Here is a 57,146-nt window from a genome sequence, read left to right as displayed (position 1 = left end):
TTCCATTCCGCCGCCACAGTCTGAATTCTCCCCTCCCCAAAGGGATCAGCACAGCTTCCCCCCTCGGACCGGAATGAGCGAGAGGGAAGGTGCTGCTCATCCCTCTGAGTATGTGGAATACCTCTGCCAGAAGGCTCAGCAGCACACGCGCCCCGCAGTGTCTGTAAGGAGTTTCCCTGCCGCATCCCTTCCGTTGGCCGGCCCCGGCTACCTTTCGCCTCCCCCGGTCCGGTACAGGAGAGGCACATTCATGAGCACCCCGATCCACCGCACCTCCACGCGGCAGTCCGCGGCCGTCCTGACGTCGGCCTCGCAGCGTCGGGAAGGTAGCCGGATCGGGAGGACCGGAAGTACGTCCATACGCCCCACGGAGCGCGGCCTCCTCGAAATGCAGTCCCGCGCCGGCAACCGGGCCGTGACCGCGGCGGTGCAGCGCGCCCGGAACACCGAGGAAGGCAGCGCGGCGGAGAGCGGCGCCGCGCCAGCCGGAGCGAAGAAGAAAAAGAACTACCGCGACCGGATCGCCGCGCTCCTCGACAGGTTCAAGAAGAACCTCGAACCCATCGACACCTTCGTCAAGGGCTTCCAGACCCCCACCAACGCGGCCTTCACCCAGCAGGCCGCCGTCGCCGCCAACGAGGGTCTCAAGCACTCCGCCGCCGCCTCGGGGACCTCCGCGGCGTCGGGGAACCTCCTCACGGAGGCGGCCGGCACCGTGGTCAGCGGCATGGACGCGTACAAGAACATGAAGGGCGCCAAGCAGCACGAGACCGGGGCCAAACACCACACGGCGAAGAAGAAGGCCAAGACCAAGGGGACCGACGCGGTCGTCGGCGCCACCAGTTCGGGAAGCTACAGCGCCGCCATCGCCAAAGAGGTGACCAAGGTCCAGAAGGCTGCGGACGCCGCGGTGGCCTCCGAGGCGAGCGGTATCGCCAGTGCTTCCATCGGCGGGATCAAGGGCATGCGGGCCGCCTTCCGCGTCGGCAAGGCGGCCCGCAAGTACAACGAGGTCAAGAAGCTGGGAGACCCCCGCGTCGTCCACGCGGGATCACTGGCCCGGCTGAACGAGTCGCGGGAGCAGGCCAACTGGGCCGCAGCCGAGGCCTACGTCGCACTGGATGCCTACTGGGCCCATGACGGCCATGAGGGCCAGGGACGGCTGGAGGTCGTGTCCGAGGCCGTCGACGCCGCCTGGGAGGCGATGGGTGAGGCCCGTGACGCCGCCGAGACCCTCCAGCGCGCCGAAAAAGACGTGGAAACGCTGAGCACGGTGCAGGGGTACGCGAAGAAGAAGCAGCTCACCAAGATCGGCAAGGAGACGGTCGGCGGTGCGGTGGGCGAGTCCACCAAGGCCGCGGCCGGCGTCGTGACGGCGGTGGCGGCGGGCACGGCCGGCCTGGCGAGCAACCCGGTCGGATGGGGCCTCGCCGGGGCCGGAGCCGGCCTCGTCCTCGGCGTCACCCTGTACAAGGCGCTCCGCGCGGCCACGAAGCGCTACGAAGAGGTCCACCACCCCGAGCGCTGGGCGGCGAAGGGTGAGACCCCGGAGGAAGCCGCGTCCCGCAAGGAGTCGCTGCAGCACGCCCTGAAGTTCTGGAAGAAGGTGTCGAAGGGCGAACGCCAGGCCATGGCGCGCGAGATCTACGCCCTGGCGGCGGGCCCCGACGTCCCCGGGAGCGGCAGCACGACGGCCGAGATGAGGGAGTCGGCCAGGGCCCTGCTCCGCGCTCTCAAAGCCGGACCCGCCAAGCACAATCTGGATCCGGAAGCGTGGGCGGAATCCCTCGACGACCCGTCGAAGAAAGCCGGTTGGCTCCAGGAGATCGCGGAGCAGCTGGCCTCGGGGTGACCCGCAGGCACGACGACCATGTGGAGACGACCAGGGTCGGCGACGTGGCGCCGGGAAATCCGGGCGGAAAGTGTCCGGTAAGACGTCGTTTCTTATGGCGTGGTCGGTCGCTGAGCTGTGTATGACGGATCTCGTTGAGCGACTGGTACCGGACGAGTTGTGGGTGCTGTTCAGGCGGGTGGTGCCGCCGACAGTGGTCACGCGTCCGCAAGGCGGTGGTCGGCGTCGGACAGGTGACCGTGAGGCCCTGTCCGCGATCACCTTCGTGGCGACGTCGGGCCGCACGTGGCGGCAGTTGCCGCCAGCGTTCGGCCCCGCCTGGCCCACGGTCTACCGCCGGTTCGCCCGGTGGAGGTCACGCGCCTGCTCGCGCCCGGCGACAGCCGACGCCGAGCACACGACCAGGTGATCAGCATGCGGCGGACGGCCTGTCGGGCTGGGAGCGGCAGCATCCCAGGCCACTGGCCACCGGCACCGGCACCGGCACCGGGACGGAGTCGTCGCGTTCCTGCGGGACAACCGAAAGCCTGACCGCCGACCGTGACCACAGCCCGGCGAGCGGAGCCCGTCCCCACGCCGAACTTCAACCCTGGCGCGGTGGAGCCTCCTCCGGCGGCGCCACCGCGCAACAGCATGTGTGAACACGCCCCTCGGTCACCAACGACGAGGCCCGCATCGCACTGCCCCTGCCCCTTCGTTTCGCTGGGGACCGGGCTGTGTCCTGCTTAGTTGCCGATCTTGTCCAGCTCGGCGAGGTCCTCGTCGGAGAGCGAGAGTCCCGCGCCGGCGACGTTCTCGCGCAGGTGTGCCACCGACGAGGTGCCGGGGATGAGCAGGATGTTCGGCGACCGCCGCAGCAGCCAAGCCAGGGCGACCGACATCGGCGTCGCATCCAGCCGGGTGGCCACGGCGGAAAGCGCTGTGGACTGCAGCGGGGTGAAGCCGCCGAGCGGGAAGAAAGGCACGTAGGCGATGCCCTGGTCGGCGAGTTCGTCGATCAGCTCGTCGTCCTGACGGTAGGCGATGTTGTACCCGTTCTGCACGCACACGATCGGCGCGATCGCCTGTGCCTCAGCGACCTGTTCCGCCGTCGCGTTACTCACTCCGAGGTGCCGGATCAGGCCCTGCTGCTGGAGTTCGACGAGGGTCTCGAAGGGCTCGGCGAGCGAGCCGGGCTGGGGACCTTGAGCGTTGCCGAGCCGGAGATTGACCACGTCGAGTGAATCGAGGCCGAGATCCCCAAGGTTCTCGTGGACGGCGCGGCGCAGGTCCTCGGGCTGCCGGGCAGGGGGCCAGCCACCTTGCTGATCGCGGACCGCGCCGACCTTGGTCACGATGTGCAGCGATGCGGGATAGGGGTGAAGCGCTTCACGGATCAGCTGGTTGGTGACGCGTGGTCCGTATGTACCGGCGGTGTCGATGTGGGTGATCCCGAGGGCGGAGGCCTCGCGTAGGACGGCGAGCGCGCCGTCGTGGTCGGCGGGCGGGCCCATGACCCCGGGGCCGGCGAGCTGCATGGCGCCGTAGCCGAAGCGGGTGACGGTCAGATCCCCCAGGGTCCAGGTGCCGCCGGGCAGTGACGCGGAGGGTGTGTTCATGGTTTCGCTCATGCCTCCGATGCTCGCTCGCGGACAAGCTGCGCATCCAATACCGATACAGTGCCCTGTCATACCCGTTAGGTATCACCGGGGTATGCTGTGGCCATGGACACCTTGGAGACCCGCGAGCTGAGGTACTTCATGGCCGTCGCGGAGGAACTGCACTTCGGCCGCGCCGCCGAGCGCCTCGGCATGGCCCAGCCACCGCTGTCCCGGGCGATCCAGCAGCTGGAGCGGCGCCTCGGCGTCTGTCTGCTGAAACGCAACCGCCGCGGCGTCTCCCTGACCGGCGCCGGAGAGATGCTGCTGCACGAGGGCCGCGCAGCCCTTGACGCGACCACCGCTGCCGCTCGCCGCACCCGTCGCGCCGGTGGCGCCGACAGTCCGGGCGGTCCCCGCAACCGCCTGGTGCTGGCAGTGAAGGCCGGCGCGTCTCACGAGCTGCTGCACAAGCTCCTCGACGCCTACGCGGCCGAGCCCGACGCCGCCGAGATCGAGGTGCTACCGAGCGGCACGTGTGAGCAGGAAGGGATGCTGCGCGACGGCCGCGCCGATGTGGCGCTCATGCACAAGCCGTTCAACTCCCTCGCCGGGTTCGACAGCGAGGAACTGATGACCGAAGGGCAGATCGCCGTCCTGCCCGCCTCGCACCCCCTCGCCGCGCAGAGGACTCTGTCCCTGGCCGACGTCAGCGACATCCCCGATCTTCCACTCGCCCGCTGGTCCCGCCACGGCACGTACCCACCCGGCCCGGGCCCCGAGATCCACGACCAGACCCAGCTGGCCCAGCTGATCGCCCTCGGACGCACCGTGGCCGTCTTCCCCGACTCCGCCCGCGCCTGGCTGTGGGCCGAGCACACTGCCGTCCCCCTGACCGACGCACCCCCCGTCGTCACCCACATCGCCTGGCCCGCGCACAGCCGCTCCCTCGCCCTCGCCGGGCTGATCCGCACGGCCACCCGGCTATGACCCGCCCTCGCCTTCCATCGCCGCGGCACACCGCCTGACCGCCCCCCGCTACCGCCGGCCTTCGCGCCGGCCGAGGGCGCCGGTGGCGTCCTTGTCGCGCAGTGGGCGCAGGCCGCCGGGCAGGTCGGGGAGCTTGAACGAGTACCGGCCGTGCATGTTGATGTGCTGCCGCACGAACGGGGAGAGGCGGGCGACGTCCTCGTCACGCCCGTCGAACCCGTCCGCCCGCAGCTGGTTCACCGCGGCGTCCATGTACCGGATGCTGAAGAGGACGACGGCATGGAGGACCAGACCGAGCGCACCGATCTGGTCCTCAACGCCGTCCTGGCAGCGCTGGCAGAGCTACCAGGAACGGCCGTGGAAGATCTTCCGGGCGAGCGCGTGGCGGCCCTCCTGGAGGTTGACCTGCGCCTTGATCAGGCGGCGGTAGCCGGGCTCGTCGGCCAGGCGCAGGATGTCCTCCCCCTGCCGCTCGATCCGGGCCAGGTCGACCCGGCCACGGGCGGCCTCCTGGAAGGCGCCGTAGTCAGCGGTGCGGTCGATGCGCCACATCTTCTGGTCCGGCAGGTCCGCGAACTGCGGCGCGTACGCGAACCCGGCTACAACCTGCAGCTGTACGTGTGCTCCGGTCACGGTGCCGTCGGCAGGGCCGTCACGAACGACGCCCACGCCTCACGGGCCAGCATCAGCCGCGGCCCTTCGGCGTTCTTGGAATCGCGGACGTGAACAGCGGTCGGAGCTTTGGCTATCTCGACGCAGTCGTCCACTTCAGGACCGCTGCTGTAGCTGCTCTTGAACCAGCGGAGGTTCGAGGTGCTCATAACTCTCCAAGCGCTCGCTCGATGAAGGCCATCGACTCTCCAGGCGAGAGGGCCTGAGCCCGGATGATTCCATACCGCAGTTCGAGGATCCTGAGCTGTCTCGGGTCGGAGGTCGGACGGCCGTTGAACGCCCCGTCGGAACGCCCCACCGCGGTGCCGTCCTCGAACTTGAGCAGTTCGATCGGGCCGTTCAGCCCAGGGTGGTCCCACCAGGCGGTCGGCATCACCTGGAATTCCACGTGCGGCAACTTCGCGACCTCCAGCAGCCGTTCAAGTTGTCGCCGTAGGACGATTGTCCCCCCGACCGGCCGTTCGAGCGTCACCTGTTCCTGGACGAAGCTGAGGTCAGGCGCGGGATTTCGCTCGAAAACACTCTGCCGTGCCATTCGTGCTTCCACCGCCTGCTCCAGCGCCTCCTTCGTGTGCGCGGGCCGCCGCACCCCGAAAATTGCCTCGGCATACTCCTTCGTCTGCAACAACCCGTGAATGTGATGGTTGTTGTACAGCAGCAACTCTGCCGCCCGTTCCTCCATCTGCGCCAGGTGCCGCAGCTTCTTCGGATACCGGGCCTGCTCCACGTGCCGCCGCATCGACGCGATAGCGCCGCCCGCGCCCAGCACCTCGTCCGCTCTGCACAGGAACTCGGCCCTGGGAATTCGTGCCCCCCGCTCCACCTTGCGGATCAGGTCCTCGCCGTATCCCATGGCCTCTCCGAAGTCGGCAGCCCTCATCCCAGCGGCTTCGCGGTGGAACCTGATGAGGCTGCCCACCGCTTCGACCATCGGCGCCATCTCGTCCCCGGGCTCGGTTGTCCAGCCCGCCTCGTCCACACCCTCACCACTCATCGCCACCCACCTCCAACGCCCGCCCGTACCCGTACGACACCTGGGACAGCCGAGACATACCGGGACAGCGGCGGGACAGTCCCGATACGCACAGTCGTAATCCCTGCTCAGGTTAGACATGGTCGGCCACGCTGAGTGACGTGAATCAAGAAACCGTCCGCAGCTTCAGCCTGCTCCTGTCCGCCACACCCCGCGGCGCCCGCCTCGCCCGGCGGTTCACGAGTGAGCAACTGCGCACCTGGGCGCTCCCGTTGGACCCCGCCCGCGCGGAGCACATCGTCGCCGAGCTGGCGGCCAACGCCATCACGCACGGCCGCGTACCCGGCCGCGACTTCCGGCTCACGCTGTACGTGGTCGGCGGCACCCTCCGCATCGAGGTGACCGACACCCGCGGCGACCGGCCGGTCCGGCACCCCCGACAGCACGGTCCGGTCGACGAGTCGGGCCGCGGCCTCGTCATCGTCGAGGCCCTCTGCGACCGGTGGGGCGTCACCCCCGGCAGACCCCCGCGCAAGACCGTCTGGGCCGAGATCAATTTCGTACCGCAGCCGCAGCCACAGCCACGGACGGCGCCGACACCGCGCCCCGCCTCCACCGGCCCCCGGATTCTGCCGTCCCGGTAAGCGGCCGACCGGTACCGCACGGCATCAAAAGTCTTTCAAGAACTCCGGGAAAAGAACCCACCCAACCCAACCCGACCCAACTCGGCCGGGCCTTCGTCCGCCCGCCCCGGCCCCCTCGTCAGCACCGGGAGGCCACGTCGCCCACAAGGGTGACAATCCGCAACTCAGCTGGATTTCCATCCGGTTGCCGGGCATATGCTCGCCCCGCTACCAGCACACAACTCCAGAACATGCGACGGCCCCCGGCCGGGACTGCAATCCCGATCGAGGGCCTGACCACCGAGGAAGTAGGAGCTTCCCGATGGGTAAGCAAAACCCTAGCGCGCCCCCGTGCGCCCAGCCTCGGATTCCGCAGCCGAATCCGCAGTCGAATCCGCAGCCGGATCCGCGAAGGCATCCGGATCCGCAGCCGCGAGGCATCACACACGTCAAGGTCCGCCACACCTCCCGTTTCACGGTGATCGGCAACCACCTCGCCCAGCACGCGCAGCTGTCAGGGCTCGCGATCGGGCTCGGCGTCCACATCCAGTCGCTGCCCACCGGTTCTCGCGTCGACATCAGGACGCTCACGGACCGTTTCCCCGAGGGCGAGACGAGGATCGCGGCGGCCCTGCGGGAGCTGGAGGCCCACGGCTACCTCTCCCGCACCCGGCACCGCCTGCCGAGCGGCCACGTCGTCACCCGAACGGTGTCGTACAACAGCCGGGGGCCACCCCCGCCGAAGAACCCTCACACCAACCATCCCCTCCCCCGAAGCCCACGCCGACACCGACGCCCACGCCGACACCGCCGCCGACGCCGACGCCGAAGTCGAAGTCGACGCCCAGCCCCACGCCCACCGCCGTCACCGCTCCCCCGCCCCCATCCACTCCCGCCACCACCCTCCTGGCGAGCCTGCGCCGCGACGACCCCCGTCTGCTCCTCCCCCAACGGGACGTGCACCGCCTCGCCCCGGCCGTCACCGCCTGGCTGGACCGCGGCGCCGCCCCCGAAGCCGTACGCCGCACCCTGACGGCGGGCCTGCCCGAGGGACCCCTGCCGGCCTTCCCCGGTACCCGGCAGCACGCTGACACACCGGCGCCCGCCACAGTGCCGACCCGGCGCCCCGGCTCAGCGGGGAGAAACGCGAAAGGGCCCGCACGACCGAAGTCGTACGGGCCCCTTCAGGAGCTCAGCTGATGCTGGAGCTACCAGGCTTCAAGCCCAACAGGTAGGTGAAAACTACTTGTTGATCTTGATGACCTGGCCGGCGCCCACGGTCCGGCCACCCTCACGGATGGCGAACTTCAGGCCCTCCTCCATGGCGACGGGCTGGATGAGCTCAACGGTCATCTCGGTGTTGTCGCCGGGCATGACCATCTCGGTGCCCTCGGGAAGGGTCACCACACCAGTCACGTCCGTCGTGCGGAAGTAGAACTGGGGACGGTAGTTGTTGAAGAACGGCGTGTGACGGCCGCCCTCGTCCTTGGACAGGATGTACGCCTGCGCCTCGAACGAGGTGTGGGGCGTGACCGAGCCCGGCTTGATGATGACCTGGCCGCGCTCGACGTCCTCGCGCTTGATGCCACGGAGGAGCAGACCGACGTTCTCACCGGCCTGGCCCTCGTCGAGCAGCTTGCGGAACATCTCGATGCCGGTGACCGTGGTGGTGGTCTTCTCGGTCTTGATACCGACGATGTCGACGGTCTCGTTGACCTTGAGGACACCACGCTCGATACGGCCGGTGACGACCGTGCCGCGACCGGTGATCGTGAAGACGTCCTCGATGGGCATGAGGAACGGCTTGTCGACGTCACGCTCGGGCTGCGGGATGGACTCGTCGACGGCCTTCATCAGGTCGAGGACGGACTTGCCCCACTCGGCGTCGCCCTCGAGGGCCTTGAGCGCCGAGACCTTGACGACCGGAAGGTCGTCGCCCGGGAACTCGTACTCGGAGAGCAGCTCACGGACCTCGAGCTCGACGAGCTCCAGGATCTCCTCGTCGTCCACCATGTCGGCCTTGTTCAGGGCGACGACGATGTACGGAACGCCGACCTGGCGGGCCAGGAGCACGTGCTCCTTGGTCTGCGGCATCGGGCCGTCCGTCGCGGCGACGACGAGGATGGCGCCGTCCATCTGCGCCGCACCCGTGATCATGTTCTTGATGTAGTCCGCGTGACCGGGGCAGTCGACGTGGGCGTAGTGCCGCGTCTCGGTCTGGTACTCGACGTGCGCGATCGAGATCGTGATACCGCGCTGGCGCTCTTCGGGAGCCTTGTCGATCTGGTCGAAGGCCGAGGCCTCGTTCAGGTCCGGGTACGCGTCGTGCAGCACCTTGGTAATGGCGGCCGTGAGGGTCGTCTTACCGTGGTCGATGTGACCGATGGTGCCGATGTTGACGTGCGGCTTAGTCCGCTCGAACTTTGCCTTCGCCACTGAATCCTCCTGCGGAGTGGTTCTGGTACGCCTTACTCATCGGCGCCAGGTGATCTTTGCTGGGATGCCGTCCGCCGGGACCCGTCCCGGACCGGGACGATTTCTCGTCCCCTGCCGGTTTGGATCCCCGCCGGTCGGTGTCAAGCCTAAAGCGTGCAAACGGTGTGTGTTACTCGCCCTTGGCCTTCGCGATGATCTCCTCGGCGACGTTCCGGGGAACCTCGGCGTAGGAGTCGAACTGCATCGAGTAGCTTGCGCGACCCGAGGTCTTGCTGCGGAGGTCGCCGACGTAGCCGAACATCTCCGAGAGGGGGACGAGACCCTTGACGATCCGGGCACCCATCCGCTCCTCCATGGCCTGGATCTGGCCACGGCGGGAGTTGATGTCGCCGATGACCTCACCCATGTAGTCCTCGGGCGTGGTGACCTCGACGGCCATCATCGGCTCGAGCAGCACGGGGCTGGCCTTGCGCGCGGCCTCCTTGAAGGCCTGCGAGCCGGCGATCTTGAACGCCAGTTCGGAGGAGTCGACCTCGTGGTAGGCACCGTCGAGAAGCGTGATGCGGACACCCGTCATCTCGTACCCGGCGAGGATGCCGAACTGCATGGCCTCCTGCGCACCGGCGTCCACCGACGGGATGTACTCCCGCGGGATACGGCCACCGGTGACCTTGTTCACGAACTCGTACGCCGGACCGTCGGTCTCGGTGATCGGCTCGATCGCGATCTGCACCTTGGCGAACTGACCGGTACCACCGGTCTGCTTCTTGTGGGTGTAGTCCACGCGCTCGACGGCCTTGCGGATCGTCTCACGGTACGCGACCTGCGGCTTACCGACGTTGGCCTCGACCTTGAACTCACGGCGCATACGGTCGACCAGCACCTCGAGGTGCAGCTCGCCCATACCACCGATGATGGTCTGGCCGGTCTCCTCGTCCGAGTGAACCTGGAAGGAGGGGTCCTCCTCCGCGAGACGCTGGATGGCTACACCCAGCTTCTCCTGGTCACCCTTGGACTTGGGCTCGATGGCGACCTGGATGACCGGCGCCGGGAAGTCCATGGACTCCAGGATGACCGGGTTCTTGTCGTCCGAGAGCGTCTCACCGGTGGTGGTCTGCTTCAGGCCCATCACGGCGACGATGTCGCCGGCGCCCACCGCCTCGATCTCCTCACGCTTGTTCGCGTGCATGCGGTAGATCTTGCCGATGCGCTCCTTCTTGCCCTTGACGGAGTTCAGCACGGCGGTGCCGGACACCAGGCGGCCCGAGTAGACCCGGACGAAGGTGAGCTTGCCCAGGTGCGGGTCGCTCATGATCTTGAACGCGAGGGCGGACAGCGGCTCGTCCACGGACGGCTTGCGCTTGACGACGACCTCGGGGTCCTTGACGTCGTGGCCTTCGATGGCCTCGACGTCCAGGGGGGTCGGCAGGTAGCGCACGACCGCGTCGAGCAGGGGCTGGACGCCCTTGTTCTTGAACGCGGTGCCACAGAACACCGGGGTGACCGTGGTGTCGGTGGACTTGCCGGACGAGATGGTGATGCGACGGATCGCGGCGTACAGCTGCTCCTCGGTGGGCTCCTGGCCCTCCAGGTACAGCTCCATGATCTCTTCGTCGTTCTCCGCGACGGCCTCGATCAGCAGACCGCGGTACTCCTCGGCGGCCTCGGTGTGCGTGGCCGGGATGTCGACGACGTCGTACATCTCGCCCTTCGCCGCCTCGGCGGACCACACGAGCGCCTTCATGCGGACCAGGTCCACAACGCCCTTGAAGTCCATCTCGGCACCGATCGGGAGCTGCATGACCAGGGGCTGCGCACCGAGGCGGTCCCTGATCATGTCGACGCAGCGGTGGAACTCCGCGCCGGTCCGGTCGAGCTTGTTGACGAAGCAGATGCGCGGCACGCCGTAACGGTCGGCCTGACGCCACACCGTCTCGGACTGCGGCTCGACACCCGCGACGCCGTCGAACACCGTGACGGCACCGTCGAGGACGCGGAGCGAACGCTCCACCTCGACCGTGAAGTCGACGTGCCCGGGGGTGTCGATGATGTTGATCGTGTAGTCGTTGTCCTCGAGGGGCCAATGACAGGTGGTCGCAGCAGAGGTGATCGTGATGCCACGCTCCTGCTCCTGCTCCATCCAGTCCATGGTGGCAGCGCCGTCGTGGACTTCACCGATCTTGTAGCTGACGCCGGTGTAGAAGAGGATCCGCTCGGTGGTGGTCGTCTTACCCGCGTCGATGTGGGCCATGATCCCGATGTTGCGGACCTTGGCCAGGTCAAGTGAAGTGGTAGCCATAAGGCTTCGGTCTTCTCTCGGTCTCGATGGGGGTAGCGACTACCAGCGGTAGTGCGCGAAGGCCTTGTTGGACTCGGCCATCTTGTGGGTGTCCTCGCGCTTCTTCACAGCGGCACCGAGGCCGTTGGAGGCGTCGAGGAGCTCGTTGAGCAGACGCTCGGTCATGGTCTTCTCGCGACGGGCGCGGGAGTAACCGACCAGCCAGCGCAGCGCGAGCGTGCTGGCACGACCGGGCTTGACCTCGATCGGGACCTGGTACGTCGCACCGCCGACACGGCGGGACTTGACCTCGAGGGTCGGCTTGATGTTCTCCAGTGCGCGCTTCAGCGTGATGACCGGGTCGTTGCCGGTCTTCTCGCGCAGGCCCTCCATGGCGCCGTACACGATGCGCTCGGCGGTGGAGCGCTTGCCGTTCAGCAGCACCTTGTTGATGAGGGAGGTCACCAGAGGGGAACCGTAGACCGGGTCGATGATGACCGGGCGCTTCGGGGCGGGGCCCTTACGAGGCATTTCTACTTCTCCTTCTTGGCGCCGTAGCGGCTGCGGGCCTGCTTGCGGTTCTTGACACCCTGGGTGTCCAGAGAACCTCGGATGATCTTGTAGCGAACACCCGGCAGGTCCTTCACACGGCCGCCGCGCACGAGCACGATGGAGTGCTCCTGCAGGTTGTGTCCCTCACCCGGAATGTAAGCGGTGACTTCGATCCCGCTGGTCAGACGCACACGCGCGACCTTGCGCAGGGCCGAGTTCGGCTTCTTGGGGGTGGTCGTGAACACACGCGTGCAGACGCCACGGCGCTGGGGCGAACCCTCGAGCGCGGGCGTCATGTTCTTCTTGACCTTGTCTTGCCGGCCATTCCGGACCAGCTGCTGGATCGTAGGCACTACTTCTCCGGTTTCTGTGTGCCGAATGGTGAAGCTAACCTGGAACACCGCCGACCCACGCGGTCGGGTGTGTCGAACACTGCGGATTCCCGCCGCGAGGCGGTAGGGGCGCAGATTGCGGTGGCCGGTGACGACTCCCTTAGTACGGTTGAAGGCACGCACGGGAGCCAGGGCACACCCCAGGCACAAGGTCTGAGCGTACCTACCTCATGAGCTGCGGTCAAAACAAATGGACTGCACCGGCCTCGCTGAGCGGACCATGCCAACGCAACGCCCCCGTGGCGGTCTGCGCCAGGACACCGTCAGGACGCCGACCGTGCCTCGTCAGGACGCCGTCGCGCCACGCTCAGGACACCAACGCCGCTGCTCAGGACACCAGCGCCGCCGCGAACAGCAGGGTCAGCAGCAACGCCCAGCCCGCGGTGGACAGCCAGCCGAGGACCAGCCCGGTGAGCGCGAGACCTTCGCCACCCTCGCCCGTGCGCCGCATCTCCGCGCGGGCGGCGTGCCCCAGGATCACCGCCGGAACCCCGGTCAGCCCGGCCGTCACCAGACAGAGCACCCCGCAGATCGCCGAGCCGACCGCCTTCTCGTTCGTCTTCGGCGGGGCCGCGGGCAGGAACGTCCGCGGCACGGGCCCGGACATGGGCCCAGGGACCGCAGAAAGCGGTACGGGGCCCTGCGGCAGGTCGGACACCAGCAGGGCGAGCTCGCCCACCGTACGGGCCGCGTACGCCCGCGCCACCCGCTTCTCGAACTCGGGCTGCTGCATCCGCCCCTCGCCGAACCCGGCTCTGAGCACGTCCACGGCACGCTCCCGGTCGGCGGTCGAGGCGAGCATCGACTGGCCGGCCTGCTCGGGCCAGGGGCGCGGTTGGTTCCACCCCTGCCCCGGCTGCCACGGTGACGGGTACGACACGGAAGCACCTCCCCCGGACGGACTTGCCTCTCCATCATGCTTCAACGCGGCATTACGGGCACGGGTTCCCGCAGCACCCATGTCAGGAATTCCCGGCGCCGCGGCGGCGGGACGCCGGCCCGCCGCGGAACGCCGAAGGGCGGCCACCCCCGAGGGGATGACCGCCCTTCAGTCGATCAAGCGACCCGCTTACTGGTTGTACGGACCGTAGTCGTAGTCCTCCAGCGGAACGGCCTGGCCGGAGCCCGTACCGAACGGCGAGTAGTCGATGTCGTCGTAGCCGACGGCCGAGTACATCGCGGCCTTGGCCTCCTCGGTCGGCTCGACCCGGATGTTGCGGTAGCGGGACAGACCCGTACCGGCCGGGATGAGCTTACCGATGATGACGTTCTCCTTGAGGCCGATCAGGGAGTCGGACTTGGCGTTGATCGCCGCGTCCGTCAGAACCCTGGTCGTCTCCTGGAAGGACGCCGCCGACAGCCACGACTCGGTGGCGAGCGAGGCCTTGGTGATACCCATCAGCTGCGGACGGCCGGAGGCCGGGTGGCCGCCTTCCTGGACCACACGACGGTTCTCGGTCTCGAACTTCGACCGCTCGACGAGCTCGCCGGGCAGCAGCTCCGCGTCGCCCGACTCGATGATCGTCACACGGCGCAGCATCTGCCGGATGATGATCTCGATGTGCTTGTCGTGGATCGACACGCCCTGCGAGTTGTAGACCCGCTGGACTTCGCCGACCAGGTGGACCTGGACCGCGCGCTGACCCAGGATGCGCAGCACGTCGTGCGGGTTGGTGGCACCCACGGTGAGCTTCTGGCCCACCTCGACGTGCTCGCCCTCGCTGACCAGGAGACGGGCACGCTTGGAGATCGGGAACGCCGTCTCGTCGCTGCCGTCGTCCGGGGTGACGACGAGCTTCTTGGTCTTCTCGGTCTCCTCGATCCGCACGCGGCCGGAGGCCTCGGAGATCGGGGCGACACCCTTGGGCGTACGAGCCTCGAAGAGCTCGACGACACGGGGCAGACCCTGGGTGATGTCGTCACCGGCCACACCACCGGTGTGGAAGGTACGCATCGTCAGCTGCGTGCCGGGCTCACCGATGGACTGGGCGGCGATGATGCCGACCGCCTCACCGATGTCGACCAGCTTGCCGGTGGCCAGCGAACGGCCGTAGCACATGGCGCAGGTGCCGACGGCGGACTCGCAGGTCAGGACCGAACGGGTCTTGACCTCCTTGATGCCGTGCTTGACGAGCTCGTCGATGAGGACGTCGCCGAGGTCGGTGTTGGCCGGGGCCAGCACCCGCCCGTCGACGGTGATGTCCTCGGCCAGCGCACGTGCGTACACGCTGGTCTCGACGTTCTCCGCCTTGCGCAGGACGCCGTCGGCGCCGAGCTCGGCGATCTCCAGGCGCAGACCGCGGTCGGTGCCGCAGTCCTCCTCGCGGATGATGACGTCCTGCGAGACGTCCACCAGACGACGGGTGAGGTAACCCGAGTCGGCGGTACGCAGGGCGGTGTCCGCCAGACCCTTACGGGCACCGTGCGTGGAGATGAAGTACTCCAGCACGGACAGGCCCTCACGGAAGGACGCCTTGATGGGACGGGGGATCGTCTCGTTCTTGGCGTTCGACACCAGACCACGCATACCCGCGATCTGACGCATCTGCATCATGTTTCCGCGAGCGCCGGAGTTCACCATCATGGAGACCGGGTTGGTCTTCGGGAAGTTCGCGTTCATCGCCTCGGCGACCTCGTTGGTCGCCTTGGTCCAGATCGCGATGAGCTCCTGCGTGCGCTCGTCCTTGGTGATCAGACCGCGCTCGTACTGCTTCTGGACCTTCTCGTCCTGGTCCTCGTAGCCCTTGACGATCGCGCGCTTCGCGTCGGGAACGACGATGTCGGAGATGGCCACGGTGACGCCGGAACGGGTCGCCCAGAAGAAGCCGGAGGCCTTCAGGTTGTCGAGCGTCGCCGCCACGATGACCTTGGGGTACCGCTCGGCGAGGTCGTTGACGATCTCGGAGAGCTGCTTCTTGCCGACCTCGTAGTCGACGAACGGGTAGTCCTCGGGCAGCAGCTCGTTGAAGAGCGCGCGGCCCAGGGTGGTGTTCAGGCGGAAGGTGTCACCCTGCTGCCACTCCGGGTCGCCCTCCTCGCGGGCCGGCGGGGTCCAGCCGCGCGGCGGGATGGTGCCCACCGGGAAGCGGATGTCCACGCGCGACTGCAGCGAGAGCTCGCCGGCGTCGAACGCCATGATCGCCTCGGCCGTGGAGCCGAACGACCGGCCCTCGCCCTTGACGTCCCGCAGCTCGCCGTCGGTGGTGAGGAAGAACAGACCGAGGACCATGTCCTGGGTCGGCATCGTCACCGGACGGCCGTCGGCGGGCTTGAGGATGTTGTTCGAGGACAGCATCAGGATGCGGGCCTCGGCCTGCGCCTCCGCGGAGAGCGGCAGGTGCACGGCCATCTGGTCACCGTCGAAGTCCGCGTTGAACGCGGTGCAGACGAGCGGGTGGATCTGGATGGCCTTGCCCTCGACCAGCTGGGGCTCGAAGGCCTGGATGCCGAGGCGGTGCAGGGTGGGCGCACGGTTCAGCAGAACCGGGTGCTCGGCGATGACCTCTTCGAGGACGTCGTACACGACCGTGCGGCCGCGCTCCACCATGCGCTTGGCGCTCTTGATGTTCTGCGCGTGGTTCAGGTCCACCAGGCGCTTCATCACGAACGGCTTGAAGAGCTCCAGCGCCATCGCCTTCGGCAGACCGCACTGGTGCAGCTTGAGCTGCGGACCGACGACGATCACGGAACGCGCGGAGTAGTCCACGCGCTTGCCGAGCAGGTTCTGACGGAAACGACCCTGCTTGCCCTTGAGCATGTCGCTCAGGGACTTCAGCGGGCGGTTGCCGGGACCGGTGACCGGGCGACCACGACGACCGTTGTCGAAGAGGGCGTCCACGGCCTCCTGGAGCATGCGCTTCTCGTTGTTCACGATGATCTCGGGCGCGCCGAGGTCGAGAAGCCGCTTCAGGCGGTTGTTGCGGTTGATCACACGGCGGTACAGGTCGTTCAGGTCGGAGGTCGCGAAGCGGCCACCGTCCAGCTGCACCATCGGGCGGAGGTCCGGCGGGATGACCGGGACGCAGTCGAGGACCATGCCCTTGGGGCTGTTGGAGGTCTGCAGGAAGGCAGACACGACCTTCAGCCGCTTCAGCGCACGGGTCTTCTTCTGGCCCTTACCGGTACGGATGATCTCGCGAAGCCGCTCGGCTTCCTCGTCCAGGTCGAAGGACTCCAGGCGCTTCTGCAGCGCCGCGGCACCCATCGAGCCGTCGAAGTACGTGCCGAAGCGGTCACGCAGCTCGCGGTAGAGCAGCTCGTCACCCTCCAGGTCCTGGACCTTGAGGTTCTTGAAGCGGGTCCACACCTCGTCGAGACGGTCGATCTCGCGCTGCGCACGGTCGCGCAGCTGCTTCATCTCACGCTCGGCGCCTTCGCGCACCTTGCGGCGCACGTCGGCCTTGGCGCCCTCGGCCTCGAGCTCGGCCAGGTCGGTCTCGAGCTTCTTGGCGCGGGCCTCCAGGTCGGAGTCGCGGCGGTTCTCGACCTGCTGGCGCTCGACGGAGACGTGCGCCTCCAGCGAGGGCAGGTCACGCGTACGACGCTCGTCGTCGACGTACGTGATCATGTACGCGGCGAAGTAGATGACCTTCTCGAGGTCCTTCGGGGCGAGGTCGAGCAGGTAGCCCAGCCGCGACGGAACGCCCTTGAAGTACCAGATGTGGGTGACGGGAGCGGCCAGCTCGATGTGACCCATCCGCTCACGACGCACCTTGGCGCGAGTGACCTCGACGCCGCAGCGCTCGCAGATGATGCCCTTGAAGCGGACGCGCTTGTACTTACCGCAGTAGCACTCCCAGTCCCGGGTCGGACCGAAGATCTTCTCGCAGAAGAGTCCGTCCTTTTCGGGCTTGAGGGTGCGGTAGTTGATGGTCTCCGGCTTCTTGACCTCGCCGTGGGACCACTGACGAATGTCGTCAGCGGTAGCAAGGCCGATCCGCAGCTCGTCGAAGAAGTTGACGTCGAGCACTTGTCGTCAATCCCTCTTTCGGGGGTCGATTCTTCACTGGTCTGACTGGGGTCCGGGGTTGGTTAGCCGGGGCTCTTGTTCAGGGAGCCCCGGCCAGACCCGTCAGACCTCTTCGACGCTGCTCGGCTCACGCCGGGACAGGTCGATACCGAGCTCTTCCGCGGCGCGGAAGACGTCCTCGTCCGTGTCGCGCATCTCGATGGACATGCCGTCCGAGGACAGCACCTCCACGTTGAGGCAGAGCGACTGCATCTCCTTGATGAGCACCTTGAAGGACTCGGGGATGCCGGGCTCAGGAATGTTCTCGCCCTTGACGATGGCCTCGTAGACCTTCACGCGGCCGGTCACGTCGTCGGACTTGATGGTCAGCAGTTCCTGGAGGGCGTAAGCGGCGCCGTAAGCCTCCAGCGCCCACACCTCCATCTCACCGAATCGCTGGCCACCGAACTGGGCCTTACCACCCAGCGGCTGCTGGGTGATCATCGAGTACGGACCGGTCGACCGGGCGTGCAGCTTGTCGTCGACCAGGTGGTGGAGCTTGAGGATGTACATGTAGCCGACCGAGACCGGCTCCGGGAACGGCTCGCCGGAGCGGCCGTCGAACAGCGGCGCCTTGCCGGTCGGGAGCACCATGCGTGATCCGTCGCGGTTCGGGACCGTGTGCTGCAGCAGACCGGCCAGCTCGTCCTCACGCGCACCGTCGAAGACGGGGGTGGCGACGTTCGTACCCGGGTCGACCTTGTCGGCCCCGATGCTCTGCAGTCGCTGCGCCCACTCCTCGCCGAGCCCGGAGACGTCCCAGCCGCGGCTGGCGAGCCAGCCGAGGTGGATCTCCAGGACCTGTCCCGGGTTCATTCGGGACGGGACACCCAGCGGGTTGAGGATGATGTCGACCGGCGTGCCGTCCTCGAGGAAGGGCATGTCCTCGATCGGGAGGATCTTGGAGATGACACCCTTGTTGCCGTGCCGGCCGGCCAGCTTGTCGCCGTCCGTGATCTTGCGCTTCTGCGCCACGTAGACCCGAACCAGCTGGTTCACGCCCGGCGGCAGCTCGTCGCCCTCTTCACGGTCGAAGACGCGGACGCCGATGACCTTGCCGATCTCGCCGTGCGGCACCTTCAGCGAGGTGTCGCGCACCTCGCGCGCCTTCTCACCGAAGATCGCGCGCAGCAGGCGCTCCTCCGGGGTCAGCTCGGTCTCGCCCTTGGGCGTGACCTTGCCGACCAGGATGTCACCGGCGACGACCTCGGCACCGATGCGGATGATCCCGCGCTCGTCGAGGTCGGCGAGGACCTCCTCGGAGACGTTCGGGATGTCCCGGGTGATCTCCTCGGGGCCGAGCTTGGTGTCACGGGCGTCGACCTCGTGCTCCTCGATGTGGATCGAGGAGAGGACGTCGTCCTGCACGAGGCGCTGCGACAGGATGATCGCGTCCTCGTAGTTGTGACCCTCCCACGGCATGAAGGCGACGAGCAGGTTCTTGCCCAGCGCCATCTCGCCTTCCTGGGTGGCCGGACCGTCGGCGAGGACCTGGTCCTCGACGACCCGGTCGCCCTCGTCCACGACGACCTTCTGGTTGACCGAGGTCCCCTGGTTGGAGCGGGAGAACTTGGCCACCCGGTAGGTGTTGTACGTGCCGTCGTCGTTGGCGATGGTCACGTAGTCCGCGGAGACCTCCTGGACGACACCGGCCTTCTCGGCCTTGATGACGTCACCGGCGTCGACGGCGCAGCGGTACTCCATGCCCGTACCGACGAGGGGGGCCTCGGCGGTGATCAGCGGCACGGCCTGGCGCATCATGTTCGCGCCCATGAGGGCACGGTTGGCGTCGTCGTGCTCGAGGAACGGGATCATGGCGGTCGCGACCGACACCATCTGGCGCGGCGAGACGTCCATGTAGTCGACGTCGTCACCGGGGACGTAGTCGACCTCTCCGCCACGACGGCGGACCAGGACGCGAGCCTCCTCGAACCGGAAGTCGTCGCCCAGCAGCGCGTTGGCCTGGGCGATGACGAAGCGGTCCTCCTCGTCGGCGGTCAGATAGTCGACCTCGTCGGTGACGACACCGGCGGTGACCCGGCGGTACGGCGTCTCGACGAAACCGAAGGCGTTGACCCGGCCGTAGGAGGCGAGCGAGCCGATCAGGCCGATGTTCGGGCCTTCAGGAGTCTCGATCGGGCACATGCGGCCGTAGTGCGAGGGGTGCACGTCACGGACCTCGAAGCCGGCCCGCTCACGGGAGAGACCACCCGGGCCAAGAGCCGACAGACGGCGCTTGTGGGTGAGACCCGACAGCGGGTTGTTCTGGTCCATGAACTGCGAGAGCTGGCTGGTGCCGAAGAACTCCTTGATGGAGGCGACGACCGGCCGGATGTTGATCAGGGTCTGCGGCGTGATCGCCTCGACGTCCTGGGTCGTCATCCGCTCGCGGACGACGCGCTCCATACGAGCCAGACCCGTGCGGACCTGGTTCTGGATGAGCTCGCCGACGTTGCGCAGACGACGGTTGCCGAAGTGGTCGATGTCGTCGGTCTCGACGACGATCGAGTTGCCGTTGTCGCCAACGGTCTCGGTCTCACCGGCGTGCAGCTTCACCAGGTACTTGATCGTCGCGATGATGTCCTCGACGGTCAGGATCCCGGCGTCCAGCGGGGCGGTACCGGCCAGCTTCTTGTTGACCTTGTACCGGCCGACCTTCGCGAGGTCGTAGCGCTTCGGGTTGAAGTAGAGGTTCTCGAGCAGCGTCTGCGCGGCCTCACGGGTCGGGGGCTCGCCCGGACGCAGCTTGCGGTAGATGTCGAGCAGCGCGTCGTCCTGGCCCTGGGTGTGGTCCTTCTCCAGGGTGGCGCGCATGGACTCGTACTCGCCGAACTCCTCCAGGATCTGCTCGGTCGTCCAACCGAGAGCCTTGAGCAGGACGGTGACGGACTGCTTGCGCTTGCGGTCGATGCGGACACCGACCATGTCGCGCTTGTCGATCTCCATCTCCAGCCAGGCACCCCGGGACGGGATCACCTTGGAGGAGAAGATGTCCTTGTCGGACGTCTTGTCGATGGAGGAGTCGAAGTAGACACCCGGCGAACGGACCAGCTGCGACACCACGACACGCTCGGTGCCGTTGATGACGAAGGTGCCCTTGTTCGTCATGAGCGGGAAATCACCCATGAAGACGGTCTGGGACTTGATCTCGCCGGTCTCGTTGTTGGTGAACTCGGCGGTGACGAAGAGCGGGGCGGCGAACGTGAAGTCGCGCTCCTTGCACTCGTCGATGGAGTTCTTCGGAGGCTCGAAGCGGTGGTCGCGGAACGTCAGGGACATCGACCCTGAGAAGTCCTCGATCGGAGAGATCTCCTCGAAGATCTCTTCGAGACCGGACTTGGTGGGGACGTCCTGTCCACTGTCCAGAGCCGCCTCGACACGAGCCTTCCACGCGTCGTTGCCGAGCAGCCAGTCAAAACTTTCGGTCTGCAGCGCAAGAAGGTTCGGAACCTCGAGGGGCTCCTTGATCTTTGCAAAGGAGATGCGCAGCGGGGCGGTGCTGGCGCCGTTGTTCGTATTCGCGGAGGCAGTGCGCGAGGCGGCCAAGAGGGGGTCCTTCCGAGGGCTCGGACTCACTACGCGCGTACCGGTCCCAAGCGGGGCACAGGGACGGACGTTTCCCGGACCGGTCGCGTACGACCAGGTCAGAGTCGGTTCCATCCGCGGTGCTCGAGCGAGGGTATGCCCCTGGTGACGGGCAGGAGGCAGCTAACAGGCAGCGCAAAGGGTCAGTGTAGCCACTAGGCCCACTGATGTCCAGTGCGGGTTTTTGAAGACCCTCGTTGTTCTCAACCCCTGCTGCAAGCCACGCCCTCGATGCACATCGATACTGCCCTCTTCGCCGCCGATCCATGCCTCGGATCCGGATCGTTGTGACGACGCGTCCTGAGAATTGCGCGCTGCGTGCGGTTCGTCAAGGCCCCCCAAGCCCGAACCGGGTGCTGCCATCGTCACGTGCACCCGTCCTGCAACCTGCCTCGCACCCCGTACTGCAGCCCGTCACGGGCGGCCGGAGGCACGGACGAAGATCACCATACTCGCCGCGACCGGCACTGCAAGGCTGTCGCCGCACGGCCCCCTCGAACGCCGAAGAGCGACCACCCAGTTGGGTGATCGCTCTTCGGTGCGTCAGCGTTACAGCGCTAGTTCAGCCGCCGCAGCGAACCGCAGGAGTCCTCGCGGACTCGTCGGGTCACTTGACCTCGACGGAGGCGCCGGCGCCCTTGAGGGACTCGGCGGCCTTCTCGGCGGCGGCCTTGTCGACCTTCTCGAGGACGGGCTTCGGGGCGCCGTCCACGAGGTCCTTGGCCTCCTTGAGGCCCAGGGAGGTCAGCTCACGCACGACCTTGATGACCTGGATCTTCTTCTCACCGGCGCCCGTGAGGACGACGTCGAACTCGTCCTGCTCGGCCTCGGCCTCGACCGGGGCGGCAGCGGTGGCGGGGCCGGCGGCGACCGCGGCGGCGGCGGTGACGTCGAACTTCTCCTCGAAGGCCTTCACGAACTCGGAGAGCTCGATGAGGGTGAGGTTCTCGAACTGCGCGAGCAGCTCTTCCTGGGACAGCTTCGCCATGATGGCGTCCTTCCACTAATTCGGCAGGTGCCGGATGTACTGGTGAGGCGGGCGTACGTTCGGCCCGCTACGACCGTCGCCCCGGGCGGCGGTCAACAAGCGAGCCGAGTTACTCGGCACCGCCCTGCTCGTCGAGCTTGACGCGAAGCGCCTCCGCGGTGCGGACGAACTTCGACGGAAGCGCCTGGAAGAGCTGCGCAGCCTGAGTCTGCTTGCCCTTCATGGCACCCGCCAGCTTGGCGAGCAGAACCTCGCGGGACTCGAGGTCCGCGAGCTTCTTGATCTCGTCGGCGGACAGCGCCTTGCCGTCAAGGACACCGCCCTTGATGACGAGGTTCGGGTTGTCCTTGGCGAAGTCACGAAGACCCTTCGCCGACGTCACCGGGTCACCGGAGATGAAGGCAACCGCTGTCGGACCGTTGAACAGGTCGTCGAGCGTGGAGATCCCGGCCTCGTTGGCCGCGATCTTGGTCAGCGTGTTCTTCACCACGGCGTACTGGGCGTCTTCACCGAGCGAACGGCGCAGCGTCTTGAGCTGCGCCACGGTGAGACCCCGGTACTCGGTCAGCACAGCGGCGTTCGAGCTACGGAACTGGTCCGCGAGCTCGGCTACCGCGGCAGCCTTGTCGGGCCTTGCCATAAGCGTGGCCTCCTTCCGGGTGATGAGGACCGCTCAGAAGGAGACTGGGAAAACGAAACGCCCCGGCGCAGGCGCACGGGGCGTGGCTCTACCGGACGGATTCCGTACGAGGTACGGGACTGTCTGGGAGCTCATCCACAGTCACCTACGCGGGTCGTCCGCAATTCAGCGGATCCTTCGGTCACCGGGTCCTCTTGCGAGAGCACGGCAACGACCAGCGGTCTTTGGCTTCTGTGGAAGATTACGTGAACGGGGCGCTGTCAAGCAAATCCGTGCCCCGGGAAGGGTCAGCCCTCCAGGTCACCCATCATCTCGGCCAGGTCCATGACGTCCTTGGCCGGCGGGGCCTCGACCGTCACGGGCTTGTTGTAGTCGAGGAAGGTGATGGTCGTGTCGAGCTTGCCCTTGTCGGCGGCGCCGCGCATGCGGAACTGCTTGGTGCGGTCCTCGCCGTCGACCCACATGTCCATCGTGAGCGTGTCCACGCCCAGCTTCTCGTACTGCTCCAGGCCCTTCTCCCGCTTCTCACGGGTGGCCTTGCTCTCGTCCTTCAGGGAGGCGCGGAACTCGTCGAGGGTGACCGTGCCCTTGTAATGGGTGGTCTCGACGCCCTCGACCTTCTCCGTGCCGACCTTCTCCACGTTCTTGGAGCCGGTGAGGAGGGTGGACTCCTGCGCCGGGTTCTTGTCGGCCGCTCCGGCCCCCGGGGCCTCGGAGCCCAGCGCGTCGGCGCCCAGCGCGGACATGTCGAACTTGATCCAGCGCTTGCCGTCCATCTCCTTGGCGGCCGCGGCGCTCCCGCCTATGTACATCGCCTTGTCGACCAGGCGGATCTCGGCGGTGCCGTCCGCACCCTGGTCGAGGGCGGTCATCTTCATGCTCATCGCGAGGTCGGGCTTCATGCGCATGTGGGCCTCGGCCTTCACGCGCCCCTCCTCGGGGGTCCGGCCCGTCATCCGGTAGCTGAGGGAGGTGATCTCCTCCGTCTTCTTCGCCGCCTTCGCGACGGCTGCGGCGGGCGTCATCTCCGGCGACTCGCTCCCGGAGTCCTTCGAACAGCCGACGGCACCCCCGGCGAGGACGAGTGCGGCGAGCGCCGCGCCCGTCGCCCGGTGACGTACAGACCCGCGCACAGAAAACTTCACGGTTCCCCCCAAGGAACATACAAGCGATTCACAGGTGAAGCGCGAGCGTATCCCAGGGGGGATCAGGCGGTCCTGCGAGTTCTCACGGCACCCGTGTGACGCCTGTGACCGTCCCGGCCGCTCAGCCCGCCGGCGGGGTCTGCATGAGGTCCTTGAAGTCGGCGGTGTCCCCCGCCGCGGGCTCCTCGACGGAGACGTCCACCCCGTAGTTGCTGTAGTACGCCGTGGAGGACATCGAGCCGGTCGCCAGCTCGCCCTTCTCGGTCTTCTTGACCAGCAGGTCCTCGTCGTTCACCCAGATGTCGATCGTCTCGGTGGTCACCCCGGCCTGCTCCAGCTGGCGCTTGAGGTCGGCCTGCTGGTCCGCGGAGAGGTTCGAGCTCTGGTCCGCGAGGTCCGCCACGTCGACCGTGCCCGAGTAGTGCGTGGTGTGCTCGCCGCGCACCTTCTCCTCGCCGGCCTTCTCGACGTCCCCGGAGGCCAGCAGGAGCTTCACCGACTGGTTCGGCGTGGTGTTCTGCATCTGGTCCTTCATGTACGCGCCCGATCCGCCGCCCAGCTGCGCCAGGTCGTCGTACGCGTACTTGATCCAGTGCTTGCCGCCGGACTGCTCGGCGAACGTGTCGCCCATCTTCGCGTAGTAGGCGTCGGGCAGGTAGCGGGCCTCCATGGAGGTGGCGCCCAGCTGCCGCATCTGGTCGGCCATCGTGCCACCGGTGTACGTGATCGTCAGGTTGCCGGTGAGGCCGTCGGCCCAGCCGAGGGAGCCGTCCGCCTTCATCGACATCATCGTGCCCATGGTCGTGGTGGACTCGACCTCGGCGGAGTCCGCCCCGCCGGTGCTCTTCTCCACGGAACGCAGGGCCGCGACCGGGTTCGCCCCGCCGGCTCCCTTGCCGCCGTCCGCCGCGTCCGGGTCCGGCCCCCCGCCGGAGCCCGAACCGCTGCAGGCCGCCGCTCCGGTCAGGACGGCGGCCACCGCTGTCGAGACGGCCACCCGACGCACGTACGTGCTCATCATTCGTCCCCCTATGCGATTCCTGTGCCCCGCACGCTAGCGCAGGGCACCGACACCGGGCCCGGAAAACGAGCACCGGACACCGGACACAGAGACGGGCCCCGCACCTCGAAAGGTTGCGGGGCCCGTCCTGAAATCGCGTCTGCGACGCGGCTGCCGGGTGAGCGTCAGGCTCAGACGGCGGCCGGGTCCTCCTCGACGAGGAGGTTGCGGGTGCGGTTCGGGTCGACCGGAACGCCGGGGCCGATCGTCGTGCTGATCGCGGCCTTCTTGATGTAGCGACCCTTGGCGGCCGACGGCTTCAGACGGAGGATCTCGTCGAGCGCGGCGCCGTAGTTCTCCACCAGCTGGGTGTCGTCGAACGACGCCTTGCCGATGATGAAGTGCAGGTTCGAGTGCTTGTCGACGCGGAACTCGATCTTGCCGCCCTTGATCTCGGTCACGGCCTTGGCCACGTCCGGGGTCACGGTGCCCGTCTTCGGGTTCGGCATCAGACCACGCGGGCCGAGGACACGGCCCAGGCGGCCGACCTTGCCCATGAGGTCGGGGGTGGCGACGACGGCGTCGAAGTCCAGACGCCCCTTCGCCACCTCGTCGATGAGTTCGTCGGAGCCGACGATGTCGGCGCCCGCGGCGGTCGCGGCCTCGGCACGGTCACCGGTCGCGAAGACCAGGACCCGGGCGGTCTTGCCGGTGCCGTGCGGGAGGTTCACGGTGCCGCGGACCATCTGGTCGGCCTTGCGCGGGTCGACACCCAGACGGAAGGCCACCTCGACGGTGCCGTCGAACTTGGAGGTGGAGGTCTCCTTGGCGAGACGGACGGCCTCGAGCGGGGCGTACTGCTTCTCCCGGTCGATCTTGGCGTCCGCAGCGCGGAGAGACTTGCTGCGCTTGCTCACTACTGCTCCTGTGTGTTCTGAGGAGTCGTGGTAGGGGCCGAGCAGGCCCTGCCACGGTTCTACAAGGGTGGAGGTCAGCCCTCGACCGTGATGCCCATGGAACGGGCGGTGCCAGCGATGATCTTCGACGCGGCGTCCAGGTCGTTGGCGTTCAGGTCGGCCAGCTTGGTCGTGGCGATCTCGCGGACCTGCGCCTGCGTGATCTTGGCGACCTTGGTCTTGTGCGGCTCGCCCGAGCCCTTCTCGACACCGGCGGCCTTGAGGATCATCTTCGCGGCCGGCGGGGTCTTGGTGATGAAGGTGAAGGAGCGGTCCTCGTAGACCGTGATCTCCACCGGGATGACCCAGCCGCGCTGCGACTCGGTCGCGGCGTTGTAGGCCTTGCAGAACTCCATGATGTTGACGCCGTGCTGGCCCAGTGCGGGGCCGACCGGCGGAGCCGGGTTGGCCGCACCGGCCTGGATCTGGAGCTTGATGAGCCCCGTGACCTTCTTCTTCTTGGGAGGCATTGCTCTCTCCGGGTCCTAGTGAGAGTTTCCAGCCATCCATTCCGGATCTCCGGATGGAGGCATACCGCACCACGATAACGGGTATCGGTGTGCGGCCAAAAACCGAGCAGGTCAGGCAGGCTGCGAGAGCCTGTCTGACCTGGTCGGAGGCATACGGTCCGGAAGGACGTCAGTTCTTCTGGATCTGGTCGAAGCTCAGCTCGACCGGGGTCTCGCGGCCGAAGATCTCGACGAGGCCCTTGACCTTCTTCGAGTCGGCGTTGATCTCGTTGATCGTCGCCTGCAGCGTCGCGAACGGGCCGTCGGTGACGGTGACCGAGTCGCCGACCTCGAAGTCCAGCACCTGGACCTCGAGCTTGCGGGACGGAGCCGGCTTGCCCTCGGCCTCGGCGGCCTCGCGGGCGGCCTTCTCCTCGGCCTCGGGGGCGAGCATCTTGACGATCTCGTCGAGCGTCAGCGGGTACGGGTCGTAGGCGTTGCCGACGAAGCCGGTGACGCCGGGGGTGTTGCGGACGACGCCCCAGGACTCGTTCGTCAGGTCCATGCGCACCAGCACGTAGCCGGGGAGCTTGTTCTGCCTGACGGTCTTGCGCTCGCCGTTCTTGATCTGCGCGACCTCTTCTTGCGGCACCTCGGCCGCGAAGATGAAGTCCTCGACGTTCAGCGAGACCGCCCGCTGTTCGAGGTTGGTCTTCACGCGGTTCTCGTAACCGGCGTACGTGTGGATGACGTACCACTCGCCGGGCAGCGCACGGAGCTCGTCGCGCAGGGCGGTGACGGGGTCGACCGGCTCGGCCTCCTCCGCCTCCTCTTCGCCGGTCCCGTCGGAGACGGCACCGTCCTCGTCGGAGTCGGCGGCCTCGGCGTCGTCCTCGTCGGCGACAGCGGCTTCGGCGTCGTCCTCGACAGCGGCTTCGGCGTCGTCCTCGAGGTCCTCGCCGGACTCGTCCTCGACGTTCACCGCGGCTTCCTCGGCGGGCTCGCCCGCGGCGGCATCGGCAGCCTCGACCTCGTCCTCGACATCCGCGCCCTCGACGATGTCGAGCTCGTCCTCGACGGACTCGACCGACTCGACGGCATCGTTCAGGTTCGGGTCAGACACGGTGGCTGCTTCTTCCTGGATCATGGGGGTGGAACACGCGAAAGCGGGCGCCGGGTACGGCGCCCTTCGCGCTAGGCTCAGCCGAAGACGTACTTGGCGGCCTTGTCGAGTCCGAAGTCAATCACAGTCACCAGACCGATCATGATGACGACGAACACAATCACCACTGTGGTGTACGTCGTCAGCTGATTGCGGGTCGGCCAGACGACCTTCCGGAGCTCCGCGACGATCTGGCGGTAGAAGAGGGCGAGGCGCTTCAGCGGGCCCTTCTTGGCACGCTTGCCGCCCTTACGGCCCTTCTTGGACTCCGGCGCCTCATCCTGGGCATCAGGCATGTCGATGGAGCCCACGGCGTCCGTCACTCGTCCTCACCTGATTCCGGGTCGTGGCCGTGCCGCGTCCGGCATGAGCCGCGCGGCGGTGCAATGCAGTACGTACGTGTGCACACATCCCGGTGAAAGGAGTGTGTAGCAGGGCCGGAGGGACTTGAACCCCCAACCGCTGGTTTTGGAGACCAGTGCTCTACCAATTGAGCTACGACCCTCTGCTTCCCTCACAACGTACCGCATCCGCCCGGGTGCTCGGTGTGCACCGGAAGAGTGCGGCCGGTGAAGGCCAACGAGGTGAGAGTGTACGTGGTCGGCGGCCGGTCGTCGAACAGAAAGTGCCCGCAGGGACTTCGAACGCGCCCCGCCGACAACCCGGCCGGCGTTGCCCAGTCTGTGAAACCGGTGTGCCGGGGACGTTTCCGGTCTGAAACGATGGGCCCATGAGCGCTGCAACCCCTCCCACCGAGCGCCGGGTCTCCGCCCGCGTCGGCGCGATCTCCGAGTCCGCAACCCTCGCCGTGGACGCCAAGGCGAAGGCCCTCAAGGCCGCCGGGCGTCCGGTGATCGGCTTCGGTGCCGGCGAGCCCGACTTCCCGACCCCGGACTACATCGTCGAGGCCGCCGTCGAGGCGTGCAAGAACCCGAAGTACCACCGCTACACGCCGGCCGGCGGCCTTCCCGAGCTGAAGGCGGCGATCGTCGCCAAGACGCTGCGCGACTCCCACTACGAGGTGGACGCCTCCCAGGTCCTGGTGACCAACGGCGGCAAGCAGGCCATCTACGAGGCGTTCGCCGCGATCCTCGACCCGGGCGACGAGGTCATCGTCCCGGCCCCCTACTGGACGACGTACCCCGAGTCGATCCGGCTGGCCGGCGGCGTCCCGGTCGAGGTGGTCGCGGACGAGACCACCGGCTACCGCGTCTCGGTCGAGCAGTTGGAGGCGGCCCGTACGGAGCGGACCAAGGTCGTCCTCTTCGTGTCGCCGTCCAACCCGACGGGCGCCGTCTACGGCCCCGAGGACACCGAGGCGATCGGCCGCTGGGCCGTCGAGCACGGCCTGTGGGTCCTGACGGACGAGATCTACGAGCACCTCGTCTACGGCGACACGAAGTTCACCTCGCTGCCCGCGGCCGTCCCGGAGCTGCGCGACAAGTGCATCGTGGTCAACGGCGTCGCCAAGACGTACGCGATGACCGGCTGGCGGGTCGGGTGGGTCATCGGCCCCAAGGACGTGGTGAAGGCCGCGACGAACCTCCAGTCGCACGCCACGTCGAACGTGTCGAACGTCGCCCAGGTCGCGGCGATCGCCGCCGTCTCGGGCGACCTGACGGCCGTCGCCGAGATGCGCGAGGCCTTCGACCGGCGCCGCCGGACCATCGTGCGGATGCTCAACGAGATCGACGGCGTGGTCTGCCCGGAGCCCGAGGGCGCCTTCTACGTGTACCCGTCGGTGAAGGCCCTCGTCGGCAAGGAGATCCGCGGCAGGCGCCCGCAGGACTCCGTCGAGCTGGCCGCGCTGATCCTGGACGAGGTCGAGGTGGCGGTCGTCCCGGGCGAGGCCTTCGGCACGCCGGGCTACCTGCGGCTGTCGTACGCGCTCGGTGACGAGGATCTCGTCGAGGGCGTCTCGCGGCTCCAGAAGCTGCTGGCGGAGGCCAAGGACTGAACCGCGCGCACGACAGTGCACGACAGTGAGTGATGCGGGCCGTTTCCCTCCGGGGAGGCGGCCCGCTTCTTCGTGACCCCGCCCTCCTTCGTGGCCCCGCGCTCCTCGTTTCTTCGTGCGAGCAAGACCACGTTCAGGGAAAGCGCTACCGGTACGGCGCCGGCGTGCGGCAGGATCCTTGAATGGAGCACGTACGTAAGGTCTCTGAGCTGCCCAAGGCTCATCTGCACCTGCACTTCACAGGTTCGATGCGGCACACCACCCTGCTGGAACTGGCCGACAGGCACGGGATTCACCTGCCCGACGCGCTGACGAGCGGCGAGCCGCCCAAGCTGCGGGCCACGGACGAGCGGGGCTGGTTCCGCTTCCAGCGCCTGTACGACGCGGCGCGGTCGTGCCTCAGGGACCCCGAGGACATCCGGCGGCTCGTGCGCGAGGCCGCCGAGGAGGACCTCAAGGACGGCTCGGGATGGCTGGAGATCCAGGTCGACCCGACGTCGTACGCGCCGCGCCTGGGCGGTCTGATCCCGGCCCTGGAGATCATCCTGGACGCGGTGGACGCGACCATGCGCGAGACCGGGCTCGGTATGCGGGTCCTGGTGGCCGCGAACCGGATGAAGCACCCCCTGGACGCCCGCACGCTGGCCCGCCTGGCCGTGCGGTACGCGGACCGCGGCATCGTCGGTTTCGGGCTCTCCAACGACGAGCGGCGGGGCATGGCGCGGGACTTCGACCGGGCCTTCGCGATCGCCCGGGAGGGGGGTCTGCTGGCGGCGCCGCACGGTGGCGAGCTCGCGGGTCCCACCTCGGTGCGCGACTGCCTGGACGACCTGCACGCCTCGCGGATCGGGCACGGGGTGCGGGCCGCCGAGGACCCCCGCCTGATGAAGCGGCTCGCGGACCGGGGCATCACCTGCGAGGTCTGCCCGGCCTCGAACGTCGCCCTGGGCGTCTACGAGAAGCCGGAGGACGTCCCCCTGCGCACGCTCTTCGAGGCGGGGGTGCCCCTGGCGCTGGGCGCGGACGACCCGCTGCTGTTCGGCTCGCGGCTGGCCGACCAGTACGAGATCGCGCGCCGCCACCACGGTTTCAGCGACGCCGAACTGGCCGAGCTGGCACGGCAGTCGGTACGGGGTTCGGCGGCCCCGCACGACATCAAGGAGAAGCTGCTGTCCGGGGTCGACGACTGGCTGGCCGCCCCGGCCGCCTGAAGTGCGGGCAGGGCGGGCAGGGCGGGTACGCCTGGCAGCCGATGTCCGGCTCGGGCCCCGCCCCCTTGGGCGGCCCCCCTTGCCGCGGGGCCGGAACCGGCCGCCGGTTCCAGGTGCACGGAGGCGGAGGCGGAGGTGTCCCGGGCGCCGAGGAGGAACAGGGTCCGGCCGTGCACGGCGGCCCGGGCCGGGCGGTCCCACCGCCGGTCCCGGCGGGCCTGCCGGTCGGCGGCGTGGTGTGCCGCAGGGCGGGGCGCGGCCGGACGACCCGGAACGCGGAGCGCCGTGCCCTACAGGCTGACGCCCACCGTGACCGGCTCGTTGACGAGTGTGATCCCGAAGGCGGCGTGGACTCCGGCGACGACCTCGCGGGCGAGCGCGAGGAGGTCCTCCGTGGTGGCCCCGCCGCGGTTGGTGAGGGCCAGGGTGTGCTTGGTGGAGATACGGGCGGGCCCGGTGCCGTACCCCTTGGTGAAGCCGGACCTGTCGATCAGCCAGGCCGCGGAGGTCTTGGTGTGCCGGTCGCCCGCGGGGTAGGCGGGCGGGACCACGCCCTCGCCCAGCCGCTCGGCCACGCGCGCGTGGAACACGGCGAACTCCTCGTGCGTGAGGATCGGGTTGGTGAAGAACGAGCCGGCGGACCAGGTGTCGTGGTCCTCGGGGTCGAGCACCATGCCCTTCCCCGCGCGCAGCTTCAGGACGGTCTCACGGGCCGCGTCCACCGGGACGCGGTCGCCGGGTCCGACACCGAGCGCGCGGGCCGTCTCGGCGTACTTGATCGGTGAGGACAGTCCGGAGGCGTTCTCCAGTTCGAAGCGGACGCGCAGTACGACGAAGCGTTCCGGATCGTCCTTGAAACGACTGTGCCGGTACGAGAAGGCGCACTCGGCGTTCGGAATGGTGACCGTCTCGCGGTCCTTCCGGTCGTAGGCGACCACTTCGGTGATCGTCGACGACACTTCCTGGCCGTACGCGCCCACGTTCTGGATCGGTGTCGCGCCCGCGGAGCCCGGGATCCCGGCGAGGCACTCGATACCCGCCAGCCGCGCCTCCACGGTGCGGGCGACCGCGTCGGTCCACACCTCGCCTGCGGCCAGTTCCAGCTTCGTGCCGTCCAGGTCGAAGCCGCGCGTGGCGATGCGCAGGGCGGTCCCCGGGAAGCCCTCGTCACCGATGACCAGGTTGGATCCGCCGCCGATCAGCAGCAGCGGCGTACCGGAGTCGTCGGCCTCACGGACGGCGTCGACCACCTCGGCGTCGGTCGTGGCGGTGATCAGCCGGGCGGCGGGACCACCGAGGCGGAAGGTGGTCAGCGGGGCGAGGGCGGTGTCGCGGAGTTCCTGCACGTGCCCAGAGTACGAGAACGGCCCCGCCGGTTCGGGCGGGGCCGTTCCCAAGGGGCGTGCCGGAGGCTGTGCAGTCCGTGCGGGCCGGTGGGGGCCGAGCGCGCAGTTCCCCGCGCCCCTGAAAGGCGGAAGCCGGGGCGCAGCCCCGCTTCCGGCGGCGCGGGGAACCGCGTGACGAGCCCCCACCGGCCCGCACGGACTCGGTGCTACGCCGTCTCCGGTACGGGCACGGGCGCCCCCGCCTCCACACCCTCCGGCGTCCCGGCGGCACCCCGGCGGCCCGGTATGTACAGCGCCGCCAGGCCCGCCACGGCGACCGCCGCCGAGCCGGCCCACAGGGCGGGCCGGATGCCGTCCACGAAGGTCTGCGCGCTCTCGTAACCGCCCTGGGAGGAGAAGATCGACGCCATCACCGCGATGCCGAGCGCCCCGCCGACCTCGCGCAGGGCGTTGTTGGCGCCGGACGCGATGCCCTGCTCCTGCGGGCGGACGCTGGACATGACCAGGCTGGAGGCGGGGGCGAAGTACAGGGACATCCCGATGCCGCTGATGATCAGGGCGGGCAGCTGTGTGACGTACGACGTGTCGGCCTCGACCACGAGTGCGAACCAGCCGAGCCCGACGGCCTGCAGGAACAGGCCCGTCGCGACGACGGGGCGGCCGCCGATCCGGTCGGACAGATAGCCCGCGACGGGCGCGATCAGCATCGGCATGCCGGTCCACGGCAGCATGCGCAGCCCCGCCTCGGTGGGCGAGTAACCGAGGACGCCCTGCATGTACTGGCTGAGCAGGAAGATCGAGCCGAACATCCCGAGGAACATCAGCAGGCTCGCCGCGTTGATCCCGGCGAAGGCGCGGCTGCGGAAGAGCCGCATCGGCAGCATCGGGTTCTTCGCCCGCATGCCGTGGAGGACGAAGCCGGCGAGCAGGGCCGTGCCCGCGGACAGGGCCAGCAGGACGACACCGTCGCTCCAGCCGACGACCGGCGCGCGGACCAGCCCGTACACGATTCCGAAGAGGCCGCCGCTGGCGAGCAGGGTGCCGCGGATGTCCAGCGGGGCGCCGGAGCCGTACGACTCCGCGAGGCGCAGCCGGGCGAGCGGCAGCAGGGCGAGGCCCAGCGGGACGTTCAGCCAGAAGATCCACTGCCAGGACAGGTGTTCGGTGAGGCTGCCTCCGATGAGCGGTCCCGAGGCGACCGCGAGACCGTTGACGGCGCCCCAGATCCCGTACGCCATACCGCGCCTGGCGGCCGGAACGGCGGCTGTGAGCAGGGTCAGCGTCAGCGGCATCATGATGGCCGCGCCGACGCCCTGGACCGCGCGGGCGGCGATCAGCGAGTCGATGCCGGGTGCGAGGGCCGCCGCGGCGGACGCTCCGGTGAAGACGGTGATGCCGACGAGGAAGAGCCGGCGGCGGCCGAACCGGTCTCCCAGGGCCGCGCCGAACATCAGCAGTACGGCGAAGGTGAGCGTGTAGGCGCTCACGGTCCATTCCAGGTCGTCGAGCGCACCACCGAAGTCCTCGCGGATCGAGGGCAGGGCGGTGGTGACGACAAGGTTGTCGAGAGCCGCCATGAATCCGGCGACACCGGTGATGACGAGGGCCCAGACGGCTCCCCCTCGCCGTTCGGCCGGCTGTGACATCTGTGGTGACGTCTGCTGTGACATCGCTCCCCCAGCGGGTGGTCTCTGGCTTTCGGTTACGGTTACGGCCGTGATTACGGTTAGTTATTGCTGACTAACTTTTGACGCCATGGAAAGGCGGTGATTTCCATGTCTCCATGCTCTCCCCACCCTCACTCCGCCGTCCCGCTTCGGTGTTCGAGCCGCCCCTTGGCGCGGGCCGAGGGGTAGAGCCCCTCCCACACCCGGTGCTGGGGCGGGAAGCCCATGGCGACCAGGCAGTTGATGAGCATCCCGTAGGCCAGGAAGGTCGTGGTCTCGTCCATGTCGGCACCGAGCGGCAGGTGGACGGTGTCCCACAGCCGCATCCAGCCGGCCCGTACCGCCTCGCCCAGCTCGTGGTCGCCGGCCTGCTCGGCCGCGGCCACCGCGACGTACATCTGCATCTGCATGAGCAGCCGCTCCGGCTCCTCGGCGATGACCCTGGTGTACGCGTCCGCCATGGAGTGCAGGGCTTCCTCGCCCTCCAGCCCCCTGGAAGCCTCCTCGAACGTGCGCACGGTGTCGTCCAGGCACCGTTCGGCGGCCGCGAGGAAGATCGCCTTCTTGCCGGGGAAGAGCCGGAAGAGGTACGGCTGCGAGACCCCCACGCGCTTGGCGATCGCCTCGGTGGACGTGCCGTGGTAGCCGCCCCGCGCGAACTCGCTCATCGCCGCGCGAATCACGCTCTCACGCCTTTCCTCTGCGCTCATCCTGACCATGCAGCGAAGTTAGTACTCAATCACTAACCAAGTCAAGAGGGTGGGCCGTGATGGCAGGAGTAAGGGGCGTCCGCCATGGCGGACGCCCCTTACTCCTGCACTTCTGCCGTCTGCCGTCTGCCGTCTGCCGGTCAGGCCAGTCGTACGACGGCACGGGACATGCCCAGCACCTTCTGGCCCGCGCTCATCGCGACGAGGTCGACGCGGACGGTGCGGTCGTCGAGCTTGGCGGCGACCTTGCCGCTGACCTCGATCAGGGCGCCCTTGTCGTCGTTCGGGACAACGACCGGCTTGGTGAAGCGGACGCCGTACTCGACGACCGCCCCCGGGTCGCCGGTCCAGTCGGTGACGACCCGGATCGCCTCGGCCATGGTGAACATGCCGTGCGCGATGACGTCCGGGAGGCCGACCTCCTTGGCGAACTTCTCGTTCCAGTGGATCGGGTTGAAGTCCCCGGAGGCGCCCGCGTACTGGACAAGCGTGGCGCGGGTCACGCCGAAGGACCCGGCGGGCAGCTCGGTGCCGACCTCGACGTCGTCGTAGGAGATCTTCGCGGTCATCTGTTCACGCCCCTTCGGCCGCGCGGGACACGAGCTTGGTCCAGGCGGTCACCACGTGCTCGCCCGTCTCGTCGTGGACCTCGCCGCGGATGTCCACGATGTCGTTGCCCGCCATGGACTTGATCGCCTCGATGGTGGACGTGACCGTGAGCCGGTCCCCCGCGCGCACCGGGCGCCGGTGGACGAACTTCTGGTCGCCGTGCACGACGCGGCTGTAGTCGAGGCCCAGCTGGGGGTCCCTGACGACCTCTCCCGCGGCCTTGAAGGTGATCGCGAACACGAACGTCGGCGGGGCGATCACATCCGGGTGGCCGAGGGCCCTGGCGGCCTCGGGGTCCGTGTACGCGGGATTGGGGTCTCCCACCGCCTCCGCGAACTCGCGGATCTTCTCCCGGCCGACCTCGTACGGGTCGGTGGGCGGGTAGGACCGCCCCACGAAGGACTGGTCGAGCGGCATCGGCTCGGCACCTCCTGATTTCGCAGCTCTGAAGGGCAGCCCTGGTTCGCAGCTGCTGTCAACGACGCGAGGCCGCCCCCCGTGAAGGGGACGGCCTCGTGAACGAGCCTGGTGTTATCGCGTTTCGCGGTGCGCAGTGTGCGCGTTGCAACGCGGGCAGTGCTTCTTCATCTCCAGTCGGTCCGGGTTGTTACGCCGGTTCTTCTTGGTGATGTAGTTCCGCTCCTTGCACTCCACGCAGGCCAGCGTGATCTTCGGGCGGACGTCGGTGGCAGCCACGTGAGTGCTCCTTGCCGGACGGATGGGACATGGATTAACGCATAAAAGAGTAACCGATTGAAGGACCGACCCCGCAATCGGCTACCGTCAGTAGCGGTGACCGGACTTGAACCGGTGACACAGCGATTATGAGCCGCTTGCTCTACCGACTGAGCTACACCGCTGAGATGTGATCGGTTCCCGCCCTGCGACGGGAACGTCTCACACCAGAGCCCCAATACGGAATCGAACCGTAGACCTTCTCCTTACCATGGAGACGCTCTACCGACTGAGCTATTGGGGCGAGCGATGAAGACATTACACGCTCGGCCGCCGATCGCCCAAATCCGTTTCGCGGCACCTGCCCCGGCCCGTTCCCGGGCCCTCACGGGCCTTTCCCCACGCCCCTCACGGGCCCCTCGGGCACGACGGGCCACACCGGTACGACTATTTCGCTCCTCCTCGATGTGCGCCGATCGTCACCCTAGGCTCGTCTCACGCTGCGTGACCGTGTACCTCCTCCTGCGCAGTCGTCGTCCAGCACAGGAGCGCGATGCCCGACAGCCAGCCGCAGCCGCACCACTCGTCGTCCTCGTCGTCCTCGTCGGGCTTCTCCGGCTCGTCCGGTTCGTCCGCCGGCCGGGGCAACGGCTCCGAACTGCTGCTCTGCGGCGCGCGGCTCACCGACGGCCGGACCGTGGACGTGCGGCTGGCCGGCGGGCGGATCGAGGCCGTCGGCACGGCGGGCAGCCTCACCGCGCACACCGCGCGCGTGGATCTCTCCGGCCATCTGCTGCTGCCGGCCCCGGCCGAGCCCCACGCCCATGGCGACACGGCCCTGTCGGCCGACGGCGAGGGTCCGGCCTCGTACGAGGCCGACGAGGTCCAGCGCCGGACGACCGAGGCCGCTCTCCTGCAGCTCGGGCACGGGGCGACGGCGCTCCGCTCGCACGTGCGCGTGGGCGACGTGCAGGGGCTGGGGTCGCTGGCGGCGGTGCTCCAGGCGCGACGCGCGCTGCGGGGGCTGGTCGAGCTGACGGTCGTGGCGGTGCCCCGGGTGCTGACCGGGCTCGCCGGGGCCGAGGGGCTGGCGATGCTGCGGGACGCGGTGAAGATGGGCGCCTGCGTGGTGGGCGGTTGTCCGGACCTGGATCCCGATCCGACGGGCTACGTGGAGACGGTCCTGGAGGTCGCCTCGGAACAGGGCTGCCCGATCGACCTGCACACGGACGGTGACGATCCGGCGCGGCTGGCGCGGCTCGCGGCGATGGCGGGCGGATTGCGGCCCGGGGTGACGCTCGGCCCTTGCGGTGGGCTGAGCCGGCTGCCCGCGGAGGTGGCCGCGCGCTCGGCGGACCAGCTCGCCGCGGCCGGGGTGAGCGTCGTCTGCCTGCCGCAGGGCGGCTGCTCGGGCGTGGACCGCCGCGGAACGGCTCCGGTACGGCTGCTGCGGGCGGCCGGGGTGCGCGTCGCGGCCGGGAGCGGCGCCCTCAGGGACGTGTCGAACCCGGTGGGACGCGGGGATCCGCTGGAGGCGGCGTACCTGCTGGCCTCGCGGTACGGGCTGCGGACCACCGACGCGTACGACGCGGTGAGTTCGTCGGCGCGGGCGGTACTCGGGCTGCCCGAGGTGCGCGTGGAGGCGGGATTCCCGGCGGAGTTGCTCGCGGTGCGCGGCGACCGGCTCGACGGCGCGCTGTCGCTGGCGTACAGCCGGATCGTGGTGCACCGGGGACGGGTGGTGGCGCGGACGAGCGCGGTGCGGGAGTACTGCGGGTCGGCGGCGGCCGTGGAGATGGGTCTGCCGCGGCAGGGGCGGACGGGCGGATCGCCGTGAGACCGGACCGACACTGAGGGGCTGTCAGCCCTCCACCACTGCCAACTCGTAACTCCCACGCGCGCGTGGGAGGCGTCGGTCTCCGTCGGGAGGCGTCGGCCTCCACACGCGCGTGGGCGGGTGGCGGGGGTCGCAGGCCGTCAGAAGCCGCCCAGCAGGCCGCCGGTGAGCGGGTTGCCCGGGACGCGGAACCTGCTCGTGGGCATCTTCGTGGCACCGGACGGGGCACTGACGTCACCGGCTGTGCCGAACGTGACGACCAGCGGGAGTTCGACGCCCTTCGCGTCCTCCGCCAGGACGGCGAGGTCGACCGAGACGCGGGTCAGATCGCCGTTCCTGAGCGAGAATTCGACGGCGACCTTGCGGTCCGGAGCGTCCTTCAGGACCTCGTCGGTGGGCAGTTCGACACCCGCGGGGAGTTCGCCGGCCAGCGGCCGCAGCCTGTCGAGGACACCGGTGAGCAGGTCGCGGAACGATGCCTTGGCGACGACCCGTTCGACGCCGTCACCGCCTCCCCCGTCGCTGAAGGTGACCTCACGGGCCACGACCGACCGCACGGCCTTGAGGATCTTCTGCTGGGTCCTGCTGTCGATCTCGTCGGCGCCGCCGGCTCCATCGCCCGCATCCGCATCCGCATCCGCGTCCGCGTCCCTGTCCGAGGCGTCCTGCGCGGCGCGTTCGAGTTCGCGGTTGTCGACCTTGATCCACTTGCCTTCGAGTACCGGTTCGAGCGCCTTCTCGCTCTCCGGGAGGTCGTCGGCGGTCGGCACCGGGAAGCCCATCGCCTCACCGGCCGCCTTCATGTCGGCGCGGTAGTACGTGTGGTGGCCGACGACGCGGTACTCGACCAGGACGCCGTCGGGCCCCGAGAGCTCCACACCCGTACCGACGAGATCCTTCTCACCGGAGTCGGCGATCGGCTTGCGCGACTCGACGGACACCTTGACCCGTATCCCGGCGAAGAACTCCGCGAACTCGGGCGGCATTTCCTCGCCGGGCCCGGCCTCCCCGGCCAGCTTCGCGAGCGCGGAGGGCTCGGCGTCGAGGCTCAGCTCGAAGGCGAGCGACTTCTTGTCGCCGAGCCCCTCGACGGCCCGGTCCACCCGCTGACCGGCGGTGAGGTTCTCGACCGTGCCGCACGCGGCCACGGCGGCGAGCAGGACGGTGGCGCAGCCGACGGCGGTGGCGGTCCTGCGTACGACGGGACGCCTGCCCGTGACAGGGCGACTGCGGGTGGCGGGGCTCGTGCTGATGGCGGTGATGACGGTCTCCTTATGACGCCTCACGGCGTCCCCCTGGTACAGCGGTACAGCGTGATCATGGGTGAGACCCACGAGTTGTCCACAGGGTTGTGCGGCGAGTGGGGTCCTGTGGGCGTACGGTCGGAAACATGCGCATTGTCATCGCTGGAGGTCATGGTCAGATCGCGCTGCGGCTGGAGCGGTTGCTCTCCGCGCGCGGTGACGAGGTGGCGGGGATCATCCGCCGAGCCGAGCAGGGCGACGATCTGCGGGCGGCCGGCGCCGAGCCGGTGCTGTGCGATCTGGAGTCGGCCACGGAGGAGGAGGTCGCCGCCCGTCTACGGGGCGCGGACGCCGCGGTCTTCGCGGCGGGCGCGGGTCCGGGCAGCGGGGTGGACCGCAAGGACACCGTCGACCGGGGCGCCGCCGTACTGTTCGCGGACGCGGCGGCCCGTGCGGGAGTACGGCGCCATGTGGTGGTGTCGTCGATGGGCGCGGACCCGGAGCACCCCGGGGACGACGTCTTCGACGCGTACCAGCGCGCCAAGGGCGAGGCCGACGCGTACGTGCGGGCCCACCGGGGTCTGGACTGGACGATCCTGCGCCCCGGCATGCTGACGGACGACGCGGGCACGGGCCTGATCCGTCTGGAGGCCGCCACGGGCCGCGGGCCCGTCCCCCGCGACGACGTGGCCGCGGTCCTCGCCGAACTGGTGGACACCCCGGCGACGGCCGGGCTGACCCTCGAACTGATCAGCGGTTCGACACCGGTGTCGGTGGCGGTGAAGTCGGTGGCGGGCAACTGAGGAGGACGTCGGGGTCTGCGGCGACAGCGGAGGCAGCACCGGCGGAGGCCGGGCAGGGGCACTCCGGTATGTCCGGAAGAGCTGGCAGAACCCGAAGAGCCGCCTAGAAGAGCGGAAGCTGTCCGGGGAACTCGGCCACGGCGTACCCGTCCAGCGCGGGCTGCGCCGCACCGAGTTCCGCCTGCCTGCGCGACCCCGGGCAGGACACGAGTTCCCCGCTCCCCCGCGCGCCCGCCGGATCGTGCCGGGCGAACCGGCCGGCGACGACAGCGATCTCGCGGCGGCACTCGGGGCAGTTGCGGCGACGTGAGGACATGGGGTTCAGCGTACGAACAAAACGCCGTGCTCCGGAGTCGGCGTACTCGCGTCCCGCGCGGCCCCGGGCCCACGGACCGCCTTTGCGGTCGCCCCCTTACGGACCGACAACCGCCCGAACACGAAGAAACCCTCTCCGAACTGCATTTACGCAGTTCGGAGAGGGTGTCTTCTCTTACTGTGGCGGCGCCAGGATTCGAACCTGGGAAGGCTAAGCCGGCAGATTTACAGTCTGCTCCCTTTGGCCGCTCGGGCACACCGCCGGGGTGGCTACCATTCGAACCGTCTTTCGGCGGCGCTCTGTGGCAACGACGTAAACGATACCCGATGCCCGGGGGTGCTTCGCCACTCGATTGATCGGTGCTCGGAGGGGAGGGGGTGGCTAGGCTTATGCGGATGCGGCCCGGGACCGACGCGGGCTCGACGGCCGCCACTACGCACCCCGATACAAGGAGCCACAGGACATGGCCGACTCCAGTTTCGACATCGTCTCGAAGGTCGAGCGGCAGGAGGTCGACAACGCCCTCAACCAGGCCGCCAAGGAGATCTCGCAGCGCTACGACTTCAAGAACGTGGGCGCCTCCATCTCCTGGTCCGGCGAGAAGATCCTCATGGAGGCGAACTCCGAGGAGCGGGTGAAGGCCATCCTCGACGTGTTCGAGACCAAGCTGGTCAAGCGCGGCATCTCGCTGAAGGCGCTGGATGCCGGTGAGCCGCAGCTCTCCGGCAAGGAGTACAAGATCTTCGCCTCGATCGAGGAGGGCATCTCCCAGGACAACGCGAAGAAGGTCGCGAAGATCATTCGTGACGAGGGCCCCAAGGGCGTGAAGGCGCAGGTGCAGGGCGACGAGCTGCGCGTCAGCTCGAAGAGCCGTGACGACCTGCAGGCCGTGCAGGCCCTGCTCAAGGGCAAGGACTTCGACTTCGCACTGCAGTACGTCAACTACCGGTGACAAGCCGGTCGCTCCGCGGGCGGCGGCCGCGTGTACGGGAAAGGGCGGGCATCTCGGGTGCCCGCCCTTTCCCGTCCGCCGGCCGGTGCCCCGGGAGCTCACGGCGTGGCGTACGCGGCTCGGCGCACGCCACGCACGCCCCGCACGCCCCGCACGCTCAGTCGCGCGAGTTGCCGAACAGGATGCGGTAGGCGATCAGCAGCACCAGCGAGCCGCCGACCGCGGCGGCCCAGGTGGCTCCGTCGTAGAAGTCCTTGGTGACCGGGTGGTCCAGCCAGCGGGCGGATATCCAGCCGCCGATGAACGCGCCCGCGACACCGATCAGCGTCGTCCCTATGAAGCCGCCGGGGTCGCGTCCCGGCAGCAGGACCTTGGCGATGGCGCCGGCGAGCAGCCCCAGAATGATCCAGCTGATGATGCCCATGCCCTGAACCTGCCCCTTCGTGCTGTGCCCGTGCTGTGATCTTGCTCGCACCGGGCTGTGGTCATGCCGTTCGCGCGCGTCTCGTCGTGCGCGTACGTCTCGTCGTTCTTTCGCCCGGCGTTTGTGTTCGTCCGTTGTTGTTGTGGAGGACGTCGGCGCGACGGCGGGCGGTTGCGCAGGTCAGTAGGGTGCGGCGCATGACACAGGAGCTGCGCCGGACGCTCGGCGTCGGGGATGCCGTCGTGATCGGTCTCGGCTCGATGATCGGGGCCGGCATCTTCGCCGCGCTGGGGCCCGCGGCGCGGGCCGCCGGATCGGGGCTGCTCCTCGGTCTCGGCATCGCCGCCGCCGTCGCCTACTGCAACGCGACCGCTTCGGCACGGCTCGCCGCCCGCTACCCCGCGTCGGGCGGGACGTACGTGTACGGCCGGGAGCGGCTCGGCGAGTTCTGGGGATATCTGGCGGGCTGGTCGTTCGTCGTGGGCAAGACCTCCTCGTGTGCGGCGATGGCACTGACGGTGGGGACGTACGTCTGGCCGGGGCAGGCACCCGCGGTGGCCGTCGGGGCCGTGGTGGCACTGACGGCGGTGAACTACGGCGGTGTGCGGAAGTCCGCGTGGCTGACACGGGTGATCGTGGCGGTGGTCCTCGCGGTCCTCGCTTCCGTGGTGGTCGCCTGTCTGACCTCAGGGAACGCCGACGCCGGGCGGCTCGGCAGCGGCGTCTTCGAGGGAGCGGGCGGGGTGCTGCAGGCGGCCGGGCTGCTGTTCTTCGCCTTCGCCGGGTACGCGCGGATCGCGACCCTGGGCGAGGAGGTACGGGATCCGGCGCGCACCATTGCCCGCGCGATCCCGCTCGCGCTGGGCATCGCGCTCGTCGTGTACGCGGGTGTGGCGGTGTCCGTCGTCTCGGTGATGGGGGTGGGGGGACTGGGACGGGCGACGGCGCCGCTCGCCGACGCCGTGCGCGCCGCCGGGGCTCCGGAACTCGTCCCCGTCGTACGGGTGGGTGCCGCGGTGGCGGCGCTCGGCTCCCTTCTCGCGCTGATCCTGGGGGTGTCGCGGACGACGCTGGCCATGGCCCGCGACCGGCACCTGCCGGGTGGACTGGCCGCCGTGCACCCGCGCTACCGGGTGCCCCACCGGGCGGAACTCGCCGTGGGAGCCGTGGTCGCGGTACTGGCCGCGACGGTGGATGTGCGGGGTGCGATCGGCTTCTCCTCCTTCGGGGTGCTGGTGTACTACGCGATCGCCAACGCTTCGGCCTGGACGTTGGGTTCGTCGGTCGTGTCGCGCGTCGTGCCGGCGGCGGGGCTGGCGGGGTGCCTGACGCTGGCCTTCGCCCTGCCGTGGCGGTCGGTGGCCGTGGGCGCCGCGGTGCTGGGGCTGGGGGCGGTCGCGTACGGGGTTCGGCGACGGCTCGCCCCGCCACGGTGATCGTTCTCGTTCGCGGGGACGCCGTGGAGTGCCGGTGGGTGAGCGGGCCGGCGGGTGAGCAGGTGCGGGGCGGGGGCGGGTCCGGTGGGGGCCGGCCGCGCAGTTCCCCGCGCCCCTGAGTCGTGCCGCCGGGGCCGGCGTCGGGCCTGTCCGTCCCGGTTCCGTCCGCGCTGGTTCTGTCGTCCCCGTGGCGGTCCGGCCCCGTGGTCAGCCGCGCACAGGGCCCGGATGTCAGCGTCCTCGGCGTCGATGTCGTACGCGGTCAGGGCGTACGTCGGCTGCCGTACCGCCGGCGTCCGCCTACCGGACCGACGACGTGAACGGCTGGTCCGTGCGTACGATCTCGCGGCCCAGGGGGAACAGGGAGACCGGGATCAGCTTGAAGTTGGCGATGCCCAGGGGGATGCCGATGATCGTGACGCACTGGATGAGGCCCGTGACGATGTGGGCGAGGGCCAGCCACCAGCCGGCCAGGATCAGCCACAGGACGTTGGCGACGAAGGACGGCGCGCCCGCGTCACGGCGCTCCACCGTCGTGCGGCCGAACGGCCACAGCGCGTAGGTGCCGATACGGAACGACGCCACGCCGAACGGGATGCCGATGATCGTGACGCACAGCAGCAGGCCTGCGAAAACGTAGCCGAGGAAGAGCCAGAAGCCGCTCAGGACCAGCCATATGACGTTCAGGATCGTCTTCATCGGTGCGGACCTGCCATCTGTTCGAGCCGGGCGATGCGCTCCGCCATCGGCGGGTGTGTGGAGAACATCTTGGACAGTCCCTGGCCCGGGCGGAAGGGGTTGGCGATCATCATGTGGCTCGCGGTCTCGATGCGCGGCTCGGGGGGCAGCGGGAGCTGTTTCGTGCCCGCCTCCAGCTTGCGCAGGGCGCTCGCGAGGGCCAGCGGGTCGCCGGTGAGCTGGGCGCCGGACGCGTCCGCCTCGTACTCCCTGGAGCGGCTGATGGCGAGCTGGATGAGGGACGCGGCGAGCGGGCCGAGGATCATGACCATCAGCATGCCGAGGAGGCCGGGGCCGTCGTCGTCGTTGGAGCGGCCGATCGGGATCAGCCAGGCGAAGTTGACCAGGAACATGATGACGGAGGCCAGGGCACCCGCGACGGACGAGATGAGGATGTCGCGGTTGTAGACGTGGCTCAGCTCGTGGCCGATGACGCCGCGCAGCTCCCTTTCGTCCAGGATCCGCAGGATGCCCTCGGTGCAGCACACCGCGGCGTTGCGCGGGTTGCGGCCCGTCGCGAACGCGTTCGGCGCCTCCGTCGGGGAGATGTACAGGCGGGGCATGGGCTGGCGGGCCTGGGTGGAGAGGTCGCGGACCATCCGGTAGAGGGCCGGGGCCTCGAATTCGCTCACCGGGCGCGCGCGCATCGCGCGTAGAGCCAGTTTGTCGCTGTTCCAGTACGCGTACGCGTTGGTGCCGATCGCGATGAACAGGGCGACGACGAGGCCCGTACGGCCGAAGAAGCTGCCGATGACGATGATGAGTGCGGACAGTCCCCCGAGGAGGACGGCGGTCCTGAGCCCGTTGTGCCGGCGGTGCACGGTACGCCCTCCAAATGGTGCCGCAGGGGAACCTCTGCTTGTCGATCTCTGACGTCACTGGTTCCGTGACTCCACGGTCCAGTGGACCCTCCCTCACTGGTCAACGCCAGGCGGGAAGCACTAGTTCCCTTGTGCGCGCGGCGTCGGGCGTCGGCCGTCCGGGTGATACGGAGCCGCCCCGCACGTATGCGTGCGGGGCGGTGGGCGCGGGTGCGGAGCGTCGGGCACGCGCGCGTGCGGCCGGTTCGGGACGGCGTCAGAAGAGGCCGGTGTCCGAGAAGCGCAGGATGAGCTGCGGTGCCCCGGAGAGCGCGACCGCCAGGACGGCGGTCAGGGCGATCGCCGCGGTGAGGGGGGCGGGGACGCGGTGCGACACGGTCTCGCCCTCGGGGGCGCGGAACAGCAGGGCCGTCCACCGGAGGTAGTAGAAGAGCGCGATCACGACGTTGACGGCCATGACCACGGCGAGCCAGCCGAGGCCCGCGTCGACGGCGGCCGAGAAGACGGTGACCTTCGCGAAGAGTCCGATGACGCCCGGCGGCAGACCGGCCAGGCAGAGCAGGAAGAAGCCGAGGACGAGCGCGGTGAGGGGGCGGGAGGCGTGCAGGCCCCGGTAGTCGCTGATCCGGTTCAGCGGCTTCGAGCGGGCCACGAGTGCGGCGACCGCGAAGGCGCCGAGGTTCACGGCGGCGTACATGAGGGCGTACGCGACGGTGGAGCCGACGGCCTTCTCGGTGTCCTTCGCGTACGCGGCGGCGGCGATCGGCACCAGGAGGTAGCCGGCCTGCCCGACGGAGGACCAGGCAAGGAGCCGTACCGCGCTGTACGCGCGCGTGGCCCGCTGCCGCAGGGCGCCGACGTTGCCGACCGTCATGGTGAGGGCGGCCAGGGCTGCGAGGGCCGGGCCCCAGACGTCCGCGTACGACGGGAGGGCGATCACGGTGACGAGGATCAGGCCGGAGAAGCCGACCGCCTTGCCGACGACCGACAGGTAGGCGGCGACCGGGAGGGGGGCTCCCACATAGGTGTCGGGCACCCAGAAGTGGAAGGGCACCGCCGCCGTCTTGAAGGCGAAGCCGACGAGGGTCAGGACGACGCCCGCCTGGGTGAGCGTGTGCAGTTGCCCGTCGACGTCCTCGATCCCGGTGGCGATCTCGGTGAGGTACAGGGTGCCTGTCGACGCGTAGACGAAGCTGATGCCCATGAGGCTCACGGCGGTCGCGGTGACCGAGGACAGGAAGAACTTGAGGGCCGCCTCGGAGGACTTGCGGTCGCCGTGCCGGATGCCGACGAGGGCGAAGGCGGGCAGGGACGCGACCTCCAGGGCGACGATCAGGGTGGCGAGGTCGCGTGAGGCGGGCAGCAGGGCGGCGCCCGCGGCCGAGGAGAGCAGCAGGAACCAGTACTCCCCTTGCGGCAGTTCCCTGTCCGAGTCCTTCAGGGCGGTCATCGACAGGAGGGCCGTGAGGAGTGCCCCGCCGAGGACGAGGAACTGGACGGCCAGTGCGAAACGGTCCGCCGTGTAACTGCACACGTCCGCGTCGCCGGTCAGGCAGAACGTGGAGCGGTCGCCGTCCAGGAGGGGCAGCAGGGCCAGCGCGGCGACGGCGAGTCCCGCCACGGAGACCCAACCGAGCAGGGCCTTCCTCTTGTCGCCCACGAAGAGGTCGGCCACGAGCACCACGAGTCCGACGACCGCCGCGATGGTGGGCGGAGCGATCGCGAGCCAGTCGACGGACTGGACCAGGGACTGGGCCTGGACCTGTGCCTGAGGGCTCATCGGGTGCCTCCTGCGAGGAGCTGCTGCACGGCCGGGTCGGTCAGGCCGAGGAGGGTCTTCGGCCAGAGCCCGGCGACGACGGTGAGGACGACGAGCGGGGTCCAGGCGGCGAACTCGTACGCCCGGACGTCGGTGAGCCGCGGGCTCTCCTCCTGCGGGGCGGCGCCCATGCAGACGCGGCGGACCACGACGAGCAGGTACGCGGCGGTGAGCAGGGTGCCGAACGCGGCGATCGCCGTGAACGTCAGGAAGGCAGGGCGGCTGAGGCCGTCGGCGGGGTCGAACGCGCCGAACAGCGCGAGCATCTCGCCCCAGAACCCGGCGAGGCCCGGCAGCCCGAGCGAGGCGACGGCGGCGAAGGCCAGCAGGCCCCCGAGGTGCGGGGCCCGGCCGTAGAGCGCGGCGCCGGTCGCCCGGGCGAGGGTGTCGAGGTCGGTCGTGCCGGTGCGGTCCTTGAGCGCGCCGACCAGGAAGAAGAGCAGGCCGGTGATGAGGCCGTGGGCGATGTTCGCGAACAGCGCGCCGTTCACGCCGGTCGGGGTCATCGACGCGATACCGAGGAGCACGAAGCCCATGTGGCCGATCGAGGAGTACGCGATGAGGCGCTTGAGGTCGCCCTTCGCACCCTGCCTGGCGAGCGCCAGGCAGGCCAGCGAGCCGTAGATGATCCCGACGACCGCGAAGGCCGCGAGGTACGGGGCGAAGGTGCTCATGCCGTCCGGCGTGACGGGCAGCAGGATCCGGACGAACCCGTACGTGCCCATCTTCAGCAGGACCCCGGCCAGCAGGACCGAGCCGACGGTCGGGGCGGCGGTGTGCGCGTCCGGCAGCCAGCTGTGCAGCGGCCACATCGGTGTCTTGACCGCGAGCCCGATCCCGATCGCCAGAACGGCGACGACCTGCACCGATGTGGTCAGCCCGGGGTGATTGTCAGTGGCGAGTGCCACCATGTCGAACGTGCCCGCCTTGATTCCGATCAGGAGCAGGCCCAGCAGCATGACGACAGAGCCGAGCAGCGTGTACAGGATGAACTTCCAGGCCGCCCGGGTCCGTTGCTCACCGCCCCAGCGGGCGATGAGGAAGTACATCGGGATGAGCACCGTCTCGAAGGCCAGGAAGAACAGCAGCAGGTCGAGGACGGCGAAGGTCGCGAGGGTGCCGGACTCGAGGACCAGGACGAGCGCCACGAATGCCTTCGGGGACGGGCCCGACGGCATCTTGAAGTAGGCGTGGAGCGCGCACAGGAAGGTCAGCAGCGCGGTCAGCACGAGGAGGGGGAGGGAGATGCCGTCGATGCCGAGGTGGATCCGCACGTCGAGTGCGGGGATCCAGCTGATGTCCGTCGTGGCCTGCATCTTCGACGGGTGGCCGTGGTCGAAGCCGAGCGTGAGGACGATCGCGGCCACGAGTACGGCGCCGGTGACGGTCACGCCGTGCCGCAGCACGGCCTGCTCGGGCGACTTCCCCTTCAGCCCGGGCGGGGCCGGCAGAAGAGCCGAGACGGCCCCGACGAGCGGGACGACGACGATGAATCCGAGAAGGACCTGCATCACGGACTCGCTGATATCGATCACGCCTGCTCACGCTCCCGCGGTGGCGACGAGGAGGACGGCGACCACCAGGACGACGGTGCCGGCGAACAGCGCGCTCACATAGGTCTGCACATTGCCGGTCTGGGTGCGCCGGACGGCCGCGCCGAGCCAGCGGGGCAGAGCGCCCGCCCCGCGTACGTAGGTGTCGACGACCTCGCGGTCGAGGAACCGGACGACTTCGGCCGCGGCCTGGACCGGGCGGACGAACAGCGCCGCGTACACCGCGTCGAGGTGGAAGCCGGCGGCCGCGTGGCGGTGCAGCGGGCCGAGCAGGAGGCGGCCGGGATCCGCGGGGTCGGACGCGGAGGCCACGTTCCCGTACGCGGGTCGGTGGCTGGCGATGGCCTCGGCCTCCACCAGGCCGCCGTCGGCGTCCGGGTGGGCCGCGACCGCGCCGAGGGGGAAGCGGCCGGCCATGGCGGTGGTGTGCCGCCACGCGCCGTACGTGACGATGCCGCCGACCAGGGCGACACCCGTACCGAGGACGGCGGTGGTGAGGGTCGGGGTGAGGTCCCGGCTGTCGAACCAGTCGGGCAGCACACCGGTGGTGAGTCCGTAGGCGAGGGACGGGACGGCGAGCACCCACAGCACGGAGTTCATGACGGCGGGCTGCCTGCCGTGGTCGGGGGCTTCGGCGCCGTGGCCGCGGAAGGCGAGCAGCCACAGGCGCATCGCGTAGGCGGCGGTGAGCAGGGCCGTCACCAGACCGGAGACGAGGACGACCCATCCCGCGGCGCCGGGGATGTGCTCGGCGTGGCCGGTGGCGGCGTGCTCGGCGGCGCCGAGGACGGCTTCCTTGGAGAAGAAGCCGCTAAAGGGCGGGATCGCGGCGAGGGCGAGGAGCGCCACGGACATCGTCCAGTAGGCGTCGGGGACGCGGGCGCGCAGGTCCTTCATCCGGGACATGGCGGCCAGCGAGTTGGTGCCGGCGGCGTGGATGATCACGCCCGCCGCGAGGAACAGCAGCGCCTTGAAGGCGCCGTGCGCGAGGAGGTGGAAGACGGCGGCACCGCGGTCGCCGACGGCGAGGGCGCCGGTCATGTAGCCGAGCTGGCCGATCGTCGAGTAGGCGAGGACCCGTTTGATGTCGTCCTGGGCGAGCGCGGCGAGGGCCGAGCCGACCATCGTCACGGCGGCCATCACGGCGAGGACGACCAGTGCGGCCGCGGAGGCGGCGAAGACCGGGAGGAGCCGGGCGATGAAGTAGACACCGGCGGCGACCATCGTCGCGGCGTGGATCAGCGCGGAGACGGGGGTGGGGCCCGCCATGGCGTCGGGGAGCCAGGTGTGGAGCGGGAACTGCGCCGACTTGCCCGCCACGCCGGCGAGGAGGAGCAGGGCGATCAGGGTCGGGTGGTCGAGTCCGCCGCTCGCGACGTCGGCGAGGACCTTCGTGATGCGGAACGAACCGGTGTCGACGGCGAGCGCGAACAGGCCGATCAGGAAGGGGACGTCACCGAGCTTGGTGACGAGGAAGGCCTTGATGGAGGCGGCGCGGGCCTCCGGGGTCTCCCAGTAGTGGCCGACGAGGAAGTACGAGCAGATGCCCATGATCTCCCAGCCGACCAGCAGCACCATCAGGTCGCCGGAGTAGACGACGAGCAGCATGGCGGAGGTGAAGAGGGAGACGAGAGCGGCGTACGAGGAGTAGCGCGGATCGTGGCGCAGGTAGCCGGTCGAGTAGATCTGCACACAGGTCGCGACCAGGCCGACGAGGACGGCGACGAGGGCGGCGAAGCCGTCGATGTGCAGGGCCAGTTCGACGGGGACCGAGCCGGTGGGGGTGAGTTCGGTCGCGGCGTCCACCGCTTGTCCGCCGCCCTGGCGCCCGGCGACGACCACGGCGAGGGCGAGGGCGGCGAGGGAGGGCAGGACGGCGAGGGGGCGTACGAAGCCGGGGGCGGCGCGGCCCAGGAACAGTGCGGCCGCCGCGCCCAGGAACGGGAGGAGGGGGACGAGGACGGCGAGGGTGGTCGTGGTCACGCGGTGGCCTCAGCCTTCTCGGCAGCCTTGCCGGCCGACTCGCCGCGGGCGGGTCCGGAGCCGTCCGTGTCCTCGTCGTCCTGGGCGGGCTCGGCGGTGTCGCGGAGCCTGTCGATGTCCGCGGTGCCGCGGTTGCGGTGGACGGCGAGGACGATCGCCAGGCCGATGCCGATCTCGGCGGCGGCGACGGCGATGGTGAACAGGGTCAGGGCCTGGCCGGAGTGCAGGGCGTCCTGGGCGGTCTTGCCGAGCCAGACGTCGAAGGCGACGAGGTTGAGGTTGACGGCGTTGAGCATGAGCTCGACGGACATCAGGACCAGGATCGCGTTGCGGCGGGCGAGGACTCCGTAGAGGCCGGTGCAGAAGAGGAGGGCGGAGAGTACGGCCGGGTAGGCGAGGTGCATCAGCGGGCACCTTCCTTGTCGCTCCGGGTGGCCTCGCTCCGGGTGGCGTCGCCGCGGGGGGCCGGAGGGCTGAGGGGGCCGGGCGGGCTCGCGGTGGTCGCGGCCTCGGCCGTCGCCTTCGCCCGGCGGGAGAGGACGATCGCGCCGACCAGGGCGGCGAGCAGCAGGACCGAGAGGGCCTCGAAGGGGAGCACCCAGCTCTGGAAGAGGCTGGCGCCGGTAACGGCGGTGGAGCCGGCGGCGGCGCCGTCCAGGTCGATCCAGGTCGTCCGGAAGGCGTCGACGACGACCCAGACGAGGGCGGCGGCCGCGGCGGTCGCGACGGTGAGGGCGGCCCAGCGATTGCCGGAGTCGGCGTCCGGGGAGCGCCCGATGGGGGCCCTGGTGAGCATCAGGCCGAAGAGGAGGAGGACGACGACGGAACCGACGTAGATGAGGACCTGCACCCAGGCGATGAACTCGGCCGTGAGCAGGAGGTACTCGACGGCGAGGCCACCGAGGGCGACGACCAGCCACAGGGCGGCGTGCACCAGCTGCTTCGTGGTGACCGTGACGATCGCGGCGCCGAAGGTGACCAGTCCGACGAGGAGGAAGGCGATCTCGACGCCGGTCGGCGAGAGGAAGCCGTGCGTGCCGGCGGCGGTGGTCGTGGCCTGTGCCGCCGTGACGGCGGTCGCGGCGGGAGTCACGACGCGCCTCCCTGCGGGTCGGTGGGGTCGGTCTGGACCTGGGCCGTGGCGAGTTTCTCGGCGGTCTTGCGGGCGGCGGCGATCTCCTTGGGCTCCTCGGCACCGGGGTCGAGGGCCGGCGGGGCCGGGACGGTCCACATCCAGTCGCGGAGCTTGTCGCGCTCGTGGGTGAGTTCGTGGATGTCGGTCTCGGCGTACTCGAACTCGGGGGACCAGAAGAGGGCGTCGAACGGGCAGACCTCGATGCAGATACCGCAGTACATGCACAGGGAGAAGTCGATGGCGAAGCGGTCGAGGACGTTGCGGCTGCGTTCGCGGCCACCGGGTGCGGCGGCCGGGACCGTCTCCTTGTGGGAGTCGATGTAGATGCACCAGTCCGGGCACTCGCGGGCGCACAGCATGCAGACCGTGCAGTTCTCCTCGAAGAGACCGATGACGCCGCGGGAGCGGGGCGGTAGTTCGGGCTGGACGTCCGGGTACTGCGCGGTGACGGTCTTCTTCGTCATCGTGCGCAGGGTGACGGCCAGGCCCTTGGCCAGGCCTGAACCGGGGATCGACGGGCGGGACATGGTTACGCGATCACCACCTTGACGATGCCGGTGAGGGCGATCTGGGCGAGGGAGAGAGGGACGAGGAGGGTCCAGGCGAGCTTCTGCAGCTGGTCCTCGCGCAGGCGGGGGTAGGTGACGCGGAGCCAGATGACGACGAAGGCGAGGACGGCCGCCTTCAGCAGGGTCCAGACCCAGCCGAGGCCGTCGGCGCCCCAGGGGCCGTGCCAGCCGCCCAGGAAGAGCACGGTGGTCAGGCCGCACAGGACGACGATCCCGGCGTACTCGGCGAGGAGGAACAGAGCGAAGCGCAGGCCCGTGTACTCGGTGTACGCGCCGAAGATGATCTCCGAGTCGGCGACCGGCATGTCGAAGGGCGGGCGCTGGAGTTCGGCGAGGCCCGCCACGAAGAAGACGATCGCGCCGATGAGCTGCCAGGGCAGCCACCACCACTCGAAGGCGTCGACGATGCCGGGGAGGGAGACCGTGCCGGCCGCCATGGCGACCGAGGCGGCGGTCAGCAGCATGGGGAGTTCGTACGCGAGGAGCTGGGCGGCGGTGCGCAGGCCGCCGAGCAGGGAGAACTTGTTGGCCGAGGCCCAGCCGGCCATCAGCGAGCCGAGGACGCTGACGCCCATCACGGCGAGGACGAAGAAGACGCCCGCGTCCACGACCTGGCCGACCGCGCCCTCGCCCGGGCCGACCGGGATGACGAGGAGGACCATGAGGTACGGGAGGAGGGCCACGGCGGGGGCCAGCTGGAAGACACGACGGTCCGCGCCCGCCGGGACCACGTCTTCCTTCTGGGCGAACTTCACGCCGTCCGCGACGAGTTGGGCCCAGCCGTGGAAGCCGCCCGCGTACATGGGTCCCAGGCGGCCCTGCATGTGGGCCATCACCTTGTGCTCGGCCTGACCGACGAGCAGGGGGAAGGTCAGGAACACGACGAACACGACGAGGAGTCGCAGGGCGACGTCCAGGGCGTCGTTCACTGCGTGCCTCCTGTGGGGGTGCCGGGAGTGGCGGGGCCGTCGGGGTCGGCGGGGTCGGGGTCGGGGTCGTCCGAAGGCTTCTGGGGTTTTTCGGGTGCCGGTGACGCGGGTTCGTCGTCGTAGGCGGGGCGGGCCTGGTGCCAGGGGGCGTCCGAACCGCCCGGGGCAGGACGTGCCTTCGGTCCGGCGGACGGTTCCGGCTCGGACGAGGCGTCGGGCTCGGCCGGGGTTCCGGGCTCCGCCGGAGCCGCGGGCTCGGTCGTTGGCGCGGGCTCGGCCGTTGGCGAGGGCTCGGTCGTCGGCGCGGGCTCGGTCGTCGGCGCGGGTTGTGCGGAGTCCTCGGGTCCCGGGGGTCCCGGGGGCCCCGCAGGCTCGGCAGAGGCCGGCGGGTCCGCGGCGGCATCGGGCTGCTGGGCCTGCGGTCGTTGACTCGCCGAGCCCCCGCCCGCGCTTCGCGCGCGCCGCGCCGGACGGGGCGCCGCCGGCTCGGCCGCCGTGGAAGCGGGCTCCGCCGAAGCGGGCCCCGCCGGGGTGGGCGCCCCGGACACAGGCGCCGCAGAAGCCGGTGTCGCGGAAGCCGACGCCCCAGGAGCCGGCACCCCGGAAGCAGGCGTCGCAGAAGCCGAAGCCCCAGGGGCCGGTGGCGTCGATTGGCTGGCCGAGCCCTCTCCCGCCGTGCGGGCCCGCCGTACCGGGCGGTCGCCGGACGCGCGGGGCGGACCCGCCGCTCTCCCCGCGCCTGCGGCACCCGCGGCGCCCGCCGTCCGGGCGCCCCGTGCCGGGCGGGCCGGGGCCGGGGGGAGCTGGCCCTTCAGAGGGCCCCATTCGTTGGGGTCGGGGACGCCGGGGGGCAGCATCTGGCGGCGTTTGGGGCCGCCGTGCTCCGACTCGCCCGGTTCCTTCGCGCCCGGCCAGGCCTTCGCCACGCGGGCGGCGAGGACGAAGTCCTTGCGGAGGGGGTGGCCCTCGAAGCCCTCGGGGAGGAGGAGCGGGTCCAGACCGGGGTGGCCCTCGAAGGTCACGCCGAACATCTCGTGCGTCTCGCGCTCATGCCAGGCGGCGCCCGCGTAGACCTCGACGGCGGACGGCAGGACCGGCGCCGAGTGCGGGACCGTCGTACGGATGAGCAGGCGGCGTACCGGAGCCAGCGCCACGACGTGCGCCGAGACGCGGAAGCCGGTGCCGGGCTCCGTGCCGGGCTCGTCGACCGCGCTCAGCCAGTCGAAGTACGTGCAGCCGAGCGTGTCCCGCGCGCTCTCCAGGGAGGCGAGCCAGGTCTGCGGCGGCACGTCGACCGTCAGGACCTCGTACGACTCCTCGGCCGTGGCGTCCGGGCCGAAGAGCTCCTCCACCGGAGCGGGGAGCCAGCCGGTCGTCGTCATCGGGCGTCCCCTGTGGCCGGCGCCGCACCGGGCGGAGCGGCCGGCGGCCGGACGAGCCCGCTCTGCAGCGCGGCCGCGGAGGGACGGTCGGCGCCCGCGGACCCGTACCGCTCCTTCAGCGACTCCCTGGCGATCTTCTCCTGGAGCTTGAGGATGCCCTGGAGCAGCGCCTCCGGGCGGGGCGGGCAGCCCGGGACGTACACGTCGACCGGGATGATCTGGTCGACGCCCTTCGTCACCGAGTACGAGTCCCAGTACGGGCCGCCGCAGTTCGCGCAGGCGCCGAAGGAGATGACGTACTTGGGCTCGGGCATCTGTTCGTACAGGCGCTTCACGGCCGGGGCCATCTTGTCCGTGACCGTGCCGGAGACGACCATCAGGTCGGCCTGGCGCGGACCCGGTGCGAACGGGATGACGCCGAGGCGGATGAAGTCGTGCCGGGCCATCGACGCCGCGATGAACTCGATCGCGCAGCAGGCGAGGCCGAAGTTGAAGACCCAGAGCGAGTAGCGGCGGCCCCAGTTCAGGACCACCTTCATCGGTTCGGGAGCCAGTCGGGCGAGCGCGCCCAGCCGCTTGGGCTCCGGCAGGAACACCGGTTCGGGAGCCGCGGGGGTCTCGTCCGGGTGCGGACGCGTCACGTCCATGTGAGGACGCCCTTCTTGTATGCGTACAGCAGACCGACGGCCAGGAAGCCGAGGAAGATGAACATCTCCACGAGCGTCGCCGCTCCGTAGCCCGGCGCGGCGAAGACCGTCGCCCAGGGGAAGAGGAAGATCGAGTCGACCGCGAAGATCACGTACAGGAACGCGTAGACGTAGTAGCGGACCTGGGTGTGGGCCCAGCCCTCCCCGACGGGATCGACCCCGCACTCGTACGTCATGAGCTTCTCGGGGGTGGGGACCACGGGCCGCAGCAGGCGGCCCGCCCCGAAGGCGACGGCGACGAACAGCACGCCGACGACGGCGAGCAGCCCGACGACCGAGTAGGACTGGAAGTAGTCCGCCGCGAGCGGGGTACCGGTGGCCGCGGTACCGGCCCCGGTTCCCGTGGTTCCGGTCGCCGCGACCATGGTCGGTTCCGGCACGTCCGCCCTCACTCCCTGACCTCGGATGAACCCGCACTGCCCGTACCGCTCACACCACTCACACCACTCGCGCACTCGCACGGTTCGCAGCACGCGTGCGCCGTCGCGCGCGCCGTGCGGAGCCCGGCGTTCGACGATCTGTACGCACCGGAGTCTAGGGCCTGCTAAAGAGACCGTAAGCAACCCGTCACGGCAGAGATCGTGCGATCTTCCGCCGGCCCCGCCGGGGTGGTGCCAGGGACGGGGCCGGGGTGGGGTTTTCCCCCGGGCACGGAGGCGGCCCACCTCATGGCGTCGCGGGCCCCGGCCCGGCAAGGTTGCGCCTATGACGGAACGCATCCTGGCCGCCGGCCCCCTGGACGGCGGCACCGACCGGCCGCCCCCCGCACGCTTCGCCTACGACCGGCACACCTGGAAGGAGATCGCGCATCTCCTGGCCAACCTGCTGTCCTCGCTCGTCGGATTCACCTACGTCGTCACCATCCTGTTCCTGGGAGCCGGGCTGACGGTGACGGTGATCGGGCTGCCGGTACTGGCGTTCGGACTGCTGGGCGCGCGCCAGCTGGGAAAGTTCGAGCGGCTCCGCGCCAGGGGCCTGCTCGGGGTACGGGTGGACGAGCCGAGTCCGCTGCCGTTCCGCGGGCGGGGCGGGTTCTTCGGGTGGCTGTGGATGGCGCTGAAGGATCCGGTCGGCTGGCGGACGGTGCTGTACGAACTCATGCGGCTGCCCTGGGCGATCGTCACCTTCACCGTCACGCTGACGTCGCTGTTCGTGCTGTGGCCGGTGCTGCCGTTCCTGGCCCGCGGCCTCGCCAACGCCGACCGTGCGATGGTGCGCGCCCTGCTGTCGCCCTCCGACGAGCTGGAGCGGCGGATCGCCGAACTGGAGTCGGACCGGGGAGTGGTCGTCGACACGGCCGCGGCCGACCTGCGGCGCATCGAGCGGGATCTGCACGACGGCGCGCAGGCCCGGCTGGTGAACCTCGCCATGGGGCTCGGTCTGGCGAAGGAGAAGCTGCTGGAGGGCCAGGCCGACGAGACCGTCGCCGCCATGGTCGACGAGGCGCACGGCGAGGTGAAACTGGCGCTGCAGGAACTGCGGGACCTGGCGCGGGGCATCCACCCCGCAGTGCTCACCGACCGCGGTCTGGACGCCGCGCTGTCCTCGGTCGGCGCCCGCTGCACGGTGCCGGTGAAGGTGACGGCCGACCTGCCGGCCCGCCCGGCGGCGGCCATCGAGGGCATCGCGTACTTCACGGTCTCCGAGCTCCTGCAGAACGTCAGCAAGCACAGCGGTGCGCGGTCGGCCTCGGTCGACGTGTGGCGTTCGGAGAACCGCCTGCTCATACAGGTCTGGGACGACGGCCGCGGGGGCGCCTCCCTCGACGGCGGTACGGGGATGTCGGGGCTCGCCGACCGGCTCGGCGCGGTGGACGGGCTGTTCGTCATCGACTCGCCGGTGGGCGGGCCGACGACGATCACGGCGGAGCTGCCGTGGCGGGACCGCACGGAGGAAGCGCAGCCCGTGGGTGGTGACCTCAGGAGGAAGTGAGTCGGGGGAGGCGGGGCGGGTGCGCCCCCTCCCGGTCGACGCCCTCGACCGCCCCGGCAGGGGCGCGGTCGAGGGCGTACGTGTGCAGGGCGTACGCCCGAGCGTGTGGGCGGGCCGGCGGGGTGGCGGGGTGGGGAAAACCCCCCGGTCAAGACGCCGACGCGCTCCATGTTCCCGGGGCGCCCCGCGGAGGACAGTGGAGTCATACCCAGCGGACCAGCAGGAACGGACGGCGGCCATGGCCACGGAGTACGGACAGGGATACGGGTGGGACGACGGCCCCGGGTTCCGGGGCGAGGGTGCCGGGGAGCGGTGGCACCGGCTGCCCGCCGCGCTGCGGGCCCCCATCGAGGGCCGCAGCCTGCGCGAGTTCGCCTACCTGATGCTGAGTCTGCCGATCAGCATCGTCACCTTCGTCTTCGCCGTGACGACGATGTCGCTCGGCGCGGGCCTGCTGATCACCTTCCTCGGCGTCCCGGTGCTGGCCGCGGGGCTCGCCGGCTGCCGCGGGCTGGGCGCCCTGGAGCGCGCGCGGGCCCGCGGCCTGCTCGGGTTCGACGTCGCCGCCCCGGAACCCCTGCGCAGGCGCAAGCAGGGCCCCATGGGCTGGATGGGCGCGACCCTGAAGAGCGGGGCGTCCTGGCGGCACCTCCTCTACACCGTGCTGCACTTCCCCTGGGCCGTGTTCGCCTTCTGCGTGGCCCTCACCCTGTGGACGACCGGATGGACGCTGCTGACGTACCCGGTGTGGTTCTGGATCTTCCCGATGTCCGGTGGACAGGACGGACTGCAGCTGTACGGGGACGAGACGCACCGGATCTACCTGGACAACCCCTTCGAGATCACCGTGACCGCGCTGGTCGGGCTGCTGCTCACCCTGGCGACGCCGTGGATCGTGCGGGCCCTGACCCTGGTGGACCGGCTCCTCGTGGGCGGTCTGCTGGGACCTTCGAAGCTGGTCACGCGCGTGGTGGAGCTGGAGTCCGACCGCGGTGTCGTGGTCGACACGGCGGCGGCCGACCTGCGGCGCATCGAGCGGGACCTGCACGACGGCGCGCAGGCCCGGCTCGTGGCGCTGGCCATGGACCTGGGACTGGCCAAGGAGAAGCTCAC

52 protein-coding genes, 4 tRNA genes and 1 pseudogene (2 of these 57 only partly in view) are annotated in these 57,146 nt (G+C 69.6%); 12 read left to right on the top strand and 45 right to left on the bottom strand.

Annotated features, from left to right (window positions below; all coding sequences use genetic code 11):
• Positions 1–17, bottom strand: partial view of a hypothetical protein gene (locus QFZ75_RS22885; protein ID WP_307539687.1) — the beginning only. 451 nt of this gene lie to the left of the window's left edge; the window shows 17 of its 468 coding nt (coding positions 1–17); the start codon lies at positions 15–17; its stop codon lies off the left edge, out of view.
• A 233-nt stretch (positions 18–250) separates the two neighbouring features.
• Between QFZ75_RS22885 and QFZ75_RS22880 the strand changes: the two genes are divergently transcribed.
• A complete protein-coding gene (locus QFZ75_RS22880) occupies positions 251–1,852 on the top strand; it encodes a hypothetical protein (protein ID WP_307539685.1) in 1,602 nt (533 codons plus the stop codon).
• A gap of 94 nt (positions 1,853–1,946) precedes the next feature.
• Positions 1,947–2,261, top strand: a complete 315-nt coding sequence (locus QFZ75_RS22875) for a transposase (RefSeq protein WP_373466055.1) — start codon at positions 1,947–1,949, stop codon at positions 2,259–2,261.
• A 316-nt stretch (positions 2,262–2,577) separates the two neighbouring features.
• On the opposite strand, the gene QFZ75_RS22870 is transcribed toward QFZ75_RS22875, so the two are convergent.
• Complete coding sequence (locus tag QFZ75_RS22870) at positions 2,578–3,450, bottom strand: aldo/keto reductase family oxidoreductase (RefSeq protein WP_307544700.1); 873 nt, start codon at positions 3,448–3,450, stop codon at positions 2,578–2,580.
• Between the two features lie 105 nt (positions 3,451–3,555).
• Here QFZ75_RS22870 and QFZ75_RS22865 point away from each other — a divergent pair, with 105 nt between their 5' ends.
• Positions 3,556–4,419, top strand: a complete 864-nt coding sequence (locus QFZ75_RS22865; RefSeq protein ID WP_307539681.1) for a LysR family transcriptional regulator — start codon at positions 3,556–3,558, stop codon at positions 4,417–4,419.
• Positions 4,420–4,467: 48 nt separating this feature from the next.
• On the opposite strand, the pseudogene QFZ75_RS41175 reads toward QFZ75_RS22865, so the two are convergent.
• From QFZ75_RS41175 to QFZ75_RS22845, 3 genes and pseudogenes are all read right to left on the bottom strand, one after another.
• Positions 4,468–5,031: pseudogene (locus QFZ75_RS41175) on the bottom strand (Tn3 family transposase); the annotation flags it as partial.
• A gap of 17 nt (positions 5,032–5,048) precedes the next feature.
• Positions 5,049–5,240, bottom strand: a complete 192-nt coding sequence (locus QFZ75_RS22850) for a DUF397 domain-containing protein (protein WP_307539678.1) — start codon at positions 5,238–5,240, stop codon at positions 5,049–5,051.
• On the bottom strand, positions 5,237–6,085 hold the full coding sequence (locus QFZ75_RS22845; protein WP_307539676.1) for a helix-turn-helix transcriptional regulator: 849 nt from the start codon (positions 6,083–6,085) through the stop codon (positions 5,237–5,239). Before QFZ75_RS22845 ends, QFZ75_RS22850 begins: the two co-directional genes overlap by 4 nt.
• A gap of 140 nt (positions 6,086–6,225) precedes the next feature.
• Between QFZ75_RS22845 and QFZ75_RS22840 the strand changes: the two genes are divergently transcribed.
• On the top strand, positions 6,226–6,708 hold the full coding sequence (locus tag QFZ75_RS22840) for an ATP-binding protein (protein ID WP_307539675.1): 483 nt from the start codon (positions 6,226–6,228) through the stop codon (positions 6,706–6,708).
• A 1,221-nt stretch (positions 6,709–7,929) separates the two neighbouring features.
• On the opposite strand, the gene tuf is transcribed toward QFZ75_RS22840, so the two are convergent.
• The 16 genes from tuf to QFZ75_RS22760 all read right to left on the bottom strand — a co-directional run bounded on the left by tuf (position 7,930) and on the right by QFZ75_RS22760 (position 27,783).
• Positions 7,930–9,123 carry an elongation factor Tu gene (gene tuf / locus QFZ75_RS22835; RefSeq protein ID WP_307539672.1) on the bottom strand — a complete coding sequence of 398 codons (1,194 nt, stop codon included), beginning with the start codon at positions 9,121–9,123 and terminating at the stop codon, positions 7,930–7,932.
• 169 nt (positions 9,124–9,292) lie between these two features.
• On the bottom strand, positions 9,293–11,422 hold the full coding sequence (gene fusA, locus QFZ75_RS22830) for an elongation factor G (protein ID WP_307539670.1): 2,130 nt from the start codon (positions 11,420–11,422) through the stop codon (positions 9,293–9,295).
• Between the two features lie 39 nt (positions 11,423–11,461).
• Positions 11,462–11,932: a 30S ribosomal protein S7 gene (gene rpsG, locus QFZ75_RS22825; protein ID WP_081218873.1), complete on the bottom strand. Its 471-nt coding sequence runs from the start codon at positions 11,930–11,932 to the stop codon at positions 11,462–11,464.
• Positions 11,933–11,934: 2 nt separating this feature from the next.
• A complete protein-coding gene (gene rpsL, locus QFZ75_RS22820) occupies positions 11,935–12,306 on the bottom strand; it encodes a 30S ribosomal protein S12 (RefSeq protein ID WP_050372972.1) in 372 nt (123 codons plus the stop codon).
• Positions 12,307–12,673: 367 nt separating this feature from the next.
• Positions 12,674–13,225, bottom strand: a complete 552-nt coding sequence (locus QFZ75_RS22815) for a DUF1707 and DUF4190 domain-containing protein (RefSeq protein WP_307539666.1) — start codon at positions 13,223–13,225, stop codon at positions 12,674–12,676.
• A gap of 189 nt (positions 13,226–13,414) precedes the next feature.
• On the bottom strand, positions 13,415–17,314 hold the full coding sequence (locus QFZ75_RS22810; RefSeq protein WP_307539664.1) for a DNA-directed RNA polymerase subunit beta': 3,900 nt from the start codon (positions 17,312–17,314) through the stop codon (positions 13,415–13,417).
• A 102-nt stretch (positions 17,315–17,416) separates the two neighbouring features.
• A complete protein-coding gene (gene rpoB / locus QFZ75_RS22805) occupies positions 17,417–20,899 on the bottom strand; it encodes a DNA-directed RNA polymerase subunit beta (RefSeq protein ID WP_307539662.1) in 3,483 nt (1,160 codons plus the stop codon).
• A 646-nt stretch (positions 20,900–21,545) separates the two neighbouring features.
• Positions 21,546–21,926: a 50S ribosomal protein L7/L12 gene (gene rplL / locus QFZ75_RS22800; RefSeq protein ID WP_307539660.1), complete on the bottom strand. Its 381-nt coding sequence runs from the start codon at positions 21,924–21,926 to the stop codon at positions 21,546–21,548.
• A gap of 109 nt (positions 21,927–22,035) precedes the next feature.
• Positions 22,036–22,566, bottom strand: a complete 531-nt coding sequence (rplJ, locus tag QFZ75_RS22795; RefSeq protein ID WP_307539659.1) for a 50S ribosomal protein L10 — start codon at positions 22,564–22,566, stop codon at positions 22,036–22,038.
• Between the two features lie 287 nt (positions 22,567–22,853).
• Entirely contained in the window at positions 22,854–23,711 is an 858-nt protein-coding gene (locus QFZ75_RS22790) for a DUF1396 domain-containing protein (RefSeq protein WP_373465923.1), read from the bottom strand.
• A 121-nt stretch (positions 23,712–23,832) separates the two neighbouring features.
• Positions 23,833–24,732, bottom strand: coding sequence for a hypothetical protein (locus QFZ75_RS22785; RefSeq protein ID WP_307539655.1), 900 nt, complete (start codon positions 24,730–24,732; stop codon positions 23,833–23,835).
• A gap of 170 nt (positions 24,733–24,902) precedes the next feature.
• On the bottom strand, positions 24,903–25,628 hold the full coding sequence (rplA, locus tag QFZ75_RS22780) for a 50S ribosomal protein L1 (RefSeq protein ID WP_307539654.1): 726 nt from the start codon (positions 25,626–25,628) through the stop codon (positions 24,903–24,905).
• A gap of 74 nt (positions 25,629–25,702) precedes the next feature.
• On the bottom strand, positions 25,703–26,137 hold the full coding sequence (gene rplK / locus QFZ75_RS22775; RefSeq protein WP_107020981.1) for a 50S ribosomal protein L11: 435 nt from the start codon (positions 26,135–26,137) through the stop codon (positions 25,703–25,705).
• Positions 26,138–26,306: 169 nt separating this feature from the next.
• On the bottom strand, positions 26,307–27,239 hold the full coding sequence (nusG, locus tag QFZ75_RS22770) for a transcription termination/antitermination protein NusG (RefSeq protein ID WP_307539653.1): 933 nt from the start codon (positions 27,237–27,239) through the stop codon (positions 26,307–26,309).
• 77 nt (positions 27,240–27,316) lie between these two features.
• Entirely contained in the window at positions 27,317–27,601 is a 285-nt protein-coding gene (gene secE, locus QFZ75_RS22765) for a preprotein translocase subunit SecE (RefSeq protein WP_149511996.1), read from the bottom strand.
• 109 nt (positions 27,602–27,710) lie between these two features.
• Positions 27,711–27,783, bottom strand: a tRNA-Trp gene (locus QFZ75_RS22760).
• 225 nt (positions 27,784–28,008) lie between these two features.
• Here QFZ75_RS22760 and QFZ75_RS22755 point away from each other — a divergent pair.
• Positions 28,009–29,235: a pyridoxal phosphate-dependent aminotransferase gene (locus QFZ75_RS22755; RefSeq protein ID WP_307539652.1), complete on the top strand. Its 1,227-nt coding sequence runs from the start codon at positions 28,009–28,011 to the stop codon at positions 29,233–29,235.
• 182 nt (positions 29,236–29,417) lie between these two features.
• Positions 29,418–30,446, top strand: a complete 1,029-nt coding sequence (locus tag QFZ75_RS22750; RefSeq protein ID WP_307539651.1) for an adenosine deaminase — start codon at positions 29,418–29,420, stop codon at positions 30,444–30,446.
• A 290-nt stretch (positions 30,447–30,736) separates the two neighbouring features.
• Here the strand turns inward: QFZ75_RS22750 and QFZ75_RS22745 are convergent, their stop codons facing one another.
• The 8 genes from QFZ75_RS22745 to QFZ75_RS22710 all read right to left on the bottom strand — a co-directional run bounded on the left by QFZ75_RS22745 (position 30,737) and on the right by QFZ75_RS22710 (position 35,757).
• Positions 30,737–31,792: a UDP-N-acetylmuramate dehydrogenase gene (locus QFZ75_RS22745; RefSeq protein WP_307539649.1), complete on the bottom strand. Its 1,056-nt coding sequence runs from the start codon at positions 31,790–31,792 to the stop codon at positions 30,737–30,739.
• A 206-nt stretch (positions 31,793–31,998) separates the two neighbouring features.
• Entirely contained in the window at positions 31,999–33,438 is a 1,440-nt protein-coding gene (locus QFZ75_RS22740) for an MFS transporter (protein ID WP_307544699.1), read from the bottom strand.
• Positions 33,439–33,590: 152 nt separating this feature from the next.
• The gene (locus QFZ75_RS22735; protein WP_307539647.1) at positions 33,591–34,178 is read right to left on the bottom strand and encodes a TetR/AcrR family transcriptional regulator; all 588 of its coding nucleotides are present in this window, start codon (positions 34,176–34,178) and stop codon (positions 33,591–33,593) included.
• A 131-nt stretch (positions 34,179–34,309) separates the two neighbouring features.
• Complete coding sequence (locus QFZ75_RS22730) at positions 34,310–34,738, bottom strand: MaoC family dehydratase (RefSeq protein ID WP_307539646.1); 429 nt, start codon at positions 34,736–34,738, stop codon at positions 34,310–34,312.
• A 4-nt stretch (positions 34,739–34,742) separates the two neighbouring features.
• Positions 34,743–35,195, bottom strand: a complete 453-nt coding sequence (locus QFZ75_RS22725; protein WP_307539644.1) for a MaoC family dehydratase N-terminal domain-containing protein — start codon at positions 35,193–35,195, stop codon at positions 34,743–34,745.
• Positions 35,196–35,309: 114 nt separating this feature from the next.
• Positions 35,310–35,474 carry a 50S ribosomal protein L33 gene (gene rpmG, locus QFZ75_RS22720; RefSeq protein ID WP_003948671.1) on the bottom strand — a complete coding sequence of 55 codons (165 nt, stop codon included), beginning with the start codon at positions 35,472–35,474 and terminating at the stop codon, positions 35,310–35,312.
• A 91-nt stretch (positions 35,475–35,565) separates the two neighbouring features.
• Positions 35,566–35,638, bottom strand: a tRNA-Met gene (locus tag QFZ75_RS22715).
• Between the two features lie 46 nt (positions 35,639–35,684).
• Positions 35,685–35,757: transfer RNA gene (locus QFZ75_RS22710), tRNA-Thr, on the bottom strand.
• Between the two features lie 249 nt (positions 35,758–36,006).
• On the opposite strand from QFZ75_RS22710, the gene QFZ75_RS22705 reads away from it, so the two are divergent.
• Positions 36,007–37,290 (top strand): amidohydrolase family protein, encoded by a 1,284-nt coding sequence (locus QFZ75_RS22705; protein ID WP_307539642.1) that lies wholly within the window; start codon positions 36,007–36,009, stop codon positions 37,288–37,290.
• Positions 37,291–37,430: 140 nt separating this feature from the next.
• Here the strand turns inward: QFZ75_RS22705 and QFZ75_RS22700 are convergent, their stop codons facing one another.
• Positions 37,431–38,576 (bottom strand): hypothetical protein, encoded by a 1,146-nt coding sequence (locus tag QFZ75_RS22700; protein WP_307539640.1) that lies wholly within the window; start codon positions 38,574–38,576, stop codon positions 37,431–37,433.
• 104 nt (positions 38,577–38,680) lie between these two features.
• On the opposite strand from QFZ75_RS22700, the gene QFZ75_RS22695 reads away from it, so the two are divergent.
• A complete protein-coding gene (locus tag QFZ75_RS22695; protein WP_307539638.1) occupies positions 38,681–39,337 on the top strand; it encodes an NAD(P)H-binding protein in 657 nt (218 codons plus the stop codon).
• 103 nt (positions 39,338–39,440) lie between these two features.
• Here QFZ75_RS22695 and QFZ75_RS22690 read toward each other — a convergent pair whose 3' ends face one another.
• Positions 39,441–39,653 carry a hypothetical protein gene (locus QFZ75_RS22690; protein ID WP_307539636.1) on the bottom strand — a complete coding sequence of 71 codons (213 nt, stop codon included), beginning with the start codon at positions 39,651–39,653 and terminating at the stop codon, positions 39,441–39,443.
• 180 nt (positions 39,654–39,833) lie between these two features.
• Positions 39,834–39,915, bottom strand: a tRNA-Tyr gene (locus QFZ75_RS22685).
• Between the two features lie 201 nt (positions 39,916–40,116).
• On the opposite strand from QFZ75_RS22685, the gene QFZ75_RS22680 reads away from it, so the two are divergent.
• Positions 40,117–40,605, top strand: coding sequence for a YajQ family cyclic di-GMP-binding protein (locus tag QFZ75_RS22680; RefSeq protein WP_307539634.1), 489 nt, complete (start codon positions 40,117–40,119; stop codon positions 40,603–40,605).
• Positions 40,606–40,762: 157 nt separating this feature from the next.
• On the opposite strand, the gene QFZ75_RS22675 is transcribed toward QFZ75_RS22680, so the two are convergent.
• Positions 40,763–41,029 carry a GlsB/YeaQ/YmgE family stress response membrane protein gene (locus tag QFZ75_RS22675; protein WP_307539632.1) on the bottom strand — a complete coding sequence of 89 codons (267 nt, stop codon included), beginning with the start codon at positions 41,027–41,029 and terminating at the stop codon, positions 40,763–40,765.
• Between the two features lie 197 nt (positions 41,030–41,226).
• On the opposite strand from QFZ75_RS22675, the gene QFZ75_RS22670 reads away from it, so the two are divergent.
• Positions 41,227–42,465, top strand: coding sequence for an APC family permease (locus QFZ75_RS22670; protein WP_307539630.1), 1,239 nt, complete (start codon positions 41,227–41,229; stop codon positions 42,463–42,465).
• Positions 42,466–42,765: 300 nt separating this feature from the next.
• On the opposite strand, the gene QFZ75_RS22665 is transcribed toward QFZ75_RS22670, so the two are convergent.
• The 12 genes from QFZ75_RS22665 to QFZ75_RS22610 all read right to left on the bottom strand — a co-directional run bounded on the left by QFZ75_RS22665 (position 42,766) and on the right by QFZ75_RS22610 (position 54,481).
• Positions 42,766–43,164 carry a YccF domain-containing protein gene (locus tag QFZ75_RS22665; protein ID WP_307539628.1) on the bottom strand — a complete coding sequence of 133 codons (399 nt, stop codon included), beginning with the start codon at positions 43,162–43,164 and terminating at the stop codon, positions 42,766–42,768.
• Positions 43,161–44,024, bottom strand: a complete 864-nt coding sequence (gene htpX, locus QFZ75_RS22660; RefSeq protein ID WP_307539625.1) for a zinc metalloprotease HtpX — start codon at positions 44,022–44,024, stop codon at positions 43,161–43,163. Before htpX ends, QFZ75_RS22665 begins: the two co-directional genes overlap by 4 nt.
• Before the next feature lie 256 nt (positions 44,025–44,280).
• The gene (locus QFZ75_RS22655; protein ID WP_307539624.1) at positions 44,281–45,804 is read right to left on the bottom strand and encodes an NADH-quinone oxidoreductase subunit N; all 1,524 of its coding nucleotides are present in this window, start codon (positions 45,802–45,804) and stop codon (positions 44,281–44,283) included.
• Positions 45,801–47,378: an NADH-quinone oxidoreductase subunit M gene (locus tag QFZ75_RS22650; protein WP_307539622.1), complete on the bottom strand. Its 1,578-nt coding sequence runs from the start codon at positions 47,376–47,378 to the stop codon at positions 45,801–45,803. Before QFZ75_RS22650 ends, QFZ75_RS22655 begins: the two co-directional genes overlap by 4 nt.
• Positions 47,379–47,384: 6 nt before the next feature.
• Positions 47,385–49,379, bottom strand: coding sequence for an NADH-quinone oxidoreductase subunit L (locus tag QFZ75_RS22645; RefSeq protein WP_307539620.1), 1,995 nt, complete (start codon positions 49,377–49,379; stop codon positions 47,385–47,387).
• Positions 49,376–49,783: an NADH-quinone oxidoreductase subunit NuoK gene (gene nuoK, locus QFZ75_RS22640; protein WP_307539618.1), complete on the bottom strand. Its 408-nt coding sequence runs from the start codon at positions 49,781–49,783 to the stop codon at positions 49,376–49,378. The genes QFZ75_RS22645 and nuoK overlap by 4 nt, the downstream gene beginning before the upstream one ends.
• The gene (locus QFZ75_RS22635; protein WP_307539616.1) at positions 49,783–50,472 is read right to left on the bottom strand and encodes an NADH-quinone oxidoreductase subunit J; all 690 of its coding nucleotides are present in this window, start codon (positions 50,470–50,472) and stop codon (positions 49,783–49,785) included. Before QFZ75_RS22635 ends, nuoK begins: the two co-directional genes overlap by 1 nt.
• On the bottom strand, positions 50,469–51,041 hold the full coding sequence (locus tag QFZ75_RS22630; protein WP_307539613.1) for an NADH-quinone oxidoreductase subunit I: 573 nt from the start codon (positions 51,039–51,041) through the stop codon (positions 50,469–50,471). The genes QFZ75_RS22635 and QFZ75_RS22630 overlap by 4 nt, the downstream gene beginning before the upstream one ends.
• Positions 51,042–51,043: 2 nt before the next feature.
• Positions 51,044–52,012, bottom strand: coding sequence for a complex I subunit 1 family protein (locus tag QFZ75_RS22625; protein ID WP_307539611.1), 969 nt, complete (start codon positions 52,010–52,012; stop codon positions 51,044–51,046).
• Positions 52,009–53,394: an NADH-quinone oxidoreductase subunit C gene (locus QFZ75_RS22620; RefSeq protein ID WP_307539609.1), complete on the bottom strand. Its 1,386-nt coding sequence runs from the start codon at positions 53,392–53,394 to the stop codon at positions 52,009–52,011. The genes QFZ75_RS22625 and QFZ75_RS22620 overlap by 4 nt, the downstream gene beginning before the upstream one ends.
• The gene (locus QFZ75_RS22615; RefSeq protein WP_307539606.1) at positions 53,391–54,041 is read right to left on the bottom strand and encodes an NADH-quinone oxidoreductase subunit B; all 651 of its coding nucleotides are present in this window, start codon (positions 54,039–54,041) and stop codon (positions 53,391–53,393) included. Before QFZ75_RS22615 ends, QFZ75_RS22620 begins: the two co-directional genes overlap by 4 nt.
• A complete protein-coding gene (locus QFZ75_RS22610) occupies positions 54,032–54,481 on the bottom strand; it encodes an NADH-quinone oxidoreductase subunit A (RefSeq protein ID WP_373465922.1) in 450 nt (149 codons plus the stop codon). Before QFZ75_RS22610 ends, QFZ75_RS22615 begins: the two co-directional genes overlap by 10 nt.
• Before the next feature lie 325 nt (positions 54,482–54,806).
• Here QFZ75_RS22610 and QFZ75_RS22605 point away from each other — a divergent pair, with 325 nt between their 5' ends.
• Together QFZ75_RS22605 and QFZ75_RS22600 are read left to right on the top strand one after the other, a co-directional pair.
• Positions 54,807–56,033 (top strand): sensor domain-containing protein, encoded by a 1,227-nt coding sequence (locus QFZ75_RS22605; RefSeq protein WP_307539604.1) that lies wholly within the window; start codon positions 54,807–54,809, stop codon positions 56,031–56,033.
• Between the two features lie 238 nt (positions 56,034–56,271).
• Positions 56,272–57,146 carry the 5' portion of a sensor histidine kinase gene (locus QFZ75_RS22600; protein WP_307539602.1) on the top strand. The gene runs 484 nt beyond the window's last position, so the window shows 875 of its 1,359 coding nt (coding positions 1–875); its start codon is at positions 56,272–56,274; its stop codon lies off the right edge, out of view.

This window comes from Streptomyces sp. V3I8, assembly GCF_030817535.1.
Lineage (GTDB): Bacteria > Actinomycetota > Actinomycetes > Streptomycetales > Streptomycetaceae > Streptomyces.
This window is presented reverse-complemented; position numbering and strand designations above follow the sequence as displayed.

Coding starts and splice junctions, on each gene's coding strand:
- QFZ75_RS22880 (WP_307539685.1), top strand. CDS start 251: ATGAGCACCCCGATCCACCGCACCTCCACGCGGCAGTCCGCGGCCGTC.
- QFZ75_RS22875 (WP_373466055.1), top strand. CDS start 1,947: ATGGCGTGGTCGGTCGCTGAGCTGTGTATGACGGATCTCGTTGAGCGA.
- QFZ75_RS22870 (WP_307544700.1), bottom strand. CDS start 3,450: ATGAACACACCCTCCGCGTCACTGCCCGGCGGCACCTGGACCCTGGGG.
- QFZ75_RS22865 (WP_307539681.1), top strand. CDS start 3,556: ATGGACACCTTGGAGACCCGCGAGCTGAGGTACTTCATGGCCGTCGCG.
- QFZ75_RS22850 (WP_307539678.1), bottom strand. CDS start 5,240: ATGAGCACCTCGAACCTCCGCTGGTTCAAGAGCAGCTACAGCAGCGGT.
- QFZ75_RS22845 (WP_307539676.1), bottom strand. CDS start 6,085: ATGAGTGGTGAGGGTGTGGACGAGGCGGGCTGGACAACCGAGCCCGGG.
- fusA (WP_307539670.1), bottom strand. CDS start 11,422: ATGGCTACCACTTCACTTGACCTGGCCAAGGTCCGCAACATCGGGATC.
- rpsG (WP_081218873.1), bottom strand. CDS start 11,932: ATGCCTCGTAAGGGCCCCGCCCCGAAGCGCCCGGTCATCATCGACCCG.
- rplL (WP_307539660.1), bottom strand. CDS start 21,926: ATGGCGAAGCTGTCCCAGGAAGAGCTGCTCGCGCAGTTCGAGAACCTC.
- rplJ (WP_307539659.1), bottom strand. CDS start 22,566: ATGGCAAGGCCCGACAAGGCTGCCGCGGTAGCCGAGCTCGCGGACCAG.
- QFZ75_RS22785 (WP_307539655.1), bottom strand. CDS start 24,732: ATGATGAGCACGTACGTGCGTCGGGTGGCCGTCTCGACAGCGGTGGCC.
- rplK (WP_107020981.1), bottom strand. CDS start 26,137: ATGCCTCCCAAGAAGAAGAAGGTCACGGGGCTCATCAAGCTCCAGATC.
- QFZ75_RS22755 (WP_307539652.1), top strand. CDS start 28,009: ATGAGCGCTGCAACCCCTCCCACCGAGCGCCGGGTCTCCGCCCGCGTC.
- QFZ75_RS22750 (WP_307539651.1), top strand. CDS start 29,418: ATGGAGCACGTACGTAAGGTCTCTGAGCTGCCCAAGGCTCATCTGCAC.
- QFZ75_RS22740 (WP_307544699.1), bottom strand. CDS start 33,438: ATGTCACAGCCGGCCGAACGGCGAGGGGGAGCCGTCTGGGCCCTCGTC.
- QFZ75_RS22735 (WP_307539647.1), bottom strand. CDS start 34,178: ATGGTCAGGATGAGCGCAGAGGAAAGGCGTGAGAGCGTGATTCGCGCG.
- QFZ75_RS22730 (WP_307539646.1), bottom strand. CDS start 34,738: ATGACCGCGAAGATCTCCTACGACGACGTCGAGGTCGGCACCGAGCTG.
- QFZ75_RS22725 (WP_307539644.1), bottom strand. CDS start 35,195: ATGCCGCTCGACCAGTCCTTCGTGGGGCGGTCCTACCCGCCCACCGAC.
- QFZ75_RS22705 (WP_307539642.1), top strand. CDS start 36,007: ATGCCCGACAGCCAGCCGCAGCCGCACCACTCGTCGTCCTCGTCGTCC.
- QFZ75_RS22695 (WP_307539638.1), top strand. CDS start 38,681: ATGCGCATTGTCATCGCTGGAGGTCATGGTCAGATCGCGCTGCGGCTG.
- QFZ75_RS22690 (WP_307539636.1), bottom strand. CDS start 39,653: ATGTCCTCACGTCGCCGCAACTGCCCCGAGTGCCGCCGCGAGATCGCT.
- QFZ75_RS22680 (WP_307539634.1), top strand. CDS start 40,117: ATGGCCGACTCCAGTTTCGACATCGTCTCGAAGGTCGAGCGGCAGGAG.
- QFZ75_RS22675 (WP_307539632.1), bottom strand. CDS start 41,029: ATGGGCATCATCAGCTGGATCATTCTGGGGCTGCTCGCCGGCGCCATC.
- QFZ75_RS22670 (WP_307539630.1), top strand. CDS start 41,227: ATGACACAGGAGCTGCGCCGGACGCTCGGCGTCGGGGATGCCGTCGTG.
- QFZ75_RS22665 (WP_307539628.1), bottom strand. CDS start 43,164: ATGAAGACGATCCTGAACGTCATATGGCTGGTCCTGAGCGGCTTCTGG.
- QFZ75_RS22655 (WP_307539624.1), bottom strand. CDS start 45,804: ATGAGCCCTCAGGCACAGGTCCAGGCCCAGTCCCTGGTCCAGTCCGTC.
- nuoK (WP_307539618.1), bottom strand. CDS start 49,783: ATGCACCTCGCCTACCCGGCCGTACTCTCCGCCCTCCTCTTCTGCACC.
- QFZ75_RS22630 (WP_307539613.1), bottom strand. CDS start 51,041: ATGTCCCGCCCGTCGATCCCCGGTTCAGGCCTGGCCAAGGGCCTGGCC.
- QFZ75_RS22620 (WP_307539609.1), bottom strand. CDS start 53,394: ATGACGACGACCGGCTGGCTCCCCGCTCCGGTGGAGGAGCTCTTCGGC.
- QFZ75_RS22615 (WP_307539606.1), bottom strand. CDS start 54,041: ATGGACGTGACGCGTCCGCACCCGGACGAGACCCCCGCGGCTCCCGAA.
- QFZ75_RS22605 (WP_307539604.1), top strand. CDS start 54,807: ATGACGGAACGCATCCTGGCCGCCGGCCCCCTGGACGGCGGCACCGAC.